Origin of the sequence: Geodermatophilus maliterrae (assembly GCF_041018925.1) — a bacterium.
In the GTDB taxonomy this organism is placed as follows: domain Bacteria; phylum Actinomycetota; class Actinomycetes; order Mycobacteriales; family Geodermatophilaceae; genus Geodermatophilus; species Geodermatophilus maliterrae.
Genome location: NZ_JBFNXQ010000030.1, coordinates 1 through 49,937, shown reverse-complemented (window position 1 = coordinate 49,937; position 49,937 = coordinate 1). Strand labels below are relative to the sequence as shown.

Here is a 49,937-nt window from a genome sequence, read left to right as displayed (position 1 = left end):
CGTGGATGGAACCCGGACGGCTGTGTCCGCAGAACAGCAGCCGCCCCGCAGGGTCGGTGATCACCAGCGCCTTCACCGTGTTGGCCCGGGCCTTGCCCGAGACGAATCGCTGCCGACCGGCTTTGTGGGCCGCCGGGCGGCGCACCCGGACCTCGGTGGCATCCAGCAGGCCGAACTGCCCGCTGGCACCCAGATGGGCGACCACATCGGCCAGGGTGCGCAGCCGGAGCCCGCCTTCGACGGTGCAGCCGCGTTCGGCCAGCAGCGGGCGCAGCTCTCCGATCGCCCGGGTGATCGTCGACCGGGACACACCGAACTAGCAGGCCAGCACGTCATGGGTGACCCCGTGGCGCAGGTGCACCAGGGTGGCCAGCAGCCGGTCGAGGAACACCAGCCGGTACCGGCACCGGCGCCGACCGCCCGCCGCCGAGGCCGATCGGCCAGCCGCGCGTCCTGACGGGCCTGCCAGCGCGGTCCCAGCTCGGCGACCAGCTCGGCCAGGACGTCTCGAGACAGTCCGGTCACTCGGCGATCGGCGACAGCGGCGGCACGGGGAAGAGTGCTCGACACATCTCCACCCTGCTCGTCCTGCACACAGCACGGTCAAGTCGTCGGGCTAACCGTGCACGAGGTCGTAAGGGACACCACGGCGCGCTTGGTCGGCCTAGCTTGACCATCTGGCGTCTCAGCCACCTGACAGTGAGTAGCGTCCGGTTCGTGGCCGCTCAGAAGGACCCTGCGTGGCTGACGACCTTGCACCTCGTCCTGACTGTCGTGACGGTCGCACTCGCCGTGCCCGCAGCCATGGATGGCAACTGGACCCTCGCGCTCGGCGCATTCGTAACGTTGATCGTCCTGGACTTGTTGACCATCGTCGTAGTGAAGCGAGGGCAGCGACGCCGCCGCTCACGTCAGGGCGCAGGTGATGCGTCCTAGCTGTCGTGACCGAAGAGGTTGTTTACGCGGCGAGTCGGCTGATCGGCGGGTGACCTCCGAGGGCGGAGTGGCTGCGGGCAGTGTTGTAGTGGGTCAGCCAGCCGTCCAGGGCGGCGGTGCGCTTGTCGTTGCAGCTCCAGGCGGTGGCGTAGGCCCATTCGGTCTGCAGGGTGCGGTTGAACCGCTCGGCCTTGCCGTTGGTCCACGGACGGCCGGGCTTGATGAACCGGCGGGCGATGCCCAGCCGGGCACACGCGGCGCTCCAGGCCCGGCCGACGCGGTAGCTCTTGGCGTTATCGGTCAGCACCCGGGCAACGGCCACGCCGCGGGCGGCGAACCAGGCCACCGCACGAGTCAGAAAGCCGGCGCAGGTGCCGGTGCGCTCGTCGGGCAGCACCTCGGCGTAGGCCAGCCGGGTGTGATCGTCGATGGCGACGTGCACGTAGTCCCAGCCGTTGCCGCGCCCGCGCACCTCCTCCGAGCGGCCGTGCACCCGCCAGCCACCACCGTCGGGCACCCGGCCCAGCTTCTTGACGTCGACGTGCAGCAGATCACCGGGCTGCTCGCGCTCGTAGCGGACCTCGCTGTGCCGCCGGCCGCGCAGCAGCTGCCCGGTGAGCCGGTCGACCTCGGCCAGCCGCGGCACTGCGGCCCGGGCGAGCACCGCGCCGATGGTGGAGGCCGCGATGCCCAGGATCGCGGCCAGCCGGACCGGCCCGGCATGGTGCGCGCGCCGTGCGGCGATGATCTCGGCGACTCGCTCGGCCGTGGTCGCACGCGGTATGCGATGCGGCCGCGAGGACCGGTCGGCCAGCCCGGCCTGGCCCTCGGCGCGCCACCGGCGCACCCACTTGTAGACCGTCTGCCGGCTCACGCCCAGTTGCTTGGCCACCTCACCGGGCCGATGCCCGGCCAGGACACGGTCGACGATCAGCCTGCGGGCATAGACGGTCGTGCGGGCGTTAACGTGGGCCACAGAGACCTCCGGTTGGCAACGGCGACGTCAAGCACCGCCACTCCTTCCGGAGGTCTCCTTCGTGATCAAGCCACCACGCCGGATGTCAACAACGTCCCTGGTCGCGACACCTAGCGCGTCGACGCGGAACGGCTGTCTCTGAGCGGCCCACTATGGGACACCTGTTATCGGGCTGCGCTCCAGATGGCCAAGTCGCCGCCCGGCCTGCAGACGACCTTCTCGCCATCACGGCCGTCGTAGGACCACGACTCGTAGTCCGGGTCGCTCCCGCACCAGATGGTCACGCCGCCCATAGTGATCGTCAGCGTCCCGCTGGGGTCTATGTCGGCTGCAGTCACTTCTCCGTTGAGCAGCGGCAGGAGCAGGCCTACCCCGCTGAGGCTGTATGGCTGAACGGGAGCGTCATCGCCGGTTGAGACGCCGATCGTCGACCAGAGGGAGACGGTCGCATGAGAGAAGCGGAGCTGGAGATCGCCCGCGCCTACGCAGAGCTGGTCGAAGAATTGTCCGAGAAGCTCCTGGGCGAGTGCAGTGGCGTGCGCGGCATCGTCCATGGGCATCGTCGGACGCTAGCGCCACGTGCCGGCGGTGTCTCAGAGCGGCCCACCTAGGGACAGCGCCCTAGGCTGACGGTGATCAGGAACGGTGGGGACGTTCGCTGAGGCATCCGCGGCCACCATGGATGCGCTTACAAAGCAGGAGTTGGCTCAGGGCGGGGGTTTGCTGCCGGTGCCACTGGTGCGGAGGCCGCCCCATCCGCCGTGGTGGGCCGCGTGGACGTCGCGATGTGCAGGGCCAGTCCCAGGACGACCAGCACCGCAAGCGCAGGCAGCCGCTCGTCGGTCACGGAGTCGTTCTGCTGCTCGGCTATGACGGTCAACAGGTCCTTCGCCACCCACCCGTTGACCACCTGCTGCTGTGGCGCACCTTCAGTGCGCGCCTCGTTGGGTCCGTAATCGGCCAACGCGCTCGCGATGTCCGAGGATCGATCGCTGGACTCGTCAGGTGCCATCGCGAACCATATGACGACGGCGGCAAGCGCCAGCACGATGGCGCCAACTCGATGGACAAGGGGCACAGTGGCTCCTCATGAACGGGGCGCACTTTCGGCGCCCGATGCGTTACGTGGTCGTTCCGGTTATCGGCCGCCTCGCCCCGCACTCGCGTCGAGGACGCATCAGATCGGTGACCGTGGTCCGACCTCCGCGCGTCCTGGAGTCAGAGACCTCGACGGTCGGGAGCAAGGGCCGAGGAATCGCTCCACACTGAGCCGGGACCGGTGTCCTCAAGCAGCCCACTTGAGGACAGGTCAAGGGGCACTCGAGCGATCCGGCTGGACGCTCCTCAACGGGTCCGCACCTCTTGTAATGTTCAGTGACGCTGTGGCTGCCCACGCCGATCGCGGTCGTTTTCGGGCGCGCACGTGGCTGCGTTCGCTGCGTTGAAGATGTTCTCGAATGGGCGGATACGCAAGGCTGCTCCGCAGGAGCGGCGTTTACGCAGTCGGCGAGCCGGGGGTGCGCCATGCCGCGGGTGGCGATTGTGACCGGTGGAGCTTCCGGAATCGGACGCGCTCTGAGTGCGTCGTTGGTGCGGCGCGGGGATCAGGTCATCATTGCCGACGTCGAGGGCGCCGCCGCGGTCCAGGTCGCGGAGCAACTCACCGCCGTAGGTCCGGGGGCGGCATCTGCGGCGGCTGTAGACGTGCGGGACGCGGAGGCGGTCTCCGCGTTGGTGACAGACACCGCAGCGCGGCATGGCCACCTGGATCTGATGTTCAACAACGCCGGCCTGGGCATCGGCGGACCGGTCGAGGAGCTGACCCCAGCGCACTGGGACCGGGCCATCGACGTCAACCTGCGCGGCGTGGTCCACGGCGTGCACGCCGCCTATCCGGTGATGCTGCGGCAGGGGTCCGGGCACATCATCAATACCGCATCCCTGGCCGGCCTTCTGCCGATTCCCGGGTCGGCGCCGTACGGCACGACGAAGTGGGCGGTGGTCGGGCTGTCGCTGAGCCTGCGCGGCGAGGGCGCACCCCGAGGAGTGCGGGTCAGCGTGGTCTGCCCGGGCGGTGTGGACACCCCGATTCTGGACAAGGGCATGCCGCCCGATCTGCCTCGGGTGCCCACGGCGGAAGCCACCGATACCCGCGCGGTGATCACCAAGCTGAGTGGGGGGCACCTGTACGGCGCCGACGCCCTGGCCGCCGATGTGCTGCGCGGGGTGGACCGCAACCGGGCGATCATCGTCGCGCCCCGGCAGGCGCGGATCATGTGGCGGCTTATGCGCCTGTCCCCAGCGCTGCTGATGCGCCTCGGTGCGGCGATGACCGCCCGCGATTCGGACACCGGGCCGGCCCGCGGAGCAGCAATTCCCGCACCCAGGTCGGGGGCCGTCGCGAGCGAGCGCGCAGCCGGCTGACGGCTCTCGGCCGAGCAGGGCATCTGCGCCGAGGCCCCCTCATCGCCGTGACCCTGAAGCCGCCTTCTGTCCCATAGCGGCCCACTTTGGGCGATTGGGGCGCGCAGGGCCGTAGTCCCCTCCTGGGCGGGATCGACGACTCTTAGCATCGGCCCATGACTCGGAAGCCACTGCGGTGCCGCTTCGGGTTTCACTCCTACGTCCAGCGACATCCGGACGGCGAGCAGCCCTTGAGTGTGGACGACAAAATCTGCCGGAAGTGCGGCAAGCGCACGGGCGCCCCATTCGCGTGGGCGCCGCACGTCTTTCCCGGGTGATGTTCTCAGCGGTGGTGGCGGAGGGGTAAGCGGCCAGAACGTGGCCCTAAAGCCGCCTTCAGGGCCATGTGTTGACGAGGACTATCCCTTCCGGGCGGGTGTCCTGTCGGAGCGCGTTGGACCTTTGCTCGGGGGCGGTCAGGACCGCTCTCCGGCGGGGGTTGGCGGGGGGAAGGCGAGGACGCGGTCGATCACCTGGTCCTCGGCATCCATGACCAGGGTGTGACCGGCATCGGGAATGACCTCGACCCGCCAGCCCGGCACCGCGGCGCGCAGCCGGTCGACGCCGACGGCTTGCAGCGGGCTGCGGCTACCGAAGAGCGCCTGCACCGGCACGTGGACGCCGGCCAGCTCCTGATCGGTGAAGACCACCGTCTGGTTGTCTGGGCGCCGGTACCTCAGCGAGGCGCGCAGCACCGTGAGGAGCTCGTCCTCGGCCAGGGTGGCGTTGGGCAGCCGGCGAGCTGCCCACCGGCGCAGGGGAGCCGGTAGCAGCAGGGCGGCCAGGCCGCTGGGGACCAGCCACAGCCAGAACCGCCACGGCAGTGTTCTCAGCCCGGCCGGCTCGACGAGGGTGATCGCCGCGACCCGGCCGGGGTGGCGCAATTCGTGCTCGACGGCGAGGTAGCCACCCCAGGACGCCCCCACCAGGTGCGCCCGCTGAGCGCCGATGCCGGCGAGCAGCTCCTCGACCCACCCGGCCTGCCCGTCGCGGCTGGTCACCGGCCGGGTCTGCACCGAGTGACCGGGTTCGCCGAAGGGGTCCACCGCGATGACCGAACGGTCAGCGAAGCGCCCCATCCACCGGTGCCAGGCCAGCGCGTTCCAACCGAGCATCGGCAGCAGGACGTACGGATCCTCCCCGTGGGGGCCGGCCCGGTAGATGCGGACGGTGCCCGCGCTGGTCGCGATGTCCTCGGCCTGCACCGGTACCGGCCAGAGCCGTTGCAGGACCCGGTCGTATACCGCCAGGAACCGGGCGCGGGCGCCATCGCTGGAGAACCCAGGGATGCGCGGGGACGACCTGGCCATCCCGTTAGTCTCACGGCGCGCGGCCCCCAGTGTCTGCCCATGACAAGCGAGATCATGGCCGAGACCAGGCTCCTTGCGAGCCGTAACGGCGGCTCGGGCAGCACCTCGAATCCCGTCACCATCATTGTGGGCATTGCAATCGTCATCGTCATCGTCGTGGCCGTTCTGTTCATGAAGGCACGGCGCTGGCTGTCCCTAGAGCCGCCCTCAGAGACACAGTTCAGACGTTAGCGACGGCCGGTGCGGGCGCCCCTAGCTTGCTGCGAGCGATAGGACGCGCCAAGGCTCGACCTCGGGCTGTGGATCTTCGGGTTCGGTGACGGGTGCGCGGCCTACCTGCCGCATCGCAGTCACACCTGCAGGATCAAACGCGCTGCGGGCGGGATTCCACCGTGGCGGTCCAGGTGAACCAGGGCCGGCCGCGCTCGTCGGCGGGGATCTCAGGGCCGGTCACGGTCAGTGTCGACCAGTCTGGCAATCCCGGGTCGCCGGCGTCGAGCACTCGGTGGCGGAGTTCGGCACGCAGTCCCGCGGTCGCCCGCTCGAGGTTGTCATGCGGCAAGGACGTCGACGCCTGGTAGGCCACGGTGCTCATCGTCCCGTGCCGCGGTCCGGCCGGCACGGTTCGGTCACGTGATGTCACACCAGGGGGTCGGCGGGCGTGGCGCGTCCGCGCCGGCGGCTACACCGTGCGAGTGACGGTCTCTATCCGCCTGCTGGACGAGCGCCGATTCGACCCACCGCGGGACGTCGAGGTGGAGAACGACGGCCGGTGGTGGTCCGGGGAGCAGACGGCGTGGCGGCAGTGCGATGACGGGTTCGGCTGGCGCGCCGCGGTCACCTGGCGGCAGCTGCACGACTACGGCTGGGGCCGTCACCTCACGAGTGTGCCGCCGAGCGCGTCCGCCTCAGGGCGCGGTGAGGCGCTCCAACCCCGACGCACCCTTCAGGGATGTCGACCGCCGCGGTGCCGGCACGTCCTCGTCGCCGACCGCTCGCCGATCCCCGCCCGCGGAAGGACGCCCTTGCCCGAAGCGCGCGGTCCGCTCGTTTGTTGGTCGTAAATTGGTCGTGGGGACTAAGCTCACGACCGCGTCAAGCCGCTGACCTGCGGTTTTGCTCCCCCGATTGGACTCGAACCAATAACCCTGCGATTAACAGTCGCATGCTCTGCCAATTGAGCTACGGGGGACGGGCGGGTCGGACCCGCGCGCCCGCCGAGACTACCGCACGGCTCCGGACGTCCCGCGCAGGCTCCCGTCGCGGGGCGCCGCGTCCGGCCGTAGCGTGATCACCCGCTCGGTGTCCGCTCACCAACCCGGAGGTCTCCCCGTGGCCAAGTTCTCCTTCCTCGTCGGCTTCGGTGCCGGCTACGTGCTCGGCGCCAGGGCCGGCCGCGAGCGCTACGAGCAGATCATGCGGATGTGGTCCGATGCCAAGGACAACCCGCAACTGCAGGGCCTGGCCGGCATGGCGCAGGCCCGCGCCGACGACGTGGTCAGCTCGGTGAAGTCGAAGATGGGCCGCGACACGACCCCGGAGCCGAGCGCGTCCGTGCGCACCACCGGCACGACGACGACGCCGCCGGTCACGGCCACCAGCTCCCCCGACGTCACCGCCCTGCCGGTCGACCCGCCACCGATCGCCTGACCGGCCGCGGGGTGGCCGGCCGGGCGACGTCAGTCCGGCCGGTCCCCCGCGACGGCCTCGGCCAGCTTGCGGCGCGCGACCTCGCGCGCCTCGGGGTCGCCGCGGTCGGCGTCGTCGTCGAAGACGACCGTCCACTCGCGTTCGGCCTGACCGGGCACCCGCCGCGCCACCAGGACGACCCCGCCGCCGTTCGGCAGCGGCGTGCGGCGGCTGGCCACCACGGTCTCGTCGACCCGCCGGCGCACCACGGCCGGCAGGTCGCCGGCGTCGGTGAGTGCGTGCCGCTGCTCCGGCTCCCGCGCCTGCACGCCCGGCTCCACCTCGGTCAGCGCGGTCACCGCGAAGCTGCCACCGCCGTCGTTGGTCGCCGTCCACCGGGCCGCGCCGACCTCGTGCCAGCGCAGCAGGGCCACGCCGGCTGCCTCGTCGAGCGCCAGGTCGGCCGGCACCACCCGCAGGCCGCGGCTGGTGGCCACCAGCCAGCCCTGCCCGCGCACCAGCTCACCCCACGCCAGCACGCGCTCGTCGGCGTCGGCCGAGGCCTGGACGACGGCGCGCACCGGCTCGGGCGGACGGGCGAAGCGGCGGCGCAGCAGACCCGCGAGGTTCACGCCAGCCCGCCGATCGCCCGCCGCCGCAGCGAGATGGCCTCCTGCTCGAGCGCCATCAGCCGGGAGAACGCGCGCATGTACTCGTCGCCCTGCTCGACGGGGTTCATCCGCTGCAGCTTCGCCTTGAGCGCGGTGACCTGCCGGACCGTGGCCATCTCCTGCAGCCGGGCCAGCACCGCCGCCACGTAGCCGGCGTCGGCGTCCCCCACCGACCGCAGCGGCTCGACGGCGAGCGCGGTCAGCATCGCCCGGGCGGTCTCCCGGTCGCAGTGCGCGGCCACCTCGTCGAGCCACGCCGGCCCGGTCACCCGCGCGGCCGCCGCTCCCCCGGCCCCGGCCACCGCCGCGGCGACGGCGGCGTAGTCGGGATCGGTGTAGGCCTCGGCCGGCACCGCGTCGAACGACGGTCCCGCGATCTCGGGCACCTGCAGCGCCGCCTTCACCGCCTCGCGCTCGACGGCGAGCGCGGCGTCGTCCGGCGTCCGCCTGGGCACCCGCGGCCGGGAGCGCGACGGCCCGCTGCCCTCCCCGGTGATGCGCCGCACCCGCTCGAGCACCTCGGCCTCGTCGGTGTCGCCGATCAGGCCGGCCAGCCGCCGGGCGTAGGCCGGCCGCAGCGCGTGGTCCTTGACCTGGGCCAGCAGCGGCACGGTCTTGTCGAGCGCGGCGACCCGGCCCTCGACGGTGTCGAGGTCGTACCCGGCCAGGGTGGTGCGCAGGACGAACTCGATCAGCGGCGTCCGGCGGGCCACCAGGTCGCGAACGGCGGCGTCGCCGTGCTCCTGGCGCAGCTCGCAGGGGTCGCGGCCGTCGGGCTCGACGGCGACGAAGGTCTGCGCGACGAAGCGCTGGTCCTCCTTGAACGTCTTCATCGCGGCCGCCTGCCCCGCGGCGTCGCCGTCGAAGGTGTAGACGACCTCCCCGCGGAACTCGTCCTGGTCCATGAGCAGCCGGCGCAGCACGCCGATGTGCTCGGCGCCGAACGCGGTACCGCAGGAGGCGACCGCGGTGGTCACCCCGGCGAGGTGGCAGGCCATGACGTCGGTGTAGCCCTCGACGACGACCGCCTGGTGCCGCTTGGCGATGTCGCGCTTGGCCCGCTCGATGCCGTAGAGGACGGTGCTCTTCTTGTACAGCGGGGTGTCAGGGGTGTTGAGGTACTTCGGGCCCGGGTCGTCGTTCGCGAGCTTGCGGGCACCGAAGCCGATGACGTCGCCGGTGATGTCCCTGATCGGCCACACCAGCCGGCGGTGGAAGCGGTCGATGAGCGTGCCCCGCGAGGACTCCTTGGCCAGCCCGCCCGTCACCAGCTCCTGCTGGGTGTAGCCCCTCGCGCGCAGGTGGCGGGTCAGCCCGTCCCACCCGCCGGGGGCGAACCCGCAGCCGAAGTCGACGGCGACCTGCCGGTCGAAGCCGCGGTCGGCGAGGAACTGCCGCGCCGGCGCGGCCTCGGGGCCCCGCAGTTGCTCGGCGTAGAACTCGGCGGCGGCGGTGTTGGCCGCGACCAGCCGCGCCCGCTGCCCGGCCTGCGTACGGTCGGGCGCTCCGGTGGGCCGGCCGCCGTCGTCCTCGTACTTCAGGTCGATGTTGGCCCGCCCCGCCAGCCGTTCCACCGCCTCGCTGAACGAGAGGTGGTCGATCTGCTGGACGAAGCTGATGACGTCGCCGCCGGCGCCGCAACCGAAGCAGTGGAAGAGGTTGCGCGAGGGCGTGACGTGGAACGACGGCGACTTCTCGTCGTGAAACGGGCACAGCCCCTTGAGGCTGCCACCCCCGGCGCGCTTGAGCTGCAGGTGCTCGCCGACCACCTCGTCGATCCGGCTGCGCTCGCGCACCAGCGCGATGTCCGCTGCCCGGATGCGTCCCCGGCCGGCCATGTGCCCCCTCCGTCGTGCTGCTGCCGGGACGCCGGCGCGCGCCCCGCACCGATCATCCCCCGTCGGGACGGCGGGAGCGGCCACCGTCCCCAGGCCGCTCCGCGGTGGTCGATCGACCGGCTGCAGCCGATCGCCCCCCAGCGGTCGTCCCCGGCCGCGGGCTCAGCTGCCCCCTGCCGCGGCGGCGCCGCCCGCGACCGCGGCCGTCGTCGCGGCCTCGTCGCGCCGGCTCATCACGAGCCCGAGCCACAGCAGGAAGACCTGGTGGTCCAGCGGCAGCGACTCGTCGGCGGTCAGTGTCGGGCGCGGTGACCAGCCGCCCGTCGTCCCGGTCTCGGCGACCACGCGGTCGCCGTCGAGGTACCGGTGACCGCCCTTCCAGCGGGACATGACCTCCGACCGCAGCGTCGTCCCCTCCAGGTCGGCCTCCCAGGTGCCCTTCCAGAACGACGTCTGCCGGGCGCGCAGGCGGGCGGCGTCCTCCGGCTCGCCCGCCCGACGGGCGGTGAGCGTCCCCCTGCTCTCGGCGAGCACCCACTCCCGGTCGCCGACGACGGCCGTGGCCGCCTCCTTCCAGCTCGACGCCCGCAGCGTGGCGACGACGAGGCCGTCGCACAGCACGGGCAGGACGCGTTTCCCCGTGCCGGCCGAGCCGGCCTTGCCCAGTTCGAGCACGGTTCCTCCTCACTCAGCCGATGCCCGGCGCCCCCGCCACGCTCTCGCCGGTCGCCCGGTAGAGCAGGTAGGCCGCCGTCTCCCTCAGGATGTAGCGGAACTGCGTGGTGCGCGTCTGCACCGCCGGGCCCTGCCGGGTCGGGGAGCTCTGGGCCTCCATCCCGGCGTCCTCGGCCATCCGCTCGGCGCGCATGGCGTGCCAGGGGTCGGTGACCAGGACGGCGGTCGACCAGCCGCGCTCGGCGTAGGCCGTCCCCACCGCCCGCATGCTCTCCAGCGTGTCGACGCCCTCGGGCACGGCGAGCAGCGAGTCGGCCGGCATGCCGGCGTCGACGAGGTAGTCGCGGCCGGCCTCGGCCTCGGTGAAGGCGTCACCGGCCGCCTTGCCGCCGACCGTGACGACCACCGGGGCGACGCCGTCCTCCCACAGCGACAGCGCGTGCTCCAGCCGGGCCTCGAAGATCGACGACGGGACGCCGTTGTACTGCGCCGATCCCAGCACCACGATCGCGTCGGACGACGGCCGGGAGTCCCCCCGTGCCGTGTACCAGATGGCGGCCGCGGTGGACGCGACGAGCAGCAGCGCGGCGAGCACGACGGCGCCGAACACGCGTGTCACCAGAGCCCCCAGCCACACCACCCGTCATGGGTACCACGGGCTCCTGGCCGCAGCCGGTTGCCCGACGGGGCGTGCCGCGCCCGGCGCTCAGGAGTCGGCGCGGCCCCCGCCGAGCGCCGCCCGGCCGGCCTCCAGCCGGGCCACCGGCACCCGGAACGGCGAGCAGGAGACGTAGTCCAGCCCCACCTCGTGGAAGAAGTGCACCGAGTCCGGGTCGCCGCCGTGCTCGCCGCAGACGCCGAGCTTGAGGTCCGGCCGCGCCGACCGGCCCTCCTCGACGCCGATCTGCACGAGCCGGCCGACGCCGGGCAGGTCCAGGGACTCGAACGGCGAGACGCCGAAGATGCCCTTGTCCAGGTAGGCGTGGAAGAACGCGGCCTCCACGTCGTCCCGGGAGAAGCCCCAGGTCATCTGGGTCAGGTCGTTGGTGCCGAAGGAGAAGAACTCCGCCGACGAGGCGAGCTCCGCGGCGGTCAGCGCGGCCCTCGGCACCTCGATCATCGTGCCGATGAGGACGTCGAGCTCGGCGCCGCACTCCTCGAACACCGCGGCGAGCACCTGCTCCGACTCCTCGCGGATGGCCTCCAGCTCCTGCACCGCCCCGACCAGCGGGATCATGATCTCCGGCCGCGGGTCGCCGCCGGCCGCCTTGCGCTCGCAGGCCGCCTCGGCGATGGCCCGCACCTGCATGGCGAACAGGCCCTTGACCACCAGCCCGAGCCGGACGCCGCGCAGCCCGAGCATCGGGTTCTGCTCGTGCAGCCGGCGGACCGCGGCCAGCAGCCGCAGGTTGCCCTCGTCCGGGTGGCCCTGTGCCTCGGCGACCGCCACCCGTACCGACAGGTCGGTGAGGTCGGGGAGGAACTCGTGCAGCGGCGGGTCGAGCAGCCGCACCGTCACCGGCAGCCCGTCCATCACCTCGAAGATCTCCAGGAAGTCCTGCTTCTGCAGCGGCGCCAGCGCGTCGAGGGCCTGCTGCTTGCCCTCGTCGTCCTCGGCCAGGATCAGCTTCTCCACCAGCTGCCGCCGGTCGCCGAGGAACATGTGCTCGGTCCGGCACAGGCCGATCCCCCGGGCGCCGAAGCGGCGGGCGCGGGCGGAGTCCTCGGGGGTGTCGGCGTTGGTGCGCACGTCCAGCCGCCGCGCCCCGTCGGCGTGGGCGAGGATCCGGTGCACGCTGCGCACCAGGTCGTCGGCGTCGGCGGACTCCGGGTCGATCTCGCCCTCGAAGTAGCGGACGACGGCGGAGGCCTCGACCGGCACCTCGCCGAGCCACACCCGTCCGGTGGATCCGTCGATCGAGATGACGTCGCCCTCCTCGACCACCTGGCCGCCGGGTGCGGTGAACCGCTTGGCTTTGGTGTCGACCTGCAGCTCCTCGGCGCCGCAGACGCAGGTCTTGCCCATGCCGCGGGCGACGACGGCGGCGTGCGAGGTCTTGCCGCCGCGGCTGGTCAGGACGCCCTCGGCGGCGATCATCCCGGAGAGGTCGTCGGGGTTGGTCTCCCGCCGGACGAGGACCACCTTCTCCCCCCGGTCGGCCCACTGGACGGCGACCTCCGAGGAGAACACCGCCCTGCCCACGGCAGCGCCCGGCGAGGCGTTCATGCCCTGGGTGAGCTGGGTGGCGTCCCCGCCGGAGACGAACCGCGGGAACATCAGCTGGCCCAGCTGCTCGCCGGTGACCCGCCGGACCGCCTCGTCCATGTCGATGAGGCCCTCGTCGACCAGCTGGGTGGCGATGCGGAAGGCCGCGGCCGCCGTCCGCTTGCCGACGCGGGTCTGCAGCATCCAGAGCTTGTTGCGCTCGACGGTGAACTCGATGTCGCACAGGTCGCGGTAGTGCGACTCGAGGGTGCTCATGATCGACCGCAGCTCGCGGTAGGCGCCCTCGTCGATCCGCTCGAGGTCGGGCAGCGGCACGGTGTTGCGGATGCCGGCGACGACGTCCTCCCCCTGCGCGTTCTGCAGGTAGTCGCCGTACACCCCCTGCTCGCCGGTGCCCGGGTCGCGGGTGAAGGCGACGCCGGTGCCGGAGTCCATGCCGAGGTTGCCGAAGACCATGGCGACGACGTTGACCGCGGTGCCGGCGTCGCTGGGGATGCGCTCGCGGCGGCGGTAGATGATCGCCCGGTCGGAGTTCCAGGAGTCGAAGACGGCGTTGATCGCCAGGTCCAGCTGCTCGCGCGGGTCCATGGGGAAGTCGCGGCCGCACTGCTCGCGCACGACGGCCTTGAACCGGCCGACGACGTCCTCGAGGTGCTCGGCGTCGAGGTCCAGGTCGAGATCGGTGCCCTGCTCGCGCTTGACCTCGTCGAGGGCGTGCTCGAACAGCTCGCCGTCGATGTCGAGGACGGTCTTGCCGAACATCTGGATCAGCCGGCGGTAGGAGTCCCACGCGAAGCGCTCGCTGCCGGACTGGGCGGCCAGCCCGCGGACCGACTCGTCGTTGAGGCCGACGTTGAGGACGGTCTCCATCATCCCGGGCATCGACGCCGCGGCTCCCGACCGCACCGACACCAGCAGCGGGTCCTCCGGGTCGCCGAGGGTCTTGCCCATCGCCTTCTCCAGCGCGGTCAGGTGCTCGGTCACCTGGTCGCCGAGGTCGGGCGGGGTGCTGCCGTGCTCGAGGTAGAAGCGGCAGGCGTCGGTGGTGATGGTGAACCCGGGCGGCACCGGCAGGCCCAGGTTGGTCATCTCCGCGAGGTTGGCCCCCTTGCCACCGAGGAGGTCCTTCTGCTCCTTGCTGCCCTCGCTGAAGTCGTAGACCCAGGTGGCCGTCCCGGTACCGCTGCCCACCGTGCACCTCCGCGCTCGTCCGCCGGCTGACCGTCCGCCTGCCGGGGACGGCGCCCCGGGGTCCCCCGTCCGCCGCCCCGGCGAGCACGGCTCCGAGTGCCGCGTCAGGTAGACGTCTCATACGTCCGCTCGGAACCAGACAGCGATCGTGGCGCACCGGCCGGGGACACGCCAGACCCGGCGGCCACCGGAGGGTGCGCAGGTGCGCGGACCACCCGGGCGGGTGTCGGGCGGGGAGGGGCGGCCGGCCAGGGAGGTCAGCCGACGACCAGGGAGCCGACGACGGCGAAGGCGGTGGTCAGCAGGCGGACCAGGATCGGGCGGACCAGGATCCGGACGCGGCTCGCTGGTGCCGGCGCCGACGGTCCGGGGATCAGCCGGCGGGGGTGGAGCCGCAGACCTTCGGGCCGTTCTCGAGCACCACGGTCACCGTCGTCTCGGTGCTCGTGCCGCCCTCGTCCCACCGGACGAGGACCTCCCGGACGTCCGTGCCGTCGACCTCGCCGGCGGTGACGTCCTCGATCCGCGCGGTCCCGGGCTGCGCGTACGCGGCGGCGGTCTCCTCCGCCTCGCCGCGGTCGCGCTCGGACTGGCACAGCAGCCCGCCGGCGGTCTCGGTGTCCCCCGCGTCGAGGGCGGCGAGGAAGACGCCGACCACCTCCCGGGCCTGCTCCTCACCGCTGCCCTTGACCAGCGGGAGGGCGAGCACCGCGGCCACGCCGACCACCACCGTGCCGCCGAAGATGCCGAGGACCAGGCCGTTGCGGCGCCGCGGCGTGCCGGTGTGCAGCGCCTCGGGGTCCTCGTCGTACAGGTACGGGCCGCTCATCCGCCGCTCGTCTCCAGCTCGGCGCCGGCCGGCGGGCGGGGGTCGTCGCGGTCGGCCAGCCAGCCCTCGGGCAGGGCGACCGGGCGCGGGCTGCTGGTGCGGCCGCGGGGCCCGCCGAGGACCGCCGCCGGGTAGGGCTGGTCCTCGATCCGGTCGAGCAGCCCGGCCAGCTCGTCGAGGGAGCTGACCATCGCCAGCGCCCGGCGGACGTCGGAGCCGACCGAGAACCCCTTGAGGTACCAGGCGACGTGCTTGCGGAAGTCGGTGCAGCCGTGCAGCTCGCCCTGCCCCTCCGAGAGCAGCTGCGCGTGCCGGTACGCGACCGCGGCCACCTCGCGCAGGGTCGGCAGCGCGCGGCGGGGCTCCCCGGCGAAGGCGGCGGCCAGGTCCCCGAACAGCCAGGGCCGGCCCAGGCAGCCGCGGCCGATCACGACGCCGGCGCACCCGGTCCGCGCCACCAGCCGCAGGGCGTCGTCGGCCTCCCAGACGTCGCCGTTGCCGAGCACCGGGATGTCGACGGTCTCGACCAGCCGCGCGATCGGCGCCCAGTCGGCGGTGCCGCTGTAGAGCTGGTCGGCGGTGCGGCCGTGCAGGGTGATCGCCGCGGCGCCCTCGTCCTGGGCGATCCGGCCGGCGTCGAGGTAGGTGACGTGGTCGGCGTCGATGCCGATGCGCGTCTTGACCGTGACCGGCACGTCGCGGGCAGCCCGGACGGCGGCGCGCACGATGTCGCGGAAGAGCACCCGACGCCACGGCAGCGCCGACCCGCCGCCCTTGCGCGTCACCTTGGGCACCGGGCAGCCGAAGTTCAGGTCGACGTGCGCCGGGCGGGTGCCGGCGACCTCCTCGTCGACGAGCATCTCCACCGCCCGCCCGACGGTGGCCGGGTCGACGCCGTAGAGCTGGACGGAGAAGCCGGCGGCCGCCTCCTCGGGCGTCGCCCGGATCATCCGCAGCGTCCTCTCGTTGCGCTCGACGAGCGCCCGCGTGGTGATCATCTCGCAGACGTAGAGACCGGCGCCGAACTCGCGGCACAGCGTGCGGAACGCGGGGTTGGTGATCCCGGCCATCGGCGCGAGCACCACCGCCGGGTCCACGGTGAGCGGCCCGAGCCGCAGCGGGGCGACCGCCGGCGCCAGGGTGCTCGTCACGTCGTCCAGGGTAGGTGGCCGCACCCGGTGGCCGGGGTCACCCGCGGGAGGGCCCGCCGCATGGACGCCGTCCCCACTGGGCAGGTCGGGGTCCGTTTCCCGAGTGCAGGAGGACACGCGTGCCGAGGTCGCCCGCCCCGCTCGGGACCGCCGGTGACCTCGTCCCGGACGTCGCGCGCATCGCCGTCCTGCGGGCCAACTGGCTCGGCGACCTGGTGCTGACGCTGCCGGCGCTGGCCGCCCTGCGCGCGGCCTACCCCGACGCCGAGATGACCTACCTCGGCGCACCCTGGCACCCCGACCTCATGGACGGGCGCCCCGGCCCGTGGGACCGGGTGGTCGTCGTCCCGCCGTGGCCCGGCGTGCGCGACGCACCCGGCGCGGCGCGGGACAGCGCGGAGGTCCGCCGTTTCCTGGCCGCCCAGCGGCGGGAGGGCTACGACCTGGCGCTGCAGCTGCACGGCGGCGGGGGCAACTCCAACCCGTTCGTGGCCGGCCTCGGCGCCCGGGTGACCGCCGGCGCCCGCGACACCGGTGCCCCCGCCCTCGACCGCTGGCTGCCGTACGCGCACGAACAGCACGAGGTGCTGCGCTGCCTCGAGGTGGTCGGCCTGGTCGGCGCCGCGCCGGTGACGCTCGAGCCGCGGCTGGCCGTCACGCCCGAGGACGCCGCGGCCGCCGCCGGGGTGCTGCCGCCGGGCCCGGAACCGCTGGTGGCGCTGCACGCCGGGGCGAACGACCCGCGGCGCCGCTGGCCCGCGGCGTCCTTCGCCGCGCTCGCCGGCGTCCTGGCCGGCGAGGGGGCGCGGGTGGCGCTCGTCGGCTCCGGGGACGACGACCGCCGCGCGGCCGACGCCATCCGCGCGGCGACGGCGGCTCCCCTGATCGACCTCGTCGGCCGGCTGTCGCTGGGCGCGCTGGCCGGCGTCCTCGCCCGCTGCCGGCTGGTGGTCGCCAACGACTCCGGGCCGCGGCACCTCGCCGAGGCGGTGGGGACGGCGACGGTCGGCGTCTTCCTGCAGCGCAACCTGCTCAACGCCGGGCCGCTGACCCGGCGGCGGCACCGCGTGGCCGTCTCGACCGGCACCGACTGCCCGGTCTGCGGCACCGACCAGAGCCGGTCGCGGTGCGGGCACGACCGGTCACTGGTCTCCGGGGTCCCGGTCGCGACCGTGCTGGCCGCCGCCCTCGACCTGCTCGAGGACGGCGGCCCCGCCGTCTCCCCCGCCGCCACGGCGTCGGTGCGCCTGGTGTGCACTTCCGCGGATCTGCACGATGCAGATCCGCGGAAGTGCACGGAGGGTCAGCAGCCGGGCAGGCGCGCGGCCAGGTAGGTCTCCACCTGGTCCAGGGCGATCCGCTCCTGGCCCATCGAGTCCCGCTCCCGGACCGTCACCGCTTGGTCCTCGAGGGTGTCGAAGTCGACGGTCAGGCAGAACGGCGTGCCCACCTCGTCCTGGCGGCGGTAGCGGCGGCCGATCGCACCGGCGTCGTCGAAGTCGACGTTCCAGTTGCGTCGCAGCTGCGCGGCGAGGTCGCGTGCCTTGGGCGAGAGGTCGGCGTTGCGGGACAGCGGCAGGACGGCGGCCTTGACCGGCGCCAGCCGCGGGTCGAGCCGCAGCACCGTGCGGGTGTCGACGCCGCCCTTGGCGTTGGGGGCCTGGTCCTCGGTGTAGGCCTCGACGAGGAACGCCATCAGCGAGCGCGTGAGCCCGGCTGCCGGCTCGATGACGTAGGGCGTCCAGCGGGTGTTGCTCGCCTGGTCGAAGTAGGACAGGTCCACGCCGGAGTGCTCGGTGTGGGTGGACAGGTCGAAGTCCGTCCGGTTGGCGATGCCCTCGAGCTCGCCCCACTCCGAGCCCTGGAAGCCGAAGCGGTACTCGATGTCGACGGTGCGCTTGGAGTAGTGCGACAGCTTCTCCTTCGGGTGCTCGAAGTGCCGCAGGTTGTCCGGCGAGATCCCCAGGTCGGTGTACCAGCGGGTGCGCTCGTCGATCCAGTACTGGTGCCACTCCTCGTCGCTGCCCGGCTCGACGAAGAACTCCATCTCCATCTGCTCGAACTCGCGGGTGCGGAAGACGAAGTTGCCCGGCGTGATCTCGTTGCGGAACGACTTGCCGATCTGGCCGATGCCGAACGGCGGCTTCTTCCGCGCCGCGCCCATGACGTTGGCGAAGTTGACGAAGATGCCCTGCGCGGTCTCCGGGCGCAGGTAGTGCAGCCCCGACTCGTCCTCGACGGGGCCGAGGTAGGTCTTCAGCATCATGTTGAAGTCGCGCGGCTCGGTCCACTGACCCGTGACGCCGCAGTTCGGGCAGGCGATGTCGGCCAGGCCGTTCTCCGGCAGGCGACCCTTCCTCGCCTCGAAGTCCTCCTCGAGGTGGTCGGCCCGGAAGCGCTTGTGGCAGTTCTGGCACTCGGTCAGCGGGTCGGTGAAGACGCCGACGTGGCCGGAGGCGACCCACGTCTGGCGCGGCAGGATCACCGAGGAGTCGAGGCCGACGACGTCGTCGCGGCGCTGGACGACGGTGCGCCACCACTGCCGCTTGATGTTCTCCTTGAGCTCGACGCCCAGGGGCCCGTAGTCCCAGGCGGAGCGGGTGCCGCCGTAGATCTCACCGGAGGGGAAGACGAACCCCCGGCGCTTGCAGAGGTTGACCACCTTGTCGAGGCGGGCGGGGTCGTGCGAGGTGGTGCTGGCGCTCACGGGCTGAGGGCTCCATCCGGCTGGCGGTCGGCGGGTTGACCTGCCCACGGTAGTCGGCCCGCCGGCGGGCCCCGCCCGGTCCGCTCGGGACGGTCCGCTCAGGACGCGGTGTAGCCGCACACGGCGGGCCGGCCCCCCTCGGCGACCACCGTGACGACGAACTCGCGCGACGAGCCGTCCTCGAGCGTCACCGCGAAGACCACCTCGTCGACGTCGCCGGCCGGAGCCGCGTCGGTGGCCTGGCCCTCGGCGATGCGCCCGCCGAGGAAGGTCTCGAAGTCCGCCTGCAGCGCGGCCGGGTCCGGGAACTGGGCCTGCCCGTCGGTACACAGGCCGGCGTAGGCGGCGTCCGCGTCCCCGTTGACCAGCGACTGCACCCAGCCGGCGGCGAACTCCGGGCTGCCGGGCACGGTCAGCGGGCCGCCGCTGTCGCTGCCGCCACCGCTCGGCGTCGCCGCGCCACCACCGAAGCCCCCGCCGCCGGACGGCGACGCGGGCGAGGAGGTGGACGTCGGGCTCGCCGAGCCCGAGGAGGGGGACGGCGAGGAGGTCGCGGTGGCCGACGACGGCGCGGCGACGTCGGCGCCGGGGTCGTCGCGACCGAGGAGGACGACGGCCAGCACGCCCCCGCCGACCAGCAGGACGACGAGTGCGACGAGGAGGCCGACCAGCAGTCCGCGGCGCTTCTTCCTCGGCGGCGGGGTGCCGTACCCGGGCGCTCCGTACGGGGGTCCACCGGAGCCGGGCGGTCCGAAGCCGGGCTGCCCGTAGCCGGGGCCGCCGTAGCCGGGGCCGCCGCCGTAGCCGGGGCCGCCGCCGTAGCCGGGCCCGGGTGGGCCGTAGCCGGGGCCGCCGGGACCGGGCCGGCCCCAGTCCGGCTGCCCGCCGGGGCCGGGACCGTACGGGCCGGGCCGGCCGGGCTGGGCGGGGAACGATCCGGTGCCCGGAGCCCCGCCGGGCTGACCGCCGGGACCTCCGGGCTGTCCGCCGACGGCACCCACCCGTAGGGTCGGGTCGCGCTGCTCGGGCGGTCCGGGCAACCGGTCGGTCGGCTGGTCGGGCGGTAGCTGCGGCGGAGGCGGCGGCGTCGGCCGGCCGGGCACGGGGGGCAGGTGCAGCTCCCGGGTGCGGTCGACCGGCGTCCCGTCGTCCTGCGGCGGCTGGCTCATCGCGCCCGTCCTCCCGGCTGCCGGAGTCCTGTCCGACGCAGGCTACGCACCCGGCGGGGCCGCCCCCAGCCCCCGAGATCGCGCAGGTCCTCATCCCGGTGGGAGGTAGGCCCCGGGCTCGTCGAGCGCGTACACCCAGACCGGCGCCCCGGCGATCTTCACCTCCGCGGCCGACAGCGCCCGGCGGTAGGCGCCGACCCCGTCCCAGCGGGTGACCAGCGCCCACAGGGACGGGTCCTCGGCGGCCTGCCCGACCTCGCCGCCGCGCCAGCCGGGCCGGGCGGCGAGTGCGGCCAGCAGACCGTCGGCGGCGGCCCGCAGCTCCGCGCCGTCGTCCGGGGGCACCCGCAGCCGGGTCACCGCGAACACCGCACCTCCCGGGGGTGCGCCGGGCAGCGCCGGGGCGGGGGGCCGTCGGGTCGTCGTCTCCGCACAGCCGTCCACTCTGCGCGCCGGCCGGGAGGTGCGCGCACCGTGGCCGGGGCGCTGTTCGGGGTCGGTCGCCGTCCCTAGACTCCGCCGACGACCAGCACCCGGCGCCGGCTCCGGCGAGCGCCCGGGGTGGCGGTACACGGAGGAACACCGGTGGAACTGCAACAGTTCGGCGCCTATCGCATCGAGGCGCTGCTCGGCCGCGGCGGCATGGGCGAGGTGTACCGCGCCTTCGACACCGAGCACGACCGGACGGTCGCCCTCAAGGTCCTCTCCGAGCACCTCGCGGCGGACCAGGGGTACCGGGAGCGCTTCCGGCGGGAGGCCCACCTGGCCGCCCGGCTCAACGAGCCGCACATCGTCCCGATCCACCGCTACGGCGAGATCGACGGCCGGCTGTTCCTCGACATGCGGCTGGTGCCCGGGCGCGACGTCGCGGCGGTGCTCGCCGAGGAGGGGCCGATGGACCCCCGCCGCGCGGTGTCGATCGTGAGTCAGACCGCGCGGGCGCTGGACGCCGCGCACGCCGACGGCCTGGTGCACCGCGACGTCAAGCCGTCCAACGTGCTGCTGACCGGCTCCGGCGAGGACGAGTTCGTCTACCTGGTCGACTTCGGCATCGCCCGGTCCACGACGGACTCGCAGGGACCCTCGCTGACCCGGACCGGCGCCGCGCTCGGGTCGTTCGACTACATGGCGCCGGAGCGCTTCCTCGAGCAGCCGATCGACCGGCGGGTCGACGTCTACGCGCTGGCCTGCGTGCTCTTCGAGTGCCTCACCGCCCGCCGGCCGTTCACCGGCGACGGGCTGGCCACCCTCATGTACGCCCACCTCAACACCACGCCGCAGCCGCCCTCGGTGCTGCGGCCGGGCGTGCCGCGGGCACTCGACGACGTCGTCCTCAAGGGCATGGCCAAGGAGCCCGACGAGCGGTACCCGACGTGCGGCGAGCTGGCCGCGGCCGCGCGGGCGGCGCTGGCCGCGGGCGGTGTGACGCCGCGGACGGAGGCCGCACCCCCGACGTCGGTCACCCCGCTGCCGTTCCGCCCGCAGGTCGTCGGCCTCCCCCCGACCAGCGCCCCGGCCGGTCACGCGGCCGGGTACGGGCCGTCCGCCCCCGGCGTCCCGGCCGGCTACGGGCCGCCGTCGGGCCCCGGCGTCGCGGCGGGGTACGGGCCGCCGTCGTACCCGGGGGTCCCCACCGTCCACCGCCCACCGTCGCACCCCGGCGCCCTCTACGGACCGCCCCCGGGTCCCGGGTTCGGGGTCCAGGGCCCCGGCCACCCGCCGCCCGGCGGCGCCTCGCCGTCGGGGCGGCGCCGGCGCAACCGGCTGCCGCTGGTCCTCGCCGGGGTCGCGGCGCTGCTGGTGCTCGTCGTGGTCGCGGTGGTGGCGCTGACCACCCGCGGCGACGACCCGGTCGACACCGCTGCCGACGAGGGCAGCACGCCGGCCACCGGCACGGACGCCGGCGGGACGGCCGGTGGCGGCCAGGGCGACCCGGATCCCGAGCAGCACCTGCTCGGGATCCTGCCGGCGGACTTCGACACCACGACCTGCGAGACGACCGATCCCGGTGGCGACGGGGACCTGGCCGCCGTCGCCTGCGGTGCAGCACTGACCCAGCCCGGCCCTCAGGCCGCCGCCTTCTACCTCTACGAGGACGGCGACGCGGTCGACCAGGTGTTCCTCGACGACGTGGCGGGACAGCGCCTGGACGAGCTGACCGACACCGACTGCCCCGACGCCCACGGCCACCGGCAGTACGCCGGGCCCGGCGAGCAGACGGCCGGCCGGGTCGCCTGCTGGGTGGACGACGACGGCGATGCCAACCTGATCTGGACCCAGAACGACGTCGCCGCGGAGGCGCTGGTGGTCATCCCCGGCGGTGGGGAGTCCGGTCTGGCCGACCTGTGGGCGTGGTGGAACGACGCGAGCCTGAGCGACTTCCGTCCCCGCTGAGGCCGGTCACACCCGGGCGGCGCCCAGGGCCGCGGCGGCCAGCCGGTCGAGCCGCGTGGCCACCCGCTCGGCCGTGGCAGGCCGCTGTCCCACCGGCGCCAGGCACGCGGAGACCAGCGCCGCCTCCTCCTCGGTGAGCCCCGGACTGATCGCCGGCTCGGCGCTCATGACCCGGCGGATGGCCAGCAGGGGGTCGCCGTCGGGCAGCTCGCCGTAGAGCCCGGTGCCGGTGAGCGCCCGGTTGAGGGTGGCGCCGAGCGCGTAGACCTCCGTGGCCCGCGACGGCCGCTCACCGCGCAGCAGCGCCGGGTCGAGGTACTCGACCGAGGCGGCGCCGGCCATGCCGGTCAGCGTGACGCCGGGGGCCAGGTAGCGGGCCAGTCCGAGGTCGGAGAGCTTGCCGCCGTCCTCGGTGAGCAGGACGTTGGCCGGCTTGATGTCGCCGTGGGTGAGGCCGGCCTCGTGCAGGGCGTGCGCGGCGTGGGCGGCGTGCGCCACCGCGCGCAGCACCTCGCCGCGGCTCAGCGGCCGGGCCGGGGCGGCCAGCGAGCCGAGCGGGCAGTACTCCATCGCGTACAGGAAGCTGTCCTGCAGCACGGCGTCGTAGACCCGCACCAGGTAGGGCGAGGCCACCTGGGCGAAGGCGCGCAGCTCACGCACCCCCCGCTCGTAGGCCTGCTCGCTGTGGCTGCCGGTGAAGACCTTGACCGCGACGTACTCGTCGGGCAGGCCGAGGCGGGCCGGGGGGCGGGCCAGGTAGAAGCGGCCGTTGTTGCCCTCACCCAGCACCCGGACCACCTGGTAGTCCGCGATGGTGGCAGGCGCCGCGCCCACCAGGCCGACGGCATCCATCCACGTCCTCCTGAGCTGTTCCGTCCCCGGACCGCCCGGGACGCCGCGGTGCGGCAGCGCGTCAGTGTGCCGGGACGGTGGCCCTCCCGGAACCCGTTGCCGCCCGCCGTCGAGGGTCCGTCGCGGCACGCGCGCGGACCCCCTGCGCGCCTGCCGGCGTCGCCGGCACCATCGGGCGGACCCGGCGGACCGGAGCCCACGGGCTCCTCGCCCGACCGCCCGGGAGGACTCCTCCTCCACCGGGTCGTGCTCTGCTCGCGCCCGCGGACCAGAGCACGACGTCCCGCGGTACCTCCTGCGGCGGGGCCGGGGCCGCCGCCTCCCGTGCCGGGTGGCACCTCAGGACCCGCCGTGCGGCGACTCGAAGGCGATCTGCCGCCCGCCCATGCGGACGGCGGTGCCCGGGGTCAGCCGGACCGGCTGGCCGGGTACCAGGGAGGACCAGCTGGTCGCCCCGCGCGGGGCGACCAGCGTGCCGTTGGCCGAGCCGGTGTCGACCAGCAGCACGTCCCACCCCTCGAGGCGGATCTCGGCGTGGTGCCGGCTGACGCCACCGGTCCGGTCGGCCACCAGCAGGGGCCGGAGCCGACCGGAGGCGACCCGCTCGTCGGTCTCCGGCTCGCGGCCCAGCAGGTAGTCCGTGTCGAGGCTGACCGTGGCGCCGTCGTCGAAGACCAGCAGCCCCAGCGGCGGGCGGTGTCCCTCCACGAGCACCGCGGTCTGCTGCGGCGTGGGGATGCCGCACAGGGCGCAGGAGCCGGCCCGCGGGTCGTTGAGGTGCCCGTTCCCGCAGAGCACGCCCTTGACCGTGGCGCGGTCGTCCTGGGGCTCCGCGGCCGGGGACTCCGTCGACTCGTCGGCGCCGACGGTCGGCAGCGGCTCCCGGGCCGGCTCGGACTCGACCGCGTCGCCGAACAGCAGCGCCCACCTCTTCGGCGGCGGCAGCTCGGCCGGCGCGGGAGGAGCCGGCTCGGCTGCGACCGGGGTCTGGGGACCGTCGTGGTCCCCGTGGCCGTGCCCGGCGTCGTCCCCGTGACCGTGGTGCGCGGGCTCGGCCGGCGCCGGTCCCGTGACCGGCGGCGTCCCCGCGACCGGCCGCGCGGGCCGCGGCGGTGGCGGGGGCGGCAGCGGGGTGAGCGCGTGCGGGGCGGGCAGGCGCAGCTGCGTCGTGCCCGTCGGCGCCGGACCGGTGACCGACGGCGCCGGGGCCGGGGCGAGCACGGCGGCCGCCCCCGGGACGGCGCCGGCCTCCAGGTCGGCCAGCGGGTGCGGCGCGGTGTCGGCGGTCGAGCCGGCCGACAGGTGCAGCGCGGCCGGTGGCCACGTGACGAAGCGGTCCAGGACCAGCGTCCCGTCGTCGAGCCGTTCCCCCTGCGCCGGCGTCAGCCGCAGGCCCAGGTCGGGCACCTCGGCGCTGCCGCCGCCGGTGAGGACCAGCGCCAGCCCGTCCTCGGTCGCCGCGGCGACCGCGAACGACGGCGGGTCGGCGAGCGTGCCCAGCCAGCTGCGCAGCTCCTCGTGCAGCCGTCGTCCCGGCGCCCGGCTGCCGGCGGTCGACACCCGCCGGCACAGCGCGACCAGCTCGCCGACGTGCGCGTCCCCGGCCGGGGCGGCGACCGGTGCGACCGGCACCGGCGCGGGCCCCCAGCCGACGAGCGCCGGCTTGGCCGGGGGCGTGGCCGGCCCGGGCGGCCGGGTGGTCACGCCGACCACGAGGAGCACCCCGGGCAGCCGGACGACGAGGTCCTGACCCGGCGCGACCCGGACGGCGACCTGGTCGAACGGCGGCACCGTGACCGGTGCGCCGGTGGCACCGGTCAGGGGCACCGGCGGTGTGGCGACCGACATCAGCTGAGCCTCCCGACGTCGACCCGCCGGTGGACGACCGGGGCGTCGACGACCGGGGTGCCCGCCTCGGCCGGCAGCTGGTCGGTCCAGGAGTCGCCGGCGATCAGCCGGTCGGTGAGGTCACCAGGCTGCGCCGGGGTCCGGGCGTGCCGGGGCGCGATCGTGCTCTCGCTCACGGTGGGGGGTCCGTCCTCGGTCGGGGAGGCGCCACTGTCGGGCGGTGCGCCGGCCCTGTCAACGGATCCCGGCGCGGCTCCCGCGGACCCCTCCGGGGTGCTCAGGCGCTGCCGAAGCGGCGCTGCCGCGAGGCGTACTCCTCGCACGCGGCCCACAGGTGCCGGCGGTCGAAGTCGGGCCAGAGCGTGTCGAGGAAGACCAGCTCGGCGTAGGCCGACTGCCAGAGCAGGAAGTTGCTGGTCCGGTTCTCGCCGGAGCTGCGGACGAACAGGTCGACGTCGGGCATGTCGGGCTCGTCGAGGAAGCGGGCGACGGTGCGCTCGTCGACCTTGGCCGGGTCGAGCCGGCCGGCAGCGGCCTCGCGGGCGATCGCGGCGGCGGCGTCGGCGATCTCGGCGCGGCCGCCGTAGTTCACGCACATGGTGAGCGTGAGGACGTCGTTGTCGCGGGTGAGCTCCTCGGCGACCTCGAGCTCCTTGACCACGCTGCGCCACAGCCGCGGACGGCGCCCGGCCCACCGGACGCGGACGCCGAGCTCGTGCATCTCGTCGCGGCGGCGGCGGATGACGTCGCGGTTGAAGCCCATGAGGAAGCGGACCTCGTCGGGGCTGCGCCGCCAGTTCTCGGTGGAGAAGGCGTAGGCGCTGATCGCCCTGACGCCGAGCTCGATGGCGCCCTCGACGCAGTCGAACAGCGAGGACTCCCCCGCCTCGTGGCCCGCCGTCCGGGGCAGGCCGCGCTGCTCGGCCCAGCGGCCGTTGCCGTCCATCACGATCGCGACGTGCGCCGGCACCCTGTCGGCGGGGATCGACGGCGGCCGCGCGCCCGACGGGTGCGGGTTCGGCGCCCTCACCTCACGCATCGTGCACGAGGCCCGCCTCCCGGCGCGGGGCGACGTCGGAGCGGTCGACCAGAGGCAGCGACCGCAGGCCGCGCTCGAGGTGCCACTGCAGCAGCGCGGCGACCAGCCCGCTGCCCTCGCGCCGCTGCGGGTTCTCGCTGGCCTCGGCGGTGTCCCAGTCGCCGGACAGCAGCGCCTCCAGGTGCCCGATGGTGACCGGGTTGGGCATCGCCGAGCCGGTCGGGCGGCAGGCGGGGCAGACGGAGCCGCCGGCCGGGACGGAGAAGTGCCGGTGCGGGCCCTCGACGCCGCAGCGGGCACAGTCGCCCAGCGCCGGCTCCCACCCCGCCACCGACATGGCCCGCAGCAGGAACGCGTCGAGCACCAGCCCGGCCGGGTGGGTGCGGTCGGACAGCGCCCGCAGGGCGCCGATGACGAGGAGGAACAGCCGCAGGTTCGGCTCCTTCTCCTCCTCCGCCGTCAGCCGGTCGGCGGTCTCGAGCACCGCGGTGCCGGCGGTGTAGGCCGGGTAGTCGCCGGCGATGACCGAGCCGTAGGAGCGCAGCGACTCCGCCTGGCTGACGATGTCGAGGTTCCGCCCGGTGTAGAGCTGCAGGTCGACGTGGCTGAACGGCTCGAGCCGCGCGCCGAACTTGCTCTTGGTGCGGCGCACGCCCTTGGCCACCGCCCGGACCTTGCCGTGGCGGCGGGTGAGGACCGTGACGATCCGGTCGGCCTCCCCCAGCTTCTGGGTGCGCAGGACGACGCCCTCGTCGCGGTACAGCGACTTCGGTGTGGTGCTCACTCAGTACCCGAGCCTGTTCAGCTTCTTGGGGTCGTCCTGCCACTCGCCGAGCACCGTGACGTGCAGGGCCAGGTGCACCCGGGCGCCGAGCAGCGTCTCGATGCCGGGCCGGGCCTCGCTGCCGATCGCCTTGATGACCGACCCGCCCCTGCCGAGCAGCATCGGCTTCTGGCTGGGGCGCTCGCAGTGCAGCAGGGCGTGCACCTCGACCAGCTCGCCGCCGTCCCGCCTGGGGTCGGGGCGGCGGTTCATCTCCTCGATGGTGACGGCCAGGGAGTGCGGCACCTCCTGGAACACCTTCTCGAGGGCGGCCTCGCGGACCAGCTCGGCGATCTGCCGCTCGACGTCCTCGTCGGTGGTCTGCTCCTCCGGGTAGAGCGGCGGTCCCTCGGGGAGCAGTCCGATCAGCAGGTCCTCCAGCAGCTCGACCTGGTCGCCCTCCACGGCGCTCACCGGCACGACCTCGGCGGCCTCGACCAGCCGGCTGGCGGCCATCAGCTGCTCGGCGACCTGCTTCTTGCTCGCGGCGTCGGTCTTGGTCACCACGACGACCACCGGCGTCCTCAGGTCCGTCAACTGGCGGGCGATGTACCGGTCGCCGGTGCCGACCGGCTGGTCGGCGGGGATGCAGAACACGACGACGTCGACCTCGGAGAGGGTGTCGCGCACGACGTCGTTGAGGCGCTGGCCGAGCAGGCTCTTCGGCTTGTGCAGGCCGGGGGTGTCGACGAGGACGAGCTGGCCGGCGGGGCGGTGCACGACGCCGCGGATGGCGTGTCGCGTCGTCTGCGGCCGGTTGCTGACGATGCCGACCTTCTCGCCGACGAGGGCGTTGGTCAGCGTGGTCTTGCCGGCGTTGGGGCGGCCCACCAGACAGGCGAAGCCGCTGCGGTACGGCTGCTGGTCCGGTGAGGTCACGGCGCTCATCCTCCCACTCCCCGGAGACATCCCCGCGGAGGACGGCGGTGATCAGGTGACCTGGTCGTGCGGGGTCCTACCGCACGTCCCACGGTCGGGGAGGACGCTCGACGATCAGGTCCCCTGATCGTCGCGGGAGCCTCAGGCGGTGGTGCGGACGATGCCGTCGGGTCCGGCGAGGTGCACGGGCGCGGACGGCGTCAGGTCGCGGACGGCGGCCAGCCCGGCGTCCTCGACGGCGTCGGCGTCGGACACGACCGCGGCCGCCTCCAGGCCCTCCACCCCGCTGGAGACGGCGGCGGCCACCGCGGCCTGCAGCGCCGACAGCGTCAGCGAGGGCAGCGCGACGCTCGCGGCGACGTAGGTGCGCCCGTCGGTGTCACGGACCGCGGCGCCCTCCGGCGCACCGGTGCGGCCGCGCGCGGAGCGGGCGAGCGTGACGAGCTTGGCGTCCTCGGGCTGCAGGTCGGGCACAGGGCGTCAGCTTTCCACGTCCGGTCGCGCGGTCAGCTCTCGACGCCTGCCGGGACGTCGGCCCGGCTGGCCCCCGACTGCCGCTCGGGGTCGTCCTCGGGCACGGGCACCCGGCAGGCCAGGATGGTGTCGATGCGGTTGCGCCGTCCGCCGGTGCTCTCGGCCACCAGCCGCAGCCCCGCGACCTCGGCCTGCGAGCCCTCGATCGGCACCAGGCCCAGTTCGCGGGCGAGCAGCCCGCCGACGGTCTCGACGTCGTCGTCGCGGGGCAGCTCGACGTCGAAGAGCTCGGCGAGGTCCTCGACGGGGAGCCGGGCGGTGATCCGCACCGACCCGTCGTCGAGGTGCTCGACCGGCGGGCGCTGCACGGCGTCGTGCTCGTCGGCGATCTCACCGACGATCTCCTCGAGGATGTCCTCGATGGTCACCAGCCCGGCGAAGCCGCCGTACTCGTCGACCACGATCGCGATGTGGGTGCGGCGCGCCTGCATGTCGCGCAGCAGCTCGTCGACCGGCTTGGACTCCGGCACGAACGCCGGCGGGCGCATGAGCTCCTCGACCCGCGGACCGCGGCCCTCGCCGAGGTTCTGCGACCGGCGGACGAGGTCCTTGAGGTAGACGACGCCCACGACGTCGTCGACGTTCTCGCCGATCACCGGGATCCGGCTGAACCCGCTGCGCAGGGCCAGCGCCAGGGCCTGCCGGAGGGTCTTGGTGCGCTCGATCCAGACGACGTCGGTGCGCGGCACCATGACCTCGCGGGCGATGGTGTCGCCCAGCTCGAACACCGAGTGGATCATCTGCCGCTCGCCGGACTCGACGACGCCGCGCTCCTCGGCGAGGTCGACCAGCTCGCGCAGCTCGACCTCGGTGGCGAACGGGCCGTCGCGGAAGCCGCGGCCGGGGGTGATCGCGTTGCCCACCAGGATGAGCAGCGTGGCCACCGGCCCGAGCACCCGGCCGAGCAGCCGCACCAGCCCGGCGGTGGCCAGCGCGGTCGGGTAGGCGTGCTGGCGGCCCAGCGTCCGCGGGCCGACGCCGACCAGCACGTAGCTGACGACGGTCATGACGGCGGCGGCGGTGAGCGCGGTCTGCCAGCCGACGCCCCACAGCCCGGCGAGGACGACGGCGAGCAGGACCGCCGCGACCATCTCGCAGCCGATGCGCAGGAGCAGCAGCAGCGCCACGTGCCGGGCCCGCTCGTCGACGACCTGCTCGAGCGTGGCCGCCCGCCGCACCCCCTCGCGGCGCAGCTCCTCGACGCGCGCCCGCGACACCCGCTGGAGGGCGGCGTCCATGGCGCCGAACAGGCCGGCCAGCGGCACGAGGGCGATCGCGACGACCAGCAGCGTGACCGCAGCGGTGTTCATCGCGGCCCGCTCACGTCGGGCCGGTGCCCCGTTCGGCCGGCTCGCCGGTGACCGGCTCCCGCGGCGCCGAGCGCCAGCCCTCGAGCAGGCGGGTCTGCAGGCCGAACATCTCCCGCTCCTCCTCCGGCTCCATGTGGTCGTAGCCGAGCAGGTGCAGCACGCCGTGGGTGGCCAGCAGGAGCAGCTCGTCGTCCATCGAGTGGCCGGCCGCGCGGGCCTGCCGGACGGCGACCGAGGGGCACAGCACGACGTCGCCGAGCAGCGCGGGCCCGGGCTCGGGGTCGTCGGGCCGGGCGGTGTCGAGCTCGTCCATGGGGAAGGCCAGGACGTCGGTCGGGCCCTTCTCCCCCATCCACCGCTCGTGCAGCACGCCCATGTAGTCGGGGTCGACGCACAGCACCGACAGCTCGGCCATCGGGTTGACGCCCATCTCGGCGAGCACGTAGCGGCAGACGCCTGTCAGCTCCGCCTCGTCGACGGCGATCTCGGACTCGTTGGCCACCTCGACGGGCACGCCGCTCAGCTCCCCTGCCGGCGCGGCCGGGCGGTCCTGGCCGGCGCGCCGGGACGACCGGCGCCCTGCTGCTGCCCGGCGTCCCAGCGCTCGTAGGCGTCGACGATGTCGCCCACCAGCCGGTGCCGCACGACGTCGGAGCTGGTCAGGTTGGCGAAGTGCACGTCCTCGATGCCGTCGAGTATCTCCCGGACGATCTTCAGGCCGCTCTGCGCGCCGCCGGGCAGGTCGACCTGGGTGACGTCGCCGGTGACGACGATCTTGGAACCGAAGCCGAGGCGGGTGAGGAACATCTTCATCTGCTCGGCGGTGGTGTTCTGCGCCTCGTCGAGGATGACGAAAGCGTCGTTGAGCGTGCGGCCGCGCATGTAGGCCAGCGGCGCGACCTCGATGGTCCCCGACTGCATGAGCCGCGGGATCGACTCGGGGTCGACCATGTCGTGCAGCGCGTCGTAGAGCGGCCGCAGGTAGGGGTCGATCTTCTCGCTCAGCGTCCCGGGCAGGTAGCCCAGGCGCTCACCGGCCTCGACCGCCGGTCGGGTGAGGATGATCCGGTTGACCTGCTTGGTCTGCAGCGCCTGCACGGCCTTGGCCATGGCCAGATAGGTCTTGCCCGTACCGGCCGGGCCGATGCCGAAGACGATCGTGTGCGCGTCGATGGCGTCGACGTAGCGCTTCTGGTTCAGCGTCTTGGGCCGGATGGTGCGGCCCCGGCGGCTGAGGATGTCCAGGCTGAGGACGTCGGCCGGGCGCTCGGAGCCGCCGCTGCGCAGCATGCCGATGACCCGGCGCACCGAGTCCGGCCGCAGCGCCTGGCCGGTACCGAGCAGAGCGATGAGCTCGTCGAAGACCCGGACGGCGAAGGCGTTGTCGGCCGGCTGCCCGGTCACGGCGATCTCGTTGCCGCGGACGTGCACGTCGGCGGTGAGCTCGCCCTCGACCAGCCGCAGCAGCTCGTCGCCGGAGCCGAGCAGGGCCACCATCGATACGGAGTCCGGAACGGTGATCGTCGTGCGGACCGCGGCGGGGGCGGTGTCCGCGAGCGCGCTGTCGGCTGCGGCGGCCTGGGCGGAGGCCTCACGCGACGAGGGGGCGCTCGGCACGGGGACGTTCGGGGAGGTATCGGGCAAGTGCCCTCGACCCTGCCTTCCTGGCACGGGGGTGTGTGACCCGGCTGAGTTTACCCGTGCGGCCGGAGCCGGGACCGTGCTCGACCCGGACGGGTCAGGAACCGGTGTAGGTGGCCCTGCCCGGTCCGTCGTCCAGGAAGGAGGCCACCGCGCCGCGCAGGTCGGCGGTGCCGAACAGCGGGCCGGAGACCTGCGGGGTGATCTCGTCGGCGGCCCGCACCCCGTGCCGGACGGCGGTGGTGACCAGCCGCTTGGTGGCCGCGTGCGCGAGCGTGGGCCCGGCCGCGACCCGGCGCGCGTAGTCGCGGGCGGCCTCGGCGAAGCCCTCGTCGGGCAGCACCCGGTTGACGACGTCCCACCGCTCCAGGACCGCGGCCGGGTAGCGCTCGCCGGTGAGGATGAGCTCCTTGGCGCGGGCCGGGCCGGCGCGCTCGGCCAGCCGCTGCGGCCCGCCCATCGACGGGGTGAGCCCGACGACGATCTCCACCAGTCCGAACGAGGCGCGCTCGGCGGCGAGCAGGACGTCGCAGGCCAGCGAGATCTCGAAGGCCGCGGTCAGCGTGAGGCCGTGCGCGGCGAAGACGGTGGGCACCGGCAGGTCCTCGATCGTCTGCGTGATCCGCAGCAGCCGGGCCCACAGGGCCGTGCCCCGCTGCTCGGGGTCGGGTCCCTCGGCGATCTCGCGGAAGGCGGTGACGTCGACCCCGCCGGAGACCACCTTGCCGCGGGCCTCGACCAGCACCGCGCGGGCCCGGTCGGGCCGGCCGGGCTCGGTGAGCGCGACCAGCTCCGCGGCCACCCGCTCGAAGCCGGCGAACACCGACTCGTCGAACAGGTTCAGCGGCGGGGCCTCGAGGACGACGACGGCGACGGCGCCGTCCCGCTCGATCCGGACGGGGGCAGCGGTGCCGTCGGTCATGCCCGCAGCCTGGCAGCCCCGGCGACACGACCGCGAGGGGTCGGACCGGATCTCCCCGCCCCGGTGGTACCGGTGCGTCACGATCCCCGGCGATGAGGCTGCCCGGGGCGTCCCACCTGCGCGCCGCGGTGGCGCTGCTGCCGGTGGTGGCCGTGGCGGTCGGCGGGGAGGTCGGTGCGCTCGCCGACGGCCTGGCCCGTGCGGGGTGGTCCTGCTCCCAGGTCCGCGCCAACGAGGCGGCCGTGCAGGTGTGGTGCCGGCGGGCACCGGGTCCCCCGGACCTCCACCTCGTCGCGACACACTCGGGGGAGCTCACCTTCGGCCGGTTGGACCTGGTCCTGGGCGACGCGCCGTCGGCCGCGCTGCAGGAGGTGCTCGACGCCGCGGTCCTGCGGGTCTGGCCCGGGCACCGCGACGACCTCGCACAGCTGGTCGAGGACGCCCGGCCACCGGAACCGTTCATGGCGTTCGGCGCCGGGGGCGGCCCGTCGTCCTACGAGGAGCGGTACCACGACGAGGAGGAGACCGCCGGTTCCCTGCACTACTCGCTGGAGGTCAGCTGGGGGGAGCCGCTCTCGCTGACCATCCGCGGGGCCGGGTTGCGGGACCGCTCGTGGCCCTTCGGCGCCGACCACTACGCACGGACGCTCACCGACGCCGTCCCCGCCCTCGCCGAGCTCGGTTTCCGGTGCGGCGACAGCTGCCACCGCCCGTCCGACGACCAGACCCTTCACCTCCGGACGGCGGGCGACCGGATCGCCGAGGTCACGTTCGACCTCCCGGACGACCCCGCGGCCGGCCGCTGGGGCCACCGAGCACCTGCCGTTCCTGACCCCCGAGGTCGAGCCCGCCGTCCGTGCCGAGCTGGCGCGGTCGCTCGACGAGGGGCGCCCCTTCGCCGGCGTGGTGGCCGGGACGGTGCTCGTCGTGGACACCCCGCGGCCCTGGTCGCAGGGGGGCGACCCCGCCCCCGGGTTCACCGTGACGATCGGCGCGCCGCTGGTCCCCCTGGTGTGACGGCCCGGCCGCCGGCGGCGGTGACGCTGCCCGAGGTCAGCCCGGCGGCCAGGTCATCGGGCGGCCGCCCAGGACGTGCAGGTGCAGGTGGTGCACCGTCTGCCCCGCCGCCGGGCCGGTGTTCGTGACCACCCGGTAGCCGGGCTCGACGCCGTCCTCGGTGGCCAGCCCCTCCTGCACGGCCACCGCCGCGGCGGCCCGCACGACGGCGCTCAGCAGGTCGGGGTCGACCTGCGCCACGGCGGCCACGGTCGGGTGGTGCTCCTTGGGGATCACCAGGACGTGCGTCGGCGCCTGGGGGTTGATGTCGCGGAAGGCCAGCGTCCGGTCGGTCTCGTGCACCACGTCGGCCGGGATCTCGCCGGCCACCATGCGGCAGAACAGGCAGTCGCTCACGGGGCCGACCCTAGGGCGCGCGGCGCCGCGGCACCCGCGTCAGGATGGGCCGCACACAACCCATCGCTCCCCGGAGGCCCCCGTGCCCGTCCCCTCCCACCCCGGCAGGACGTAGTGAGCGGTCGCCGTGCTCTCCGGTCGGGGAGCCCCGAGATCCCGTCCCCCTCCCGCCGCGCGTTCCTCGCCGGCACCGCTCTCGCCCTCGCCGCCGCGGCGACGGCGTGCACCCGCTCCTCCCCCGTCGCCTCCGCCGGCGGGGGCGCCGCCGCGTCGGGCAGGCTGGCCATCGGCGCGATCCCCGACCAGGACCCCGAGGTCCTGCAGCGCCTCCACGGCACCGTCGCCGACTCGATGTCCGCGGCGCTGGGCCTCGACGTCGTCTACACGCCGGTCACCGACTACGGCGCCGCCGTCTCCCTCTTCCGCACCGGCGACCTCGACCTCGTCTGGTTCGGCGGGCTCACCGGCGTCCAGGCCCGGCTGCAGACGCCGGGCGCCCGGCCGATCGCCCGGCGCGACATCGACGCCGACTTCCACTCCGTGTTCGTCGTCAACGCCTCGACCGGGCTGACGCCGTCGGACGACCTGCGCCCGCTGGCCCCGCTGCGGTTCACCTACGGCAGCGAGACCTCGACGTCGGGCCGGCTGATGCCCGCGTACTTCCTGCAGCAGGCCGGCGTCGACCCGCAGGGCTTCCCCGGCGGCCCGGGGTTCTCCGGCTCGCACGACGCCACGCTGCAGCTGGTCGCCTCCGGCAGCTACCAGGCCGGCGTGCTCAACGAGCAGGTGTGGACCTCCCGCTCGGAGGAGGGCGCCGTCGACCCCGCCGTCGTCCGGTACGCCCGGACGCCGGCCTACTCGGACTACCACTGGCTGCTCGGCCCGCGGGCGGGCGAGCGGCTGGGCGGGGACCTCGCCGGGCGGCTCGAGGACTACTTCACCGGCCTGTCGGCCGACGACCCCGGCGACGCCGAGGTGCTCGACCTGTTCGGCGCCGGCTCGTTCGTCCCGACGCGGGCGGCGGACTACGACCGGATCGAGGAGATCGGCCGCAGCCTGGGGCTGGTCACCTGAGCGCCGTCCTGCGGCTGACCGGCGTGACCGTCCGCTTCGGGACGGCGACCGCGCTCGACTCCGTGGACCTGACCGTCGGTCCCGGCGAGCGGGTCGCCGTCGTCGGGGCGTCGGGCGCCGGGAAGTCGACGCTGCTGGCCGTGGCCAACGGCGCGGTGCCGCCGTCGGCCGGGTCGGTCGAGGTGCTGGGACAGGACCCGGCCGCACTGCGCGGGCGGGACCTGCGCAGGCTGCGCGCGCGGGTGGGCACGGTGCACCAGCACCTGGAGCTGGCCGGCCCGCTGCGGGTGGTGCACGAGGCCAACGCCGGGCGGCTGGGGTCGTGGCCGGCGGCGCGGGCGGCGTGGTCGCTGGTGCGGCCGCAGGGCGTGCCCGAGGTGGTGGCCGCGCTGGAGCAGGTGGGCCTGGCCGACCGGGTGTTCGACCGCACCGACGCGCTGTCGGGCGGGCAGCGCCAGCGGGTGGCCGTGGCCCGGCTGCTGGTGCAGCGGCCCGACCTCGTGCTGGCCGACGAGCCGGCGTCGGCGCTCGACCCGGTGCTCACCGAGCGGGTCCTGGACCTGCTCGCCGGCCTCGCCTCCTCGCGCGGGGGTGCCCTGGTCGTCGCGCTGCACGACCCGGCGCTGGCGCTGCGGCGCTGCGACCGGGTGGTGGGGCTGGCCGCGGGGCGGTTGGTGCTCGACGCCCCGGCCGCGGCGCTGTCGGCCGCCGAGCTCGCCGCCTTCTACGGGGCCGCGGCGTGACTGCGGTCCTCGACCGGGCCCCGGCCCCGGCCCTCCCCCGGCTGCGGCGGGACCGGCGGCGCTGGGCGTGGGGGCTGGCCGCGCTGGTCGCCGTCGGCTGGTCGCTGGCCGGCGCCGTCGACGGGGACGTGCTCAACCCGGCCGGGGCTGCCCAGGTCGGCCGGTTCGCCGCGGCCGCGCTCTCCCCGGCGCTCGACGGCGCGTTCCTCGGCGTGCTCGCGACCGCGGCGCTGGTCACCGTCGCCTACGCCGTCCTGGGCGCGGCGCTGGCCGTGCTGCTCGGGGCGCTGGGCGCGGTGTTCGTCGCGCGCACCACCTGGGGACGGCGGCGGCTGGGCTGGGCGGCGGCCCGCGGCGTGCTCGCCGTCCCCCGCGGGCTGCACGAGGCGGTGTGGGGCCTGCTGCTGGTCAACGTGCTGGGCCTGGACCCGTGGGTCGGCGTCCTGGCCATCGGCCTGCCCTACGGCGCGGTGACGGCGAAGGTGTTCGCCGACCTGCTCGACGAGGTGCCCCGGGGGCCGTACGCGGCGCTGCTGGCCGCCGGCGCGGGCCGGGCGGCCGCGGCGCTGTACGGGCTGCTGCCGCAGGCGGCCGGCGGGCTGCTGTCCTACGCGTTCTACCGGCTGGAGTGCGCCGTCCGGTCGGCCGTGGTGCTCGGGCTGATCGGCGCCGGCGGGCTGGGCTACGAGCTGGCGCTGTCGTTCACGTCGCTGCGCTGGCCGCAGGTGTGGAGCGCGGTCTACGCCCTGGCGCTGCTGTGCCTGGCCGCCGACGTCGCCGGCCGGGCGGTGCGCCGCCGGGTGGCCGCGCCGCGGCGGCGGGCGGGGGTGCTGTCCCGCGACCGGCTGCTGACCGCGGCGGTGCTGGGCACGGTGGCCGCCGTCGCCTGGTCGTGGTGGTACCTGGCGCTCGCACCGGCGTCGCTGGTGTCCGGGCGGACGCGGGAGCAGGTGGGCTACGTGCTGGGCGCCGCCTGGCCGCCGGCGACCGACGGCGACCTGCTGGCCGAGGTGGGGCGCCAGGCGGTGGTCACGGTGCAGGTGTCGGTGCTGGCGATCGCGGTCGCCACGGTCGGGACGGTGCTGGTGGCCGGGGTCGCCGCCCGCCCGCCGGGGCGGGTGGGCCCGCTGCGGCGGGCGACGGGCGTCCTGGTGCGGGTCGCGCTGCTGCTGCTCCGTGCGGTGCCGCCGCCGGTGTGGGCGCTGGTCCTGCTGTTCGTGCTGCTGCCCGGTGTGCTGCCCGGGGCGCTGGCGCTCGGCGTCTACACGCTCGGGGTGCTGGGGCGGCTGGCCGCCGAGGCGGTGGAGGAGGCCGACCCGAGGCCGCGGGCGGCGCTGACCGCGCTCGGCGCCCGCCCGACGAGCGGGTGGCTCTACGGGGTGGCGCCCGCGGCGGCCGGGCCGGTGCTGGCCGTCGCGCTGTACCGGTGGGAGGTCGCCGTCCGCGACACGCTGCTGGTCGGCCTGCTCGGCGCCGGCGGGCTCGGGGCGCTGCTGGCCTCGCGGCTGGCGGCGTTCGACTGGCCCGCGGTGGCCACGGTGCTCGTCGCGACGGTCGTCCTGACCCTCGCCGTCGACCTGGTCAGCGAGCGCGCCCGCCGCGCCCTGCGCTGACCCGGCGCGGGTCAGGCCCAGCGTGTCCGCACCGACAGCGCGGCCAGGGCGGCGGCGCCGGCGGTGGAGGTGCGCAGCACCTCCGGGCCCAGCCGCACGACCTCGGCGCCGGCGGCGCGCAGCGCGACCACCTCGCCGTCGGTGAGCCCGCCCTCGGGGCCGACGACGACGGCGACCGTCCCGCTCGACGGCACCTCGACGCCGGTCAGCGGACGGCGGGCCTGCTCGTGCAGCACCAGCGCCAGGTCGACGTCGCCGAGCTCGCCGCACACCTGGCGGGTGGTCATCAGCTCGGCGATCTCGGGCACCCGCGGCCGCCGCGACTGCTTGCTCGCCGCCCGTGCCGCGGCCCGCCACTTCGCCAGGCCCTTCTCGACGCGGTCCTCGCGCCAGCGGGTGACGCAGCGCGAGGCCGCCCACGGGACGATCCGGTCGACGCCGAGCTCGGTGGCCAGCTCGACGGCGAGCTGCCCGCGGTCGCCCTTCGGGAGCGCCTGCACCAGCCACAGCTCCGGCTCGGCCGGCGGCACGTCGTACCGGGCCGCCACCTGCACCCGCAGGCCGCCGGAGCCGGCGTCGAGCACCGCGCCCTCGGCCACGGTGCCGCGACCGTCACCCACCCGCACCGGCTCGCCGGGGGCCAGCCGCAGGACGTCGACGGCGTGCCGGCCCTCGGCGCCCCCGACCAGGACCTCGGGTGCCTCCGGCAGCTCGTCGACCAGGAACAGCGGCGCGCCGTCGAGGGCGGGTCGGTCGTCCTGGGCCGGGATGCTCACTTGAACGGGTTCCGCACCCGCGCGAACAGCCCGCCCGGGGTCTCGGCGGCCGCCGACGCGGGACGGTCCTCGCCGCGCAGCACCGCCAGCTCGCGCAGCAGCTTCTCCTGCTCGGCGTCGAGCCGGGTCGGCGTCTGCACGTCGACGTGCACCAGCAGGTTGCCCCGGCCGGTGGCGCGCAGCCGCGGCGCGCCCTTGCCGCGCAGCGTGAGCACGGTGCCCGGCTGGGTGCCGGGCCGGACGTCGACGTCGGTGTCCTCGCCGTCGAGCAGCGTCAGCGGCAGCGTGGTGCCGAGCGCGGCGGCGGTCATCGGCAGGGTGACCCGGCAGTGCAGGTCCTCGCCGTCGCGGGTGAACACCTCGTGCGGGCGCTCGCGGATCTCGACGTAGAGGTCACCGGCCGGCCCGCCGCCGGGGCCGACCTCGCCGCGGCCGGTGAGCCGGATCCGCATGCCGTCCTCGACGCCCGCGGGCACCTTGACCGGGATGGTCCGGCGGGCGCGCACGCGGCCCTCGCTGCCGCACTCGGGGCACGGCTCGGGGATGACCTGGCCGGTGCCCGCGCAGCTGGGGCAGGGCCGGGTGGACACGACCTGACCCAGGAAGGACCGCTGCACGCTCTGCACCTCGCCCCGCCCGGAGCAGGTGGTGCAGGTGGTCGGGTGGGTGCCCGGCGCGGTGCCGGCGCCGCTGCACGTGCCGCACAGGACGGCGGTGTCGACGGTGATCTCCTCGGTCGTCCCGAACACCGTCTGCTCGAGGTCGAGCTCGATGCGGATGAGGGCGTCGTCCCCCTCCCGCACCCGGCTGCGCGGGCCGCGGCCGCCCATCCCGCCGGCGCCACCGAAGAAGGCGTCCATGATGTCGCCGAGCCCGCCGAAGCCGGCCTGCCCGAACGGCGAGCCGCCGCCGGCGCCGGGACCGGTGTCGAACGGGTCGCCGCCGAGGTCGACGATGCGGCGCTTGTCCGGGTCGGTCAGCGCCTGGTACGCGCGGCTGACCTCCTGGAAGCGCTCCTTGGCCTCGGGGTCGGGGTTGACGTCGGGGTGCAGGTCGCGCGCCAGCCGCCGGTAGGCCTTCTTGATCTCGGCGTCGGACGCGCCCCGGGACAGCCCGAGGACGCCGTAGTAGTCGGTTGCCATGGAGTCGCAGACCTCAGCTCTCGGCCAGCAGCTGGCCGACGTAGCGGGCCACGGCGCGGACCGCGGCCATGTTCCCTGGGTAGTCCATGCGGGTCGGGCCGACGATGCCCAGTCCCCCCAGTGCCCGGTCTCCGGTTCCGTACCCCACGGACACGACCGATGCACCGGCCAGTGCCTCGTGGGCGTTCTCCTCGCCGATGCGCACGAGCACCGTCCCGCCGGCGTCGACCTCGCTGATCAGCTTGAGGACGACGACCTGCTCCTCGAGCGCCTCCAGCAGCGGGCGGAGGCTGCCCGGGAAGTCGACGGCCGTGCGGGCCAGGTTCGCCGTCCCGCCGACGACCAGCCGGTCCTCACCGGGCTCGACCAGCGTCTCGACCAGCGCGGCGCTCATCGCGGCGACCAGCCCCCGCAGGTGCGGTGGCGCGGTGTCGACCAGGTCGGGCACCTTGCCGCCGGCGTCGCCCAGCCGCGCGCCGCCGAAGGCGGAGTTGAGCAGCGAGCGGAGGTCGGCGACGTCGTCGCGGGCGACGTCGACCGGGCACTCGACGATCCGCTGCTCCACCCGGCCGGTGTCGGTGATGAGCACCAGCAGCAGCCGGGAGCCGGTCAGCTGGACGACCTCGAGGTGCCGGACGGCGCTGCGCGAGAGCGTCGGGTACTGGACGACGGCGACCTGGTGGGTGAGCTGGGCGAGCAGGCGCACCGTGCGGCCCAGGACGTCGTGCAGGTCGACGGCGCCGTCGAGGAAGCGCTCGACCGCCTTGCGCTCAGGGGCCGACAGCGGCTTGACCGCCGAGAGCCGGTCGACGAACAGGCGGTACCCCTTGTCGGTGGGCACCCGGCCGGCGCTGGTGTGCGGCTGGGTGATGTAGCCCTGCTCCTCGAGGACGGCCATGTCGTTGCGGATGGTGGCCGGCGAGACGCCGAGGTCGTGCCGCTCGGCGAGGGCCTTGCTGCCCACCGGGTCGTTGGTGGAGACGTAGTCCTGCACGATCGCCCGCAGGACCTGCAGACGGCGCTCGTCGTGCGCCACGGTGACACCTCCCCGTACCGGTCGACGTGCCCGTGCGGGCGGTCCCTGGCGGGCGCGGCCCGCGCGCACCGGGCTGCCCCGGCGGGCTGGCACTCGCACGGACCGAGTGCCAGCCCAGCATACGACCGGTGAGCGCTCCCGTCGCGGAGCTCGGACCGTCCTCCCTCCGCGGGGGGCTCCGTCGGACCGGCGGGACGGCCGATAGGGTGACCCGCGGCGGTGCCGGAACGGGGCGGTCGGAACGGAGGTCGGGTCCCTGGTCTTCAAAGCGGTGCACGACGGCCGGCCCTACCCCGAGCACGGCCTGTCGACCAAGGACTGGGCGATGATCCCGCCGCGCCAGATCCGGCTCGACACGCTGGTCACCACCAAGCGCGAGCTGGCGCTGGACACCCTGCTCGCCGAGGACTCGACCTTCTACGGCGACCTCTTCCCGCACGCCGTCCAGTGGCACGGCGAGCTGTACCTCGAGGACGGCCTGCACCGCGCGCTGCGGGCGGCCCTGCAGCAGCGCACGGTGATCCACGTCCGCGTGCTGGACCTCGACGCGCTGATGCCGGCCGACCCGGGCCGACTGTCCTGATGGAGGACCCCCTGGCCCGGCTCACCGGGCCGGCCGACGGCGTCGTCCTGCGCCGGGCCACCGCCGGCGACCTGCCGGCGCTGGTCGCGCTGCTGGCCGACGACGCGCTGGGCGCGACCCGCGAGGCCGCGGACCTCGCGCCCTACGAGGCGGCCTTCGCCGCCGTGGACGCCGACCCGGCGCACCTGCTCGTGGTCGCCGACGACGGCGGCACGGTCGCCGGCACGCTCCAGCTGTCCTTCGTCCCGGGCCTGTCCCGCCGGGGCACGCTGCGCGCCCAGGTCGAGGGTGTGCGGGTGGCCGCCGCGGCCCGCGGACGGGGCCTGGGCGCGGCGATGCTGCGCTGGACGGTCGGGGAGGCCCGCCGCCGCGGCGCCGCACTGGTCCAGCTGACCACCGACAAGCGCCGCTCCGACGCGCACCGCTTCTACGAGCGGCTGGGCTTCACCGCCTCGCACGAGGGCATGAAGCTCGAGCTCTAGGTCGGCCCCGCTGCAGGGGCCCGCCCCGAGCGGAGCGAGGGGTGGGGGGCAGCGGGGTCCTCCGTCTAGAGCCAGCCCTTGTCGGCGGCGACGCGGGCGGCCTCGACGCGGGTGCGGGCGCCGGTCTTGCCGATCGCCGAGGACAGGTAGTTGCGCACCGTCCCCTCGGAGAGGAACAGCCGGCGGGCGATGTCGGCGACGGTCGCGCCGTCGGCGGCCTCGCGCAGCACGTCGGCCTCGCGGGCCGACAGCGGCGTCGCGCCGATGGCCAGCGCCGCGGCGGCGAGCTCCCGGTCGATGACCCGCTCGCCGGCGACGACGGCACGGATGGACCGGGCCAGGTCGGCGACGGGCGCGTCCTTCACCAGGAACCCGGCCGCGCCCACCTCCATGGCCCGGCGCAGGAAGCCCGGCCGGCCGAACGTGGTGAGCACGACGGCCCGGACGGCGGGCAGCTCGGCGGCCAGCTGGCGGGCGGCCTCGAGGCCGTCCGCGCCCGGCATCTCGATGTCGAGCAGCGCGATGTCGGGCGAGTGCTCCCTGGCGGCGGCGAGCACCTCGTCGCCGCGGCCGACCTCGGCGACGACGGTGATGTCCTCCTCCAGCTCGAGCAGGGCCCGCAGTGCCCCGCGGACCATCGACTGGTCCTCGGCGACGAGCACGCGGATCACCGGGCGGCCCCTGCGGGCACCGGTGCCAGGGGCAGGACGGCGCGTAGCTGGTAGCCGCCGTCCCGGCCGGCGCCGCCGGTGAGCGCGCCGCCCAGCGCGCCGACCCGCTCGGCCAGGCCGGTCAGACCGGAGCCGGGCTCGGTGTCGTCGGCCGGGCCGCGGCCGTCGTCGGCGACGGTGAGCACCGCCTCGACACCGTCCTCGGTGAGCGAGACGGTCACCGCCCGGGCGCCGCTGTGCCGCAGCACGTTCGTCGTGGCCTCGCGGACCACCCAGCCCAGCGCGGCGTCGATCGCGCCCGGCAGCGCCGGCACCCGGGCCGGCAGGCGGACGGCGATGCCGGCCCCGGACAGCGCCGAGCGGGCCTCGGCCAGCGCCTGGGCGCAGCTGACCTGGCGGTAGCCGCTGACGGCGTCACGGACCTCGGCCAGCGCGCGGCGGGCGACGGCCTCGACGTCGGCCATCTCGGTGCGCGCCCTCGCGGGGTCGGCCTCGGCCAGCCGGCCGGCCAGCTCGCTCTTGAGCGCGATGAGCGACAGGCTGTGGCCGAGCAGGTCGTGCAGGTCGCGGGCGAAGCGCAGCCGCTCCTCGGCGACGGCGTTGCGGGCCAGCTCCTCGCGCGCCTCGGCGAGCTCCGCGTTGACCGACACCAGGTGCCGGGTGCCGCGCAGCGCGAAGGCGGTGAGCAGGCACATGACCGGGAGGATCACCAGCCCCGGCTCCCCGCGGAGGAAGACCACCCCCGCGCAGACGGCCGTGGCCGCGAGGACGGCCGGCCACACCCACCGCTGCGGCAGCCCGCCCGTGGCCGCGGCCGACACGTAGATGAGCAGCCCCGCCCACGTCGGGCCGAGCCAGACCGCCAGGACCACGCCGAGCACCGCGACGACCACCAGCTGGCGCACCGGCCACGCCGCGCGGGGGACGAAGAAGCGGGAGAACGCCGAGAGGTAGGCGGCGGTGAACACCAGCAGCCCGGCCCCGGCCACGAGCCGGACCACCAGCGGCCGGTCGGTGACGACCAGGTCGGCGACGGGGAAGAACTGGAACAGCAGCCAGGGCAGCGCCCAGCCGATGCGCTGCCACCGCGTGCGGGGGTCCACGGCGCCCGACCGTAGCTCCATCAGCCCGCGACGGCGGTCAGGGGACGGCGCCGCGCCACCAGGACCGCCAGGGCGGCGAACACCGCGGCGAAGGCGACCAGTGCCCCGGCGGCGGCGACCGACGGCAGCTGGCCCCCAGCGGCGGCCCGGCCGGCCTCGGCGTACCAGTACGACGGCAGTCCGTGCGCGACCGCCCGCAGGCCGGAGGGGAACAGCTCGACCGGCACCCACAGCCCGCCCAGGGCGGCCAGCACGGTGCCGACGATGCCGATCGCGCCGCCGGCGGCCTTGGTCTCCAGCGCCCAGCCCAGCAGCAGCCCGAGGGCGACGAACACCGCCGACCCGAGCCACAGGACGCCGACCAGCGCGGCCCACTCGCCGGGCGCGAGCCGCACGCCGTTGACGAACCGGCCGGTGAGCGCGACGACGACCAGCGGCGGCAGGGTGAGCAGCATCCCGACGGCGACGTCGACGGCGACCACCGACGTCTGCGGCACCGGGGTCACCCGCAGCTGGCGCAGCCACCCCGACGCCCGGTCGAAGGAGAGCCGGACGGTGGCGCCGAGGGCCGCGCCGATCGCGCCGTAGGCCATCATCGAGACCATCGTGGCCGCCGCCAGCGCCGGGCCGCCACCGGGCGTGCCCGCGAAGACCTTCGTGAAGAAGACGGTGAACAGCGCCGGCAGCAGCACGGTGAAGAACAGGAACTGCCGGTTGCGGCCGACCCGGCGCAGCTGGAAGACGAACAGCGGGCTCACCGCGCGCCTCCCACCAGGGACAGGACGGCGTCCTCGAGGCTGGCACCGCGGACCTCCAGGTCGATCAGCGGGACGCCGTCGGCGAGCAGCGCGCGCAGCGTGGCCTCGACGTCGGTGGTGGCCAGCGCGACCGTGCCGCCCACCCGGTCGACGCCGGTGACGGCGGGCACGCGGTCGAAGGCCGCGCCGTCGGGGGCGGAGAAGCGGACGGTGCGCCCGGCGACGACCGACCGGATGCCCGCCGAGGGGCCGTCGGCGACCAGGCGGCCACCGGCCATGACCACTACCCGGTCGGCGACCGCGTCGGCCTCCTCGAGGTGGTGGGTGGCGAAGACGACGGTGGTGCCGCGGGCGGCCAGGTCGCGCATCGTCGTCCAGAAGGCCCGGCGGCCCTCGACGTCCATGGCCGAGGTGGGCTCGTCGAGCAGCAGCAGCGGCGGCTGACCGGACAGCGCCAGGGCCAGCAGCACCCGCTGCCGCTGGCCGCCGGAGAGCGCGTCGACGTCGCGGCCGAGGAGCCCGCCGGTGCCGGTGGTGGCCACCAGGTCGTCCAGCGGCCACGGGTCGGCGTAGCTGCGCCGCACCAGGTGCAGCACCTCGCCGACGCGCGCCTCGCCGGGCAGGCCGCCGTGCTGCAGCATCGCGCCGACCCCGCCGGCGCGGACGGCGTCGGCCGGGGGGCGGCCGAGCACCCGCACGGTGCCGGCCGCGGGGCGGAGCAGCCCGAGGGCGGCGCCGACGGTGGTGGACTTGCCGGCCCCGTTGGGACCGAGCAGCGCGACGGTCTCGCCCCGGCCGATGCGCAGGTCGAGGCCGTCGACGGCGAGGACCTCGCCGTGGCGGACGGTCAGGCCGGAGATGTCGAGCGCGTCGGGAGGCACGGCACGAGCCTGGCGCCGGCGGAGGTGCGCGCAGTAGTGCGGGACGTCGCCGACCGGACCTGACATCCGTCAGGTGCGCATCATCCCCGGCGGTCCAGGGCCCACACCACCGCGGCGTGCGGGAACGTCAGCGCGAGCAGGACGCTCACCTGGGCCTGCAGGCCGGCCACGTCGCCCAGCTGCCACAGCACCGCGACGGCCGCCAGCGCGACGGCGCTCGGTCCTGCCGCGGCCCGGGCCAGCCGGCGCGCAGCCGGGCCCCATCCCCGTCCGCCCTCGGCCGCGCGGGCGAGGTCGAGCAACCGGCCCGTGTGCCGGACGGCGTGCCAGAGCCCGAAGTAGGCGCCGAACGCCGCCAGCGGTGGCGCGACGGCGAAGACCGCGGCGACCAGCACGAGCTCTGCGGCGTCGTGCACCCGGCGCCGGGCGAGCAGCCACACCACCGCGGCGGCGACCGATCCCGCGACGAGGACGAGCCCCGCGCTGCGTGAGGCGAGCGCCGCGTCGGCGATGCCGGCCGACAGCGGCCGCACCCAGGGGTCGGTGGTGTCCGGGTCCCGCCACAGCAGCAGGCCGACGACGGCCAGCCCGTGCGCGACGCACGGCGGGAGGTCAGCGGCCGGGCCGGGCACGGGGCGGCCGGCGCGCTCGGCCCAGGCGACCACCTCACCGCGACCGAAGTGCAGCGCGGAGAGGACCAGCGCCGCGGCCAGTGCCGGCGTCGGCACGAGCAGGAGGGCCGAGGTGGCGGCCACGGCCACGGCCGCGTACCCGACCACGACCAGCGCGAGGAACCGGCGCGGGGCCCGCCGTCGGTCCGACCACCACCAGGGGACGAGGTGGTCCACGGCGCCGTGCGGTACGCCCACGACGGCGCCCGCGACGGCCACGGGCACCGCGGCCGCCGCGACCGCCCCCGGCGCGAGCACGCTCAGGGCGAGCACGGCCGTCAGGACGGCCACCGGCAGCCGGGTCAGCGCCGGCAGTTCCCGCAGCGCCCGGGGAGCGGACGCTGCGGGAGCCCCGGCCGGGAGGGCCGCCCGCCGGCCGGTGACGGTGGCGGTGGCCCGCGGGACCACGGTCACGCCGACCACCGCCTCCGTCAGACCGCGACGGTGTCGCGACCGGGAGTGGGCCGGGCCGGCGAGCCGTCGTCCGGGCCGGGGACCGCGTGGTCGTCGTCGTAGGCCGGGTCCTCCAGCCCGCTCTTCACCCGGGCGATCTTGTAGATGGCCAGGCCGTACGCCGCCTTCGCGAGGATGTCGGCGATGCTGTAGCCGGCCTGCCGCAGCACGAAGCCGTCCGCGCCGCCGAAGAAGTCACCGCCCAGGACGGGGAACAGGTAGGCGATCGGGTAGACGCCCCACAGCCCGACGAGAGCCAGCCGCAGCATCTTGATCGTGTGCTGCACCTCGGGCGGCTGCCGGTCGATCGACCGGGTCAGCTCGACGAAGAGCACCCACAGCAGGTAGATGAACGGGATCGTCGACAGGGTGCCCCACAGCAGCCGCGGTCCGAGCTCGCTGGTGATCTCCCCGGGGTACCCCAGCGCGATCATCAGCGCGGACGCCGGTACCAGCTTCCAGAGCAGCCGGCGGGCATCGCTCTTGGCCAGTGCCATGACCGCGACCGTCTCGATGAGCAGCAGCGGGACGGTGAGCAGCCAGTCGACGTAGCGGTAGCCCTCGTTGAACGCCACGTTCGACAACAGGTGGGAGCTGGCGATGCTCTCCTCCGGGGGATAGCTCTCCTGGAAGTTGTCGAAGATCCGGAAGTAGTGGTAGGCCGCGATGCCGCAGACGATCGCGGACACCACGAGGGCGTTGCGGTAGCGCGGGGCGACCCGCCCGCGCGAGAACAGCAGGTACAGCGCCGTGAACAGCATCGAGGCGATGACCAGGCTGAAGAGGTTGTATACGGTGGAGAACTGGACGGAGGAGAGCTCCGGGACCGCGATCCCGCTGTCAGTGCCCATGACGGCTCCTGGGTGTACGGCGTCGTTGCCGAGCGGCGGCCGGGTCCCGGCCACCGTGGCGAGCATGCTCCCCTTGAACGAAGTTGTGCAAGTTCTGATGCGCTCCACGGCTCAGCCGGAGGGCTGTCCCTCGCGCCAGACCCGCCGCAGCACCGCGACGGCGTCGGGCAGGTCGCGCGGCGCGGTGACCGGCCCGGCCTCGACGCCGTCCCAGCCGGGGCCTCCGACCAGCACCCGCACGCGCCGGTGCGCCGCCAGGAGCGCGGGCAGGCCCTCCACGGCCTCCGGGTCGGCTCTGCTCAGCCACACCAGGACAGCGGCGGCTCGGGTCCGACGGGCAGCGGTGGCCAGGGCCGGCATCGGGGTGCGCGGTCCGAGCAGGCGGGAGGGGACGCCGCCCTCGGCCAGCGCCGCCCGGGCTGCGTGCAGGGGCAGGACGTGCTCCTCCTGCGGCCCCCCGGCGAGCAGCACCGGTCGTTCGGACGGCGGCTCGGGCAGGGTGGCGGTGTGCCGGATCAGGGCCGTGGTCACCGCCTGGGTCAGCAGGTGCTCGATCTCGATCCCCGAACCCGTCGCCGCCCAGTGCGCGCCCGCGGCGATCAGCACCGGCCGCACGACGTCGTCCCAGGCTGCCAACGTCCCCTCGGCGCGCAGCGCGGCGAGCACCGCGTCCTCGGCGCGCATCTCGTCCAGCCGGGCTGCGGCACGCGCCAGGCCCCGTGCTCCCCTACCGGCGCCGGGTACCGCCAGACCGGTGCCTCCGGCGCCGGCGCGGCGCCGCGGGATGACGGGGCGCTCACCGGTGTCCTCGATGCCGCGGACCGCGGCGGCCGCCGCGGCGGGGTCGGTGCCGGCGAGGACGGCCTCGTGCACCGCCTGGAGCAGGGCGACGTCCTCGGCCGTGTAACGGCGGTGGCCGCCCGCCGACCGGGCGGAGGCGACCAGCCCGTACCGGCTCCCCCACATGCGCAGCGCGGAGGGCGAGACGCCGAGCCGGGCCGCCACCTCGCCGACCGAGAGCAGCTCCATCAGCAGATGCTCACACGCGGCGGGCCGGCCTCCCCGCAGGGGCCCGCCCCGAGCGTGCGAGGGGTGCGGAGCAGGGAGGCCTTCAGTCCGTGAGGTCGCGGACGACCGCGTCGGCGAGCAGCCGGCCGCGGTCGGTGAGCACCGCCCGGCCTCCCGCGTGCGCGTCCGGCTCGAGCAGGCCGCGGGCGACGGCGTCGGCGGCGCGCAGCCGGCCGGCGGCGGACAGCGCGGTCAGCGGCAGGCCGTCGCGCAGCCGCAGGCCGAGCATCACCGTCTCCAGGGCGCGGTCGGCGGGCTCGAGGACCTCCCGGTCGGCCACCGGGCTCTCCCCCGCGGCCAGCCGCCCGGCGTGGGCGGCGGGGTGCTTGACGTTCCACCAGCGCACGCCGCCGACGTGGCTGTGCGCACCGGGGCCCACGCCCCACCAGTTGGCGTTGGCCCAGTACAGCTCGTTGTGCCGGCAGCGCGCGGCGTCCCCGCGGGACCAGTTCGACACCTCGTACCAGTCGAAGCCGGCACCGCGCAGCGTGGTGTCGGCCTGCACGTAGCGGTCGGCGAGGACGTCGTCGTCGGGCATCGGGAGCTCGCCGCGGGCGATGCGGCGGGCCAGCCGGGTGCCGTCCTCGACGATGAGCGCGTAGGCGCTGACGTGGTCGACCGGCGCGGCCAGGACGGCGTCGAGCGAGGCGGCCCAGTCGGCGTCGGTCTCCCCCGGCGTGCCGTAGATGAGGTCGAGGTTCACGTGCTCGAACCCGGCGGCGCGGGCCTCGCGCGCGGCCTCGGCGGCGCGGCCGGGGGTGTGCCGGCGGTCGAGGACGGCGAGGACGTGCTCGGCTGCGGACTGCATGCCGAGGCTCAGCCGGGTGAAGCCGGCCGCGCGCAGGGTCGCCAGCGACGCCGGGGTGACCGACTCGGGGTTGGCCTCGGTGGTCACCTCGACGTCGGAGGCGACGGGGAACAGCTCGCGGACGGCGGCCAGCACGGCGGCGAGGTCCTCGGCGGGCAGCAGCGTCGGGGTGCCGCCGCCGACGAACACCGTGGAGACCGTCGGCAGGTCGGGGCCGAGGGTGTCGGCGGCCTGCCGGAGCTCGGCGATCGCCGTCCCGGCGTACTCGGCGCGGTTGGCGCCGGGGCCGAGCTCGTCGGAGGTGTAGGTGTTGAAGTCGCAGTAGCCGCAGCGGGTCGCGCAGAAGGGCACGTGCACGTACAGCCCGAAGGGCGTCCGGGCCAGCCCCTCGCGGGCGCTGTCGGGGAGCTGCAGGGTCGCCGGCGGGGCGTCGAGCAGCGGCAGGACGGTGTTCATCTGAACCCCAGTGTGCCGCGCCGGGCAGGATGTCCGGTCGTGGCCGACGACGAGGTGCTGCAGGTCTCGGTCGAGCGCGGGGTCGCGACCCTCACGCTCGACTCCCCCGCCAACCGCAACGCGCTCTCCCGCGCGATGCGCGCCCGGCTGCGGGGGGCGCTGGACGCCGCGCTGAGCGACGACGCCGTGCGGGTGGTCGCGCTCGACCACACCGGCCGGGTCTTCTGCTCGGGGATGGACCTGTCCGAGGCCGCCGGTGCCGGTGCCGGCGACCAGGGCGTGCGCGAGCTGCCCGAGCTCCTCGAGCGCATCTGGACGGCACCCAAGCCGGTGGTGGCCACCGTCCGCGGTCCCGCCCGCGCGGGTGGGGTCGGGCTGCTGGCCGCGTGCGACGTGGTGGTGGCCGGGGCGTCGGCGACGTTCGCCTTCTCCGAGGTGCGGCTGGGCATCGTGCCGGCGGTGATCTCCGCCGTCGTCCTGCCGCGGGTGCTGCCGCACGTGGCGCACCGGCTGATGCTCACCGGCGAGGTGTTCGACGCGGCCGCGGCGGCCGCCGGGGGGCTGGTGGACCTCGCCGTGCCCGACGACGAGGTCGACGCCGCCGTCGAGGGTCAGGTGCGGGCGCTGGCGGCGGGCTCGCCGTGGGCGCTGGCCGAGACCAAGCGGCTGCTGCGCGCCGGCGGCCTGCGGGGCTCCTCCGACGACCTGCTCGACCTCTCCGCCCGGGCCTTCGCCGGCGAGGAGGGCCAGGAGGGCATCGCCGCGTTCCGCGAGAAGCGCCCGGCCCGCTGGGTGCCCGCCGCGGACTGAGCGCTTGCCCTCAGCCCGGTGCGCGGGGACGCTGCCGCCATGACCGACCCGGACGACCCCCGCGAGCGCTTCCGCTCCCTGCCCCGGCCCGTCGACCCCGAGGACGCCGTCGAGACGGTCGACGCCGGCGCCGTCCGGCCGATCGCCACCGAGAGCGACGAGCGCGACCGGATGCTGCGCGAGGCCGGCGGCGCCTGACCCCGGACGGCCCTGGTCGTGCTGAGCGCGGTCGTGCTCCGGTCCGCATCGGGGGCAGAGCACGAGGACGCTCAGCATCCCCGGGGAGCGGTCACCGGTTCAGCGCAGTCGGCGGGTGTTGTCGGGCAGCCGCACCGTGACCCCGCGGGCGTCCAGCCACTCCATCAGCGGCACCGCCACGCGCCGCGTCGTCCCCCACGCCGAGCGGGCCTGGCTGAGGGTGAACGGCTGCGGCACCGCGGCCAGCCGCGCCCGCGCCACCTCCTCGACGCCCGGCGCCAGGTAGACGCCCTCGGCGATCCGCACCAGCTGCCCGTCGCGCACGGCGGCGGC

At 75.1% G+C, this 49,937-nt stretch carries 54 protein-coding genes and 1 tRNA gene; 13 read left to right on the top strand and 42 right to left on the bottom strand.

What is annotated here, in order from left to right; all coding sequences use genetic code 11:
- Together ABQ292_RS11545 and ABQ292_RS26685 are read right to left on the bottom strand one after the other, a co-directional pair.
- On the bottom strand, nucleotides 1–310 hold a 310-nt coding region (locus tag ABQ292_RS11545; protein WP_369206383.1), incomplete at its 3' end, for a transposase family protein.
- Nucleotides 311–316: 6 nt separating this feature from the next.
- Nucleotides 317–361, bottom strand: a complete 45-nt coding sequence (locus tag ABQ292_RS26685) for a hypothetical protein (protein ID WP_438940585.1) — start codon at nucleotides 359–361, stop codon at nucleotides 317–319.
- A 356-nt stretch (nucleotides 362–717) separates the two neighbouring features.
- Here ABQ292_RS26685 and ABQ292_RS11540 point away from each other — a divergent pair, with 356 nt between their 5' ends.
- Complete coding sequence (locus tag ABQ292_RS11540) at nucleotides 718–936, top strand: hypothetical protein (RefSeq protein ID WP_369206381.1); 219 nt, start codon at nucleotides 718–720, stop codon at nucleotides 934–936.
- A gap of 22 nt (nucleotides 937–958) precedes the next feature.
- On the opposite strand, the gene ABQ292_RS11535 is transcribed toward ABQ292_RS11540, so the two are convergent.
- The 3 genes from ABQ292_RS11535 to ABQ292_RS11525 all read right to left on the bottom strand — a co-directional run bounded on the left by ABQ292_RS11535 (nucleotide 959) and on the right by ABQ292_RS11525 (nucleotide 2,990).
- Complete coding sequence (locus ABQ292_RS11535) at nucleotides 959–1,912, bottom strand: IS481 family transposase (RefSeq protein WP_369206379.1); 954 nt, start codon at nucleotides 1,910–1,912, stop codon at nucleotides 959–961.
- A gap of 164 nt (nucleotides 1,913–2,076) precedes the next feature.
- Complete coding sequence (locus tag ABQ292_RS11530; RefSeq protein ID WP_369206377.1) at nucleotides 2,077–2,472, bottom strand: DUF6188 family protein; 396 nt, start codon at nucleotides 2,470–2,472, stop codon at nucleotides 2,077–2,079.
- A gap of 128 nt (nucleotides 2,473–2,600) precedes the next feature.
- Nucleotides 2,601–2,990, bottom strand: coding sequence for a hypothetical protein (locus ABQ292_RS11525; RefSeq protein WP_369206375.1), 390 nt, complete (start codon nucleotides 2,988–2,990; stop codon nucleotides 2,601–2,603).
- A gap of 296 nt (nucleotides 2,991–3,286) precedes the next feature.
- On the opposite strand from ABQ292_RS11525, the gene ABQ292_RS11520 reads away from it, so the two are divergent.
- The gene (locus tag ABQ292_RS11520) at nucleotides 3,287–4,336 is read left to right on the top strand and encodes an SDR family NAD(P)-dependent oxidoreductase (RefSeq protein WP_369206373.1); all 1,050 of its coding nucleotides are present in this window, start codon (nucleotides 3,287–3,289) and stop codon (nucleotides 4,334–4,336) included.
- A gap of 455 nt (nucleotides 4,337–4,791) precedes the next feature.
- On the opposite strand, the gene ABQ292_RS11515 is transcribed toward ABQ292_RS11520, so the two are convergent.
- Complete coding sequence (locus tag ABQ292_RS11515) at nucleotides 4,792–5,685, bottom strand: alpha/beta fold hydrolase (protein WP_369206371.1); 894 nt, start codon at nucleotides 5,683–5,685, stop codon at nucleotides 4,792–4,794.
- Between the two features lie 39 nt (nucleotides 5,686–5,724).
- Between ABQ292_RS11515 and ABQ292_RS11510 the strand changes: the two genes are divergently transcribed.
- Nucleotides 5,725–5,916 carry a hypothetical protein gene (locus ABQ292_RS11510; RefSeq protein ID WP_369206369.1) on the top strand — a complete coding sequence of 64 codons (192 nt, stop codon included), beginning with the start codon at nucleotides 5,725–5,727 and terminating at the stop codon, nucleotides 5,914–5,916.
- Between the two features lie 133 nt (nucleotides 5,917–6,049).
- Here ABQ292_RS11510 and ABQ292_RS11505 read toward each other — a convergent pair whose 3' ends face one another.
- Together ABQ292_RS11505 and ABQ292_RS11500 are read right to left on the bottom strand one after the other, a co-directional pair.
- The gene (locus ABQ292_RS11505) at nucleotides 6,050–6,271 is read right to left on the bottom strand and encodes a hypothetical protein (protein ID WP_369206367.1); all 222 of its coding nucleotides are present in this window, start codon (nucleotides 6,269–6,271) and stop codon (nucleotides 6,050–6,052) included.
- Between the two features lie 533 nt (nucleotides 6,272–6,804).
- Nucleotides 6,805–6,877 (bottom strand) — tRNA-Asn (locus ABQ292_RS11500).
- Nucleotides 6,878–7,017: 140 nt separating this feature from the next.
- Here ABQ292_RS11500 and ABQ292_RS11495 point away from each other — a divergent pair.
- On the top strand, nucleotides 7,018–7,335 hold the full coding sequence (locus tag ABQ292_RS11495; protein WP_369206365.1) for a hypothetical protein: 318 nt from the start codon (nucleotides 7,018–7,020) through the stop codon (nucleotides 7,333–7,335).
- A 29-nt stretch (nucleotides 7,336–7,364) separates the two neighbouring features.
- Here ABQ292_RS11495 and ABQ292_RS11490 read toward each other — a convergent pair whose 3' ends face one another.
- The 7 genes from ABQ292_RS11490 to dusB all read right to left on the bottom strand — a co-directional run bounded on the left by ABQ292_RS11490 (nucleotide 7,365) and on the right by dusB (nucleotide 15,896).
- Entirely contained in the window at nucleotides 7,365–7,946 is a 582-nt protein-coding gene (locus ABQ292_RS11490; RefSeq protein ID WP_369206363.1) for a hypothetical protein, read from the bottom strand.
- Nucleotides 7,943–9,823, bottom strand: coding sequence for a DNA primase (dnaG, locus tag ABQ292_RS11485; RefSeq protein WP_369206361.1), 1,881 nt, complete (start codon nucleotides 9,821–9,823; stop codon nucleotides 7,943–7,945). Before dnaG ends, ABQ292_RS11490 begins: the two co-directional genes overlap by 4 nt.
- 162 nt (nucleotides 9,824–9,985) lie before the next feature.
- On the bottom strand, nucleotides 9,986–10,498 hold the full coding sequence (locus tag ABQ292_RS11480; protein WP_369206360.1) for a hypothetical protein: 513 nt from the start codon (nucleotides 10,496–10,498) through the stop codon (nucleotides 9,986–9,988).
- Between the two features lie 13 nt (nucleotides 10,499–10,511).
- Entirely contained in the window at nucleotides 10,512–11,117 is a 606-nt protein-coding gene (locus ABQ292_RS11475; protein ID WP_369206358.1) for a YdcF family protein, read from the bottom strand.
- Nucleotides 11,118–11,204: 87 nt separating this feature from the next.
- Nucleotides 11,205–13,916 (bottom strand): pyruvate, phosphate dikinase, encoded by a 2,712-nt coding sequence (ppdK, locus tag ABQ292_RS11470; RefSeq protein WP_369206356.1) that lies wholly within the window; start codon nucleotides 13,914–13,916, stop codon nucleotides 11,205–11,207.
- Nucleotides 13,917–14,289: 373 nt separating this feature from the next.
- The gene (locus ABQ292_RS11465; protein WP_369206354.1) at nucleotides 14,290–14,745 is read right to left on the bottom strand and encodes an Rv0361 family membrane protein; all 456 of its coding nucleotides are present in this window, start codon (nucleotides 14,743–14,745) and stop codon (nucleotides 14,290–14,292) included.
- Nucleotides 14,742–15,896, bottom strand: coding sequence for a tRNA dihydrouridine synthase DusB (dusB, locus tag ABQ292_RS11460; RefSeq protein WP_369206352.1), 1,155 nt, complete (start codon nucleotides 15,894–15,896; stop codon nucleotides 14,742–14,744). The genes ABQ292_RS11465 and dusB overlap by 4 nt, the downstream gene beginning before the upstream one ends.
- Nucleotides 15,897–16,015: 119 nt before the next feature.
- Between dusB and ABQ292_RS11455 the strand changes: the two genes are divergently transcribed.
- The gene (locus tag ABQ292_RS11455) at nucleotides 16,016–17,230 is read left to right on the top strand and encodes a glycosyltransferase family 9 protein (RefSeq protein ID WP_369206350.1); all 1,215 of its coding nucleotides are present in this window, start codon (nucleotides 16,016–16,018) and stop codon (nucleotides 17,228–17,230) included.
- Here the strand turns inward: ABQ292_RS11455 and ABQ292_RS11450 are convergent.
- The 3 genes from ABQ292_RS11450 to ABQ292_RS11440 form a co-directional block, all read right to left on the bottom strand.
- Nucleotides 17,200–18,603 carry a glycine--tRNA ligase gene (locus tag ABQ292_RS11450; RefSeq protein ID WP_369206348.1) on the bottom strand — a complete coding sequence of 468 codons (1,404 nt, stop codon included), beginning with the start codon at nucleotides 18,601–18,603 and terminating at the stop codon, nucleotides 17,200–17,202. The two genes, ABQ292_RS11455 and ABQ292_RS11450, sit on opposite strands and share 31 nt — an antisense overlap.
- A gap of 98 nt (nucleotides 18,604–18,701) precedes the next feature.
- On the bottom strand, nucleotides 18,702–19,772 hold the full coding sequence (locus ABQ292_RS11445; protein WP_369206346.1) for a hypothetical protein: 1,071 nt from the start codon (nucleotides 19,770–19,772) through the stop codon (nucleotides 18,702–18,704).
- 90 nt (nucleotides 19,773–19,862) lie between these two features.
- Nucleotides 19,863–20,141, bottom strand: coding sequence for an antibiotic biosynthesis monooxygenase (locus ABQ292_RS11440; protein WP_369206344.1), 279 nt, complete (start codon nucleotides 20,139–20,141; stop codon nucleotides 19,863–19,865).
- A gap of 216 nt (nucleotides 20,142–20,357) precedes the next feature.
- On the opposite strand from ABQ292_RS11440, the gene ABQ292_RS11435 reads away from it, so the two are divergent.
- Nucleotides 20,358–22,166: a serine/threonine-protein kinase gene (locus ABQ292_RS11435; RefSeq protein WP_369206342.1), complete on the top strand. Its 1,809-nt coding sequence runs from the start codon at nucleotides 20,358–20,360 to the stop codon at nucleotides 22,164–22,166.
- 6 nt (nucleotides 22,167–22,172) lie between these two features.
- On the opposite strand, the gene ABQ292_RS11430 is transcribed toward ABQ292_RS11435, so the two are convergent.
- The 12 genes from ABQ292_RS11430 to ABQ292_RS11375 form a co-directional block, all read right to left on the bottom strand.
- Nucleotides 22,173–23,018 (bottom strand): protein kinase domain-containing protein, encoded by an 846-nt coding sequence (locus ABQ292_RS11430; protein ID WP_369206340.1) that lies wholly within the window; start codon nucleotides 23,016–23,018, stop codon nucleotides 22,173–22,175.
- Between the two features lie 339 nt (nucleotides 23,019–23,357).
- Nucleotides 23,358–24,866, bottom strand: coding sequence for an FHA domain-containing protein (locus ABQ292_RS11425; RefSeq protein WP_369206338.1), 1,509 nt, complete (start codon nucleotides 24,864–24,866; stop codon nucleotides 23,358–23,360).
- A complete protein-coding gene (locus ABQ292_RS11420) occupies nucleotides 24,866–25,042 on the bottom strand; it encodes a hypothetical protein (RefSeq protein ID WP_369206336.1) in 177 nt (58 codons plus the stop codon). Before ABQ292_RS11420 ends, ABQ292_RS11425 begins: the two co-directional genes overlap by 1 nt.
- Before the next feature lie 101 nt (nucleotides 25,043–25,143).
- Nucleotides 25,144–25,905 carry an isoprenyl transferase gene (locus tag ABQ292_RS11415; RefSeq protein ID WP_369206334.1) on the bottom strand — a complete coding sequence of 254 codons (762 nt, stop codon included), beginning with the start codon at nucleotides 25,903–25,905 and terminating at the stop codon, nucleotides 25,144–25,146.
- Complete coding sequence (gene recO, locus ABQ292_RS11410; RefSeq protein ID WP_369206332.1) at nucleotides 25,898–26,689, bottom strand: DNA repair protein RecO; 792 nt, start codon at nucleotides 26,687–26,689, stop codon at nucleotides 25,898–25,900. The genes ABQ292_RS11415 and recO overlap by 8 nt, the downstream gene beginning before the upstream one ends.
- Entirely contained in the window at nucleotides 26,690–27,616 is a 927-nt protein-coding gene (gene era / locus ABQ292_RS11405; RefSeq protein ID WP_369206330.1) for a GTPase Era, read from the bottom strand. It abuts the gene before it with no gap.
- Between the two features lie 132 nt (nucleotides 27,617–27,748).
- Nucleotides 27,749–28,081, bottom strand: a complete 333-nt coding sequence (locus ABQ292_RS11400) for a cytidine deaminase-like protein (RefSeq protein WP_369206328.1) — start codon at nucleotides 28,079–28,081, stop codon at nucleotides 27,749–27,751.
- Nucleotides 28,082–28,113: 32 nt separating this feature from the next.
- The gene (locus tag ABQ292_RS11395) at nucleotides 28,114–29,451 is read right to left on the bottom strand and encodes a hemolysin family protein (RefSeq protein WP_369206326.1); all 1,338 of its coding nucleotides are present in this window, start codon (nucleotides 29,449–29,451) and stop codon (nucleotides 28,114–28,116) included.
- A 10-nt stretch (nucleotides 29,452–29,461) separates the two neighbouring features.
- Nucleotides 29,462–29,965 (bottom strand): rRNA maturation RNase YbeY, encoded by a 504-nt coding sequence (ybeY, locus tag ABQ292_RS11390; RefSeq protein ID WP_369206324.1) that lies wholly within the window; start codon nucleotides 29,963–29,965, stop codon nucleotides 29,462–29,464.
- Nucleotides 29,966–29,970: 5 nt separating this feature from the next.
- Nucleotides 29,971–31,068, bottom strand: coding sequence for a PhoH family protein (locus tag ABQ292_RS11385; RefSeq protein ID WP_369206322.1), 1,098 nt, complete (start codon nucleotides 31,066–31,068; stop codon nucleotides 29,971–29,973).
- Between the two features lie 121 nt (nucleotides 31,069–31,189).
- Nucleotides 31,190–32,014 carry an enoyl-CoA hydratase/isomerase family protein gene (locus ABQ292_RS11380; RefSeq protein ID WP_369206320.1) on the bottom strand — a complete coding sequence of 275 codons (825 nt, stop codon included), beginning with the start codon at nucleotides 32,012–32,014 and terminating at the stop codon, nucleotides 31,190–31,192.
- Nucleotides 32,015–33,067: 1,053 nt separating this feature from the next.
- Nucleotides 33,068–33,427 (bottom strand): histidine triad nucleotide-binding protein, encoded by a 360-nt coding sequence (locus tag ABQ292_RS11375; RefSeq protein ID WP_369206318.1) that lies wholly within the window; start codon nucleotides 33,425–33,427, stop codon nucleotides 33,068–33,070.
- A gap of 114 nt (nucleotides 33,428–33,541) precedes the next feature.
- On the opposite strand from ABQ292_RS11375, the gene ABQ292_RS11370 reads away from it, so the two are divergent.
- The 3 genes from ABQ292_RS11370 to ABQ292_RS11360 are packed head-to-tail and all read left to right on the top strand — an operon-like array spanning nucleotide 33,542 to nucleotide 36,857.
- Nucleotides 33,542–34,501 (top strand): putative selenate ABC transporter substrate-binding protein, encoded by a 960-nt coding sequence (locus ABQ292_RS11370; RefSeq protein WP_369206316.1) that lies wholly within the window; start codon nucleotides 33,542–33,544, stop codon nucleotides 34,499–34,501.
- Between the two features lie 23 nt (nucleotides 34,502–34,524).
- Complete coding sequence (locus ABQ292_RS11365; protein WP_369206314.1) at nucleotides 34,525–35,244, top strand: phosphonate ABC transporter ATP-binding protein; 720 nt, start codon at nucleotides 34,525–34,527, stop codon at nucleotides 35,242–35,244.
- Nucleotides 35,241–36,857 carry a PhnE/PtxC family ABC transporter permease gene (locus ABQ292_RS11360; RefSeq protein WP_369206312.1) on the top strand — a complete coding sequence of 539 codons (1,617 nt, stop codon included), beginning with the start codon at nucleotides 35,241–35,243 and terminating at the stop codon, nucleotides 36,855–36,857. Before ABQ292_RS11365 ends, ABQ292_RS11360 begins: the two co-directional genes overlap by 4 nt.
- Before the next feature lie 11 nt (nucleotides 36,858–36,868).
- Here the strand turns inward: ABQ292_RS11360 and ABQ292_RS11355 are convergent, their stop codons facing one another.
- The 3 genes from ABQ292_RS11355 to hrcA are packed head-to-tail and all read right to left on the bottom strand — an operon-like array spanning nucleotide 36,869 to nucleotide 39,811.
- The gene (locus tag ABQ292_RS11355) at nucleotides 36,869–37,633 is read right to left on the bottom strand and encodes a 16S rRNA (uracil(1498)-N(3))-methyltransferase (RefSeq protein WP_369206310.1); all 765 of its coding nucleotides are present in this window, start codon (nucleotides 37,631–37,633) and stop codon (nucleotides 36,869–36,871) included.
- Nucleotides 37,630–38,775, bottom strand: coding sequence for a molecular chaperone DnaJ (gene dnaJ, locus ABQ292_RS11350; RefSeq protein ID WP_369206308.1), 1,146 nt, complete (start codon nucleotides 38,773–38,775; stop codon nucleotides 37,630–37,632). Before dnaJ ends, ABQ292_RS11355 begins: the two co-directional genes overlap by 4 nt.
- A 13-nt stretch (nucleotides 38,776–38,788) precedes the next feature.
- Nucleotides 38,789–39,811, bottom strand: coding sequence for a heat-inducible transcriptional repressor HrcA (gene hrcA, locus ABQ292_RS11345; RefSeq protein ID WP_369206306.1), 1,023 nt, complete (start codon nucleotides 39,809–39,811; stop codon nucleotides 38,789–38,791).
- A 271-nt stretch (nucleotides 39,812–40,082) separates the two neighbouring features.
- Here hrcA and ABQ292_RS11340 point away from each other — a divergent pair, with 271 nt between their 5' ends.
- Together ABQ292_RS11340 and ABQ292_RS11335 are read left to right on the top strand one after the other, a co-directional pair.
- Nucleotides 40,083–40,394 carry a type II toxin-antitoxin system VapB family antitoxin gene (locus ABQ292_RS11340; protein WP_438940584.1) on the top strand — a complete coding sequence of 104 codons (312 nt, stop codon included), beginning with the start codon at nucleotides 40,083–40,085 and terminating at the stop codon, nucleotides 40,392–40,394.
- Nucleotides 40,394–40,876, top strand: a complete 483-nt coding sequence (locus ABQ292_RS11335) for a GNAT family N-acetyltransferase (RefSeq protein WP_369206304.1) — start codon at nucleotides 40,394–40,396, stop codon at nucleotides 40,874–40,876. Before ABQ292_RS11340 ends, ABQ292_RS11335 begins: the two co-directional genes overlap by 1 nt.
- Nucleotides 40,877–40,941: 65 nt before the next feature.
- On the opposite strand, the gene ABQ292_RS11330 is transcribed toward ABQ292_RS11335, so the two are convergent.
- From ABQ292_RS11330 to hemW, 8 genes are all read right to left on the bottom strand, one after another.
- Nucleotides 40,942–41,547 carry a response regulator transcription factor gene (locus tag ABQ292_RS11330; RefSeq protein ID WP_369206302.1) on the bottom strand — a complete coding sequence of 202 codons (606 nt, stop codon included), beginning with the start codon at nucleotides 41,545–41,547 and terminating at the stop codon, nucleotides 40,942–40,944.
- A complete protein-coding gene (locus ABQ292_RS11325; RefSeq protein ID WP_369206300.1) occupies nucleotides 41,544–42,650 on the bottom strand; it encodes a sensor histidine kinase in 1,107 nt (368 codons plus the stop codon). Before ABQ292_RS11325 ends, ABQ292_RS11330 begins: the two co-directional genes overlap by 4 nt.
- Before the next feature lie 20 nt (nucleotides 42,651–42,670).
- Nucleotides 42,671–43,408, bottom strand: a complete 738-nt coding sequence (locus tag ABQ292_RS11320; RefSeq protein ID WP_369206298.1) for an ABC transporter permease — start codon at nucleotides 43,406–43,408, stop codon at nucleotides 42,671–42,673.
- Nucleotides 43,405–44,289: an ABC transporter ATP-binding protein gene (locus ABQ292_RS11315; protein WP_369206296.1), complete on the bottom strand. Its 885-nt coding sequence runs from the start codon at nucleotides 44,287–44,289 to the stop codon at nucleotides 43,405–43,407. Before ABQ292_RS11315 ends, ABQ292_RS11320 begins: the two co-directional genes overlap by 4 nt.
- An 80-nt stretch (nucleotides 44,290–44,369) precedes the next feature.
- On the bottom strand, nucleotides 44,370–45,374 hold the full coding sequence (locus tag ABQ292_RS11310) for a beta-carotene 15,15'-dioxygenase, Brp/Blh family (RefSeq protein ID WP_369206294.1): 1,005 nt from the start codon (nucleotides 45,372–45,374) through the stop codon (nucleotides 44,370–44,372).
- Between the two features lie 17 nt (nucleotides 45,375–45,391).
- Entirely contained in the window at nucleotides 45,392–46,264 is an 873-nt protein-coding gene (locus ABQ292_RS11305; RefSeq protein ID WP_369206292.1) for a bacteriorhodopsin-like, read from the bottom strand.
- A gap of 111 nt (nucleotides 46,265–46,375) precedes the next feature.
- Nucleotides 46,376–47,293, bottom strand: a complete 918-nt coding sequence (locus tag ABQ292_RS11300; protein ID WP_369206290.1) for a MerR family transcriptional regulator — start codon at nucleotides 47,291–47,293, stop codon at nucleotides 46,376–46,378.
- A gap of 82 nt (nucleotides 47,294–47,375) precedes the next feature.
- Entirely contained in the window at nucleotides 47,376–48,596 is a 1,221-nt protein-coding gene (gene hemW, locus ABQ292_RS11295) for a radical SAM family heme chaperone HemW (protein WP_369206288.1), read from the bottom strand.
- Between the two features lie 39 nt (nucleotides 48,597–48,635).
- On the opposite strand from hemW, the gene ABQ292_RS11290 reads away from it, so the two are divergent.
- Nucleotides 48,636–49,406: an enoyl-CoA hydratase-related protein gene (locus ABQ292_RS11290; protein ID WP_369206286.1), complete on the top strand. Its 771-nt coding sequence runs from the start codon at nucleotides 48,636–48,638 to the stop codon at nucleotides 49,404–49,406.
- Between the two features lie 39 nt (nucleotides 49,407–49,445).
- Nucleotides 49,446–49,604, top strand: coding sequence for a hypothetical protein (locus ABQ292_RS11285; protein WP_369206284.1), 159 nt, complete (start codon nucleotides 49,446–49,448; stop codon nucleotides 49,602–49,604).
- A gap of 99 nt (nucleotides 49,605–49,703) precedes the next feature.
- Here ABQ292_RS11285 and ABQ292_RS11280 read toward each other — a convergent pair.
- Nucleotides 49,704–49,937: SelB domain-containing protein (locus ABQ292_RS11280; RefSeq protein ID WP_369206282.1), on the bottom strand; the 234-nt coding region annotated here is incomplete at its 5' end.

Bases quoted from the DNA above. Each gene is read 5' to 3' on its own strand.
- ABQ292_RS11530 (WP_369206377.1), bottom strand. From the start codon at position 2,472: ATGCCCATGGACGATGCCGCGCACGCCACTGCACTCGCCCAGGAGCTT.
- ABQ292_RS11515 (WP_369206371.1), bottom strand. From the start codon at position 5,685: ATGGCCAGGTCGTCCCCGCGCATCCCTGGGTTCTCCAGCGATGGCGCC.
- ABQ292_RS11510 (WP_369206369.1), top strand. From the start codon at position 5,725: ATGACAAGCGAGATCATGGCCGAGACCAGGCTCCTTGCGAGCCGTAAC.
- dnaG (WP_369206361.1), bottom strand. From the start codon at position 9,823: ATGGCCGGCCGGGGACGCATCCGGGCAGCGGACATCGCGCTGGTGCGC.
- ABQ292_RS11465 (WP_369206354.1), bottom strand. From the start codon at position 14,745: ATGAGCGGCCCGTACCTGTACGACGAGGACCCCGAGGCGCTGCACACC.
- ABQ292_RS11445 (WP_369206346.1), bottom strand. From the start codon at position 19,772: ATGAGCCAGCCGCCGCAGGACGACGGGACGCCGGTCGACCGCACCCGG.
- ABQ292_RS11430 (WP_369206340.1), bottom strand. From the start codon at position 23,018: ATGGATGCCGTCGGCCTGGTGGGCGCGGCGCCTGCCACCATCGCGGAC.
- ABQ292_RS11425 (WP_369206338.1), bottom strand. From the start codon at position 24,866: ATGTCGGTCGCCACACCGCCGGTGCCCCTGACCGGTGCCACCGGCGCA.
- ABQ292_RS11415 (WP_369206334.1), bottom strand. From the start codon at position 25,905: ATGCGTGAGGTGAGGGCGCCGAACCCGCACCCGTCGGGCGCGCGGCCG.
- era (WP_369206330.1), bottom strand. From the start codon at position 27,616: ATGAGCGCCGTGACCTCACCGGACCAGCAGCCGTACCGCAGCGGCTTC.
- ABQ292_RS11395 (WP_369206326.1), bottom strand. From the start codon at position 29,451: ATGAACACCGCTGCGGTCACGCTGCTGGTCGTCGCGATCGCCCTCGTG.
- ABQ292_RS11380 (WP_369206320.1), bottom strand. From the start codon at position 32,014: ATGACCGACGGCACCGCTGCCCCCGTCCGGATCGAGCGGGACGGCGCC.
- dnaJ (WP_369206308.1), bottom strand. From the start codon at position 38,775: ATGGCAACCGACTACTACGGCGTCCTCGGGCTGTCCCGGGGCGCGTCC.
- ABQ292_RS11335 (WP_369206304.1), top strand. From the start codon at position 40,394: ATGGAGGACCCCCTGGCCCGGCTCACCGGGCCGGCCGACGGCGTCGTC.
- ABQ292_RS11305 (WP_369206292.1), bottom strand. From the start codon at position 46,264: ATGGGCACTGACAGCGGGATCGCGGTCCCGGAGCTCTCCTCCGTCCAG.
- ABQ292_RS11300 (WP_369206290.1), bottom strand. From the start codon at position 47,293: ATGGAGCTGCTCTCGGTCGGCGAGGTGGCGGCCCGGCTCGGCGTCTCG.
- hemW (WP_369206288.1), bottom strand. From the start codon at position 48,596: ATGAACACCGTCCTGCCGCTGCTCGACGCCCCGCCGGCGACCCTGCAG.
- ABQ292_RS11285 (WP_369206284.1), top strand. From the start codon at position 49,446: ATGACCGACCCGGACGACCCCCGCGAGCGCTTCCGCTCCCTGCCCCGG.